The sequence below is a fragment of the Amycolatopsis umgeniensis genome (genome assembly GCF_014205155.1).
Taxonomy (GTDB): domain Bacteria; phylum Actinomycetota; class Actinomycetes; order Mycobacteriales; family Pseudonocardiaceae; genus Amycolatopsis; species Amycolatopsis umgeniensis.
Genome location: NZ_JACHMX010000001.1, coordinates 7,960,098 through 8,017,768, shown reverse-complemented (window position 1 = coordinate 8,017,768; position 57,671 = coordinate 7,960,098). Strand labels below are relative to the sequence as shown.

At 69.8% G+C, this 57,671-nt stretch carries 45 protein-coding genes (1 of these 45 only partly in view); 17 read left to right on the top strand and 28 right to left on the bottom strand.

All coding sequences use genetic code 11. The annotated features are described in order from the left end of the window. The 3 genes from HDA45_RS36995 to HDA45_RS36985 all read left to right on the top strand — a co-directional run. Window positions 1-322, top strand: the end of a protein-coding gene (locus HDA45_RS36995; protein WP_184903354.1) for a glycosyltransferase family 39 protein. The gene continues 1,121 nt to the left of window position 1, outside the view; only the last 322 of its 1,443 coding nucleotides appear in the window; the start codon falls outside the window, past its left edge; it ends in the stop codon at window positions 320-322. 87 nt (window positions 323-409) lie between these two features. Beyond that, complete coding sequence (locus HDA45_RS36990; RefSeq protein ID WP_343072229.1) at window positions 410-1,633, top strand: HNH endonuclease signature motif containing protein; 1,224 nt, start codon at window positions 410-412, stop codon at window positions 1,631-1,633. A 906-nt stretch (window positions 1,634-2,539) separates the two neighbouring features. Then, a complete protein-coding gene (locus HDA45_RS36985; protein WP_184903352.1) occupies window positions 2,540-8,026 on the top strand; it encodes an ATP-binding protein in 5,487 nt (1,828 codons plus the stop codon). Between the two features lie 60 nt (window positions 8,027-8,086). Here HDA45_RS36985 and HDA45_RS36980 read toward each other — a convergent pair whose 3' ends face one another. The 8 genes from HDA45_RS36980 to HDA45_RS36945 all read right to left on the bottom strand — a co-directional run bounded on the left by HDA45_RS36980 (window position 8,087) and on the right by HDA45_RS36945 (window position 24,782). Continuing rightward, window positions 8,087-8,638 carry a bifunctional nuclease family protein gene (locus HDA45_RS36980; RefSeq protein WP_184903350.1) on the bottom strand — a complete coding sequence of 184 codons (552 nt, stop codon included), beginning with the start codon at window positions 8,636-8,638 and terminating at the stop codon, window positions 8,087-8,089. 10 nt (window positions 8,639-8,648) lie between these two features. Continuing rightward, window positions 8,649-10,343, bottom strand: coding sequence for an aa3-type cytochrome oxidase subunit I (gene ctaD, locus HDA45_RS36975; protein ID WP_378317212.1), 1,695 nt, complete (start codon window positions 10,341-10,343; stop codon window positions 8,649-8,651). Between the two features lie 154 nt (window positions 10,344-10,497). After that, window positions 10,498-11,643, bottom strand: coding sequence for a nucleotide disphospho-sugar-binding domain-containing protein (locus tag HDA45_RS36970; RefSeq protein ID WP_184903348.1), 1,146 nt, complete (start codon window positions 11,641-11,643; stop codon window positions 10,498-10,500). Further along, window positions 11,644-12,435 carry an alpha/beta fold hydrolase gene (locus HDA45_RS36965; protein ID WP_184903346.1) on the bottom strand — a complete coding sequence of 264 codons (792 nt, stop codon included), beginning with the start codon at window positions 12,433-12,435 and terminating at the stop codon, window positions 11,644-11,646. It abuts the gene before it with no gap. Window positions 12,436-12,437: 2 nt separating this feature from the next. Further along, window positions 12,438-12,737 (bottom strand): acyl carrier protein, encoded by a 300-nt coding sequence (locus tag HDA45_RS36960; RefSeq protein ID WP_184903344.1) that lies wholly within the window; start codon window positions 12,735-12,737, stop codon window positions 12,438-12,440. After that, a complete protein-coding gene (locus HDA45_RS36955) occupies window positions 12,727-16,965 on the bottom strand; it encodes a beta-ketoacyl synthase N-terminal-like domain-containing protein (protein WP_221472899.1) in 4,239 nt (1,412 codons plus the stop codon). The genes HDA45_RS36960 and HDA45_RS36955 overlap by 11 nt, the downstream gene beginning before the upstream one ends. Before the next feature lie 36 nt (window positions 16,966-17,001). Continuing rightward, on the bottom strand, window positions 17,002-23,448 hold the full coding sequence (locus tag HDA45_RS36950; protein ID WP_184903340.1) for a type I polyketide synthase: 6,447 nt from the start codon (window positions 23,446-23,448) through the stop codon (window positions 17,002-17,004). 428 nt (window positions 23,449-23,876) lie between these two features. Then, a complete protein-coding gene (locus HDA45_RS36945) occupies window positions 23,877-24,782 on the bottom strand; it encodes a LysR family transcriptional regulator (RefSeq protein WP_184903338.1) in 906 nt (301 codons plus the stop codon). A 71-nt stretch (window positions 24,783-24,853) separates the two neighbouring features. Here HDA45_RS36945 and HDA45_RS36940 point away from each other — a divergent pair, with 71 nt between their 5' ends. After that, entirely contained in the window at window positions 24,854-25,843 is a 990-nt protein-coding gene (locus HDA45_RS36940) for a YeiH family protein (RefSeq protein ID WP_184903336.1), read from the top strand. On the opposite strand, the gene HDA45_RS36935 is transcribed toward HDA45_RS36940, so the two are convergent. Together HDA45_RS36935 and HDA45_RS36930 are read right to left on the bottom strand one after the other, a co-directional pair. Beyond that, window positions 25,821-26,996: an MFS transporter gene (locus tag HDA45_RS36935; protein WP_184903334.1), complete on the bottom strand. Its 1,176-nt coding sequence runs from the start codon at window positions 26,994-26,996 to the stop codon at window positions 25,821-25,823. The genes HDA45_RS36940 and HDA45_RS36935 overlap by 23 nt on opposite strands. Before the next feature lie 274 nt (window positions 26,997-27,270). Beyond that, a complete protein-coding gene (locus HDA45_RS36930) occupies window positions 27,271-28,167 on the bottom strand; it encodes a DMT family transporter (protein ID WP_184903332.1) in 897 nt (298 codons plus the stop codon). Here HDA45_RS36930 and HDA45_RS36925 point away from each other — a divergent pair. Both HDA45_RS36925 and HDA45_RS36920 read left to right on the top strand, forming a co-directional pair. Further along, a complete protein-coding gene (locus HDA45_RS36925) occupies window positions 28,166-29,590 on the top strand; it encodes an aminotransferase-like domain-containing protein (RefSeq protein WP_184903330.1) in 1,425 nt (474 codons plus the stop codon). The genes HDA45_RS36930 and HDA45_RS36925 overlap by 2 nt on opposite strands. Before the next feature lie 50 nt (window positions 29,591-29,640). After that, window positions 29,641-30,339 (top strand): Crp/Fnr family transcriptional regulator, encoded by a 699-nt coding sequence (locus HDA45_RS36920; RefSeq protein ID WP_184903328.1) that lies wholly within the window; start codon window positions 29,641-29,643, stop codon window positions 30,337-30,339. On the opposite strand, the gene HDA45_RS36915 is transcribed toward HDA45_RS36920, so the two are convergent. Beyond that, complete coding sequence (locus HDA45_RS36915) at window positions 30,311-30,871, bottom strand: hypothetical protein (RefSeq protein WP_184903326.1); 561 nt, start codon at window positions 30,869-30,871, stop codon at window positions 30,311-30,313. The two genes, HDA45_RS36920 and HDA45_RS36915, sit on opposite strands and share 29 nt — an antisense overlap. 48 nt (window positions 30,872-30,919) lie before the next feature. Continuing rightward, window positions 30,920-31,522, bottom strand: a complete 603-nt coding sequence (locus HDA45_RS36910; protein WP_184903324.1) for a hypothetical protein — start codon at window positions 31,520-31,522, stop codon at window positions 30,920-30,922. A gap of 179 nt (window positions 31,523-31,701) precedes the next feature. Here HDA45_RS36910 and HDA45_RS36905 point away from each other — a divergent pair, with 179 nt between their 5' ends. After that, window positions 31,702-33,201 carry an exo-alpha-sialidase gene (locus tag HDA45_RS36905; RefSeq protein ID WP_184903322.1) on the top strand — a complete coding sequence of 500 codons (1,500 nt, stop codon included), beginning with the start codon at window positions 31,702-31,704 and terminating at the stop codon, window positions 33,199-33,201. 159 nt (window positions 33,202-33,360) lie between these two features. Here HDA45_RS36905 and HDA45_RS36900 read toward each other — a convergent pair whose 3' ends face one another. The 4 genes from HDA45_RS36900 to HDA45_RS36885 form a co-directional block, all read right to left on the bottom strand. Next, window positions 33,361-33,828 (bottom strand): hypothetical protein, encoded by a 468-nt coding sequence (locus tag HDA45_RS36900; RefSeq protein ID WP_184903320.1) that lies wholly within the window; start codon window positions 33,826-33,828, stop codon window positions 33,361-33,363. Beyond that, entirely contained in the window at window positions 33,829-34,098 is a 270-nt protein-coding gene (locus tag HDA45_RS36895; RefSeq protein WP_101606931.1) for a DUF1905 domain-containing protein, read from the bottom strand. It abuts the gene before it with no gap. Window positions 34,099-34,137: 39 nt separating this feature from the next. Next, on the bottom strand, window positions 34,138-34,644 hold the full coding sequence (locus HDA45_RS36890; RefSeq protein WP_184903318.1) for a flavodoxin domain-containing protein: 507 nt from the start codon (window positions 34,642-34,644) through the stop codon (window positions 34,138-34,140). An 88-nt stretch (window positions 34,645-34,732) separates the two neighbouring features. Further along, window positions 34,733-35,941 (bottom strand): nitric oxide synthase oxygenase, encoded by a 1,209-nt coding sequence (locus HDA45_RS36885; protein WP_184903316.1) that lies wholly within the window; start codon window positions 35,939-35,941, stop codon window positions 34,733-34,735. A gap of 387 nt (window positions 35,942-36,328) precedes the next feature. Between HDA45_RS36885 and HDA45_RS36880 the strand changes: the two genes are divergently transcribed. After that, window positions 36,329-37,345: a GTP-binding protein gene (locus HDA45_RS36880; protein ID WP_184903314.1), complete on the top strand. Its 1,017-nt coding sequence runs from the start codon at window positions 36,329-36,331 to the stop codon at window positions 37,343-37,345. A 122-nt stretch (window positions 37,346-37,467) separates the two neighbouring features. Continuing rightward, window positions 37,468-37,734, top strand: a complete 267-nt coding sequence (locus tag HDA45_RS36875) for a hypothetical protein (protein ID WP_184903312.1) — start codon at window positions 37,468-37,470, stop codon at window positions 37,732-37,734. Window positions 37,735-37,790: 56 nt separating this feature from the next. On the opposite strand, the gene ligD is transcribed toward HDA45_RS36875, so the two are convergent. Genes ligD through HDA45_RS36860 form a run of 3 tightly spaced genes read right to left on the bottom strand, consistent with a single transcriptional unit; the run spans window position 37,791 to window position 41,065 of the window. Continuing rightward, window positions 37,791-38,798: a non-homologous end-joining DNA ligase gene (ligD, locus tag HDA45_RS36870; protein ID WP_184903310.1), complete on the bottom strand. Its 1,008-nt coding sequence runs from the start codon at window positions 38,796-38,798 to the stop codon at window positions 37,791-37,793. Beyond that, window positions 38,795-39,874, bottom strand: coding sequence for an ATP-dependent DNA ligase (locus tag HDA45_RS36865; RefSeq protein ID WP_184903308.1), 1,080 nt, complete (start codon window positions 39,872-39,874; stop codon window positions 38,795-38,797). The genes ligD and HDA45_RS36865 overlap by 4 nt, the downstream gene beginning before the upstream one ends. A gap of 39 nt (window positions 39,875-39,913) precedes the next feature. Next, window positions 39,914-41,065, bottom strand: a complete 1,152-nt coding sequence (locus HDA45_RS36860) for a DUF1015 family protein (protein ID WP_184903306.1) — start codon at window positions 41,063-41,065, stop codon at window positions 39,914-39,916. Window positions 41,066-41,176: 111 nt separating this feature from the next. On the opposite strand from HDA45_RS36860, the gene HDA45_RS36855 reads away from it, so the two are divergent. Continuing rightward, window positions 41,177-42,697 (top strand): MDR family MFS transporter, encoded by a 1,521-nt coding sequence (locus HDA45_RS36855; RefSeq protein ID WP_184903305.1) that lies wholly within the window; start codon window positions 41,177-41,179, stop codon window positions 42,695-42,697. 376 nt (window positions 42,698-43,073) lie between these two features. Here the strand turns inward: HDA45_RS36855 and HDA45_RS36850 are convergent, their stop codons facing one another. Further along, entirely contained in the window at window positions 43,074-43,964 is an 891-nt protein-coding gene (locus tag HDA45_RS36850; protein ID WP_184903303.1) for a TIGR03854 family LLM class F420-dependent oxidoreductase, read from the bottom strand. Between the two features lie 159 nt (window positions 43,965-44,123). Between HDA45_RS36850 and HDA45_RS36845 the strand changes: the two genes are divergently transcribed. Further along, the gene (locus HDA45_RS36845) at window positions 44,124-44,870 is read left to right on the top strand and encodes a thioesterase II family protein (RefSeq protein ID WP_184903301.1); all 747 of its coding nucleotides are present in this window, start codon (window positions 44,124-44,126) and stop codon (window positions 44,868-44,870) included. Here HDA45_RS36845 and HDA45_RS36840 read toward each other — a convergent pair. Further along, window positions 44,860-47,586, bottom strand: a complete 2,727-nt coding sequence (locus HDA45_RS36840; RefSeq protein WP_184903299.1) for an AAA family ATPase — start codon at window positions 47,584-47,586, stop codon at window positions 44,860-44,862. The genes HDA45_RS36845 and HDA45_RS36840 overlap by 11 nt on opposite strands. A gap of 112 nt (window positions 47,587-47,698) precedes the next feature. Between HDA45_RS36840 and HDA45_RS36835 the strand changes: the two genes are divergently transcribed. Beyond that, complete coding sequence (locus HDA45_RS36835) at window positions 47,699-48,304, top strand: hypothetical protein (RefSeq protein WP_246480909.1); 606 nt, start codon at window positions 47,699-47,701, stop codon at window positions 48,302-48,304. After that, the gene (locus tag HDA45_RS36830; protein WP_184903297.1) at window positions 48,301-48,813 is read left to right on the top strand and encodes a YceI family protein; all 513 of its coding nucleotides are present in this window, start codon (window positions 48,301-48,303) and stop codon (window positions 48,811-48,813) included. Before HDA45_RS36835 ends, HDA45_RS36830 begins: the two co-directional genes overlap by 4 nt. On the opposite strand, the gene HDA45_RS36825 is transcribed toward HDA45_RS36830, so the two are convergent. Then, window positions 48,814-49,245, bottom strand: coding sequence for a DUF6292 family protein (locus HDA45_RS36825; protein ID WP_184903295.1), 432 nt, complete (start codon window positions 49,243-49,245; stop codon window positions 48,814-48,816). Between the two features lie 99 nt (window positions 49,246-49,344). Then, a complete protein-coding gene (locus tag HDA45_RS36820) occupies window positions 49,345-49,788 on the bottom strand; it encodes a MarR family winged helix-turn-helix transcriptional regulator (RefSeq protein ID WP_184906420.1) in 444 nt (147 codons plus the stop codon). Window positions 49,789-49,902: 114 nt separating this feature from the next. Here HDA45_RS36820 and HDA45_RS36815 point away from each other — a divergent pair, with 114 nt between their 5' ends. Continuing rightward, entirely contained in the window at window positions 49,903-50,298 is a 396-nt protein-coding gene (locus tag HDA45_RS36815) for a DUF5313 domain-containing protein (RefSeq protein ID WP_184903294.1), read from the top strand. Window positions 50,299-50,445: 147 nt separating this feature from the next. On the opposite strand, the gene HDA45_RS36810 is transcribed toward HDA45_RS36815, so the two are convergent. Then, window positions 50,446-51,387 (bottom strand): hypothetical protein, encoded by a 942-nt coding sequence (locus tag HDA45_RS36810; RefSeq protein ID WP_184903292.1) that lies wholly within the window; start codon window positions 51,385-51,387, stop codon window positions 50,446-50,448. Between the two features lie 209 nt (window positions 51,388-51,596). Here HDA45_RS36810 and HDA45_RS36805 point away from each other — a divergent pair, with 209 nt between their 5' ends. Beyond that, on the top strand, window positions 51,597-52,532 hold the full coding sequence (locus HDA45_RS36805; RefSeq protein ID WP_184903290.1) for a pseudouridine synthase: 936 nt from the start codon (window positions 51,597-51,599) through the stop codon (window positions 52,530-52,532). A 102-nt stretch (window positions 52,533-52,634) separates the two neighbouring features. Here HDA45_RS36805 and HDA45_RS36800 read toward each other — a convergent pair whose 3' ends face one another. Beyond that, complete coding sequence (locus HDA45_RS36800; protein ID WP_184903288.1) at window positions 52,635-53,240, bottom strand: LamG domain-containing protein; 606 nt, start codon at window positions 53,238-53,240, stop codon at window positions 52,635-52,637. A gap of 135 nt (window positions 53,241-53,375) precedes the next feature. On the opposite strand from HDA45_RS36800, the gene HDA45_RS36795 reads away from it, so the two are divergent. After that, a complete protein-coding gene (locus HDA45_RS36795; RefSeq protein WP_184903286.1) occupies window positions 53,376-53,951 on the top strand; it encodes an ASCH domain-containing protein in 576 nt (191 codons plus the stop codon). Here the strand turns inward: HDA45_RS36795 and HDA45_RS36790 are convergent. Next, entirely contained in the window at window positions 53,923-54,702 is a 780-nt protein-coding gene (locus HDA45_RS36790; protein ID WP_246480908.1) for an alpha/beta fold hydrolase, read from the bottom strand. The genes HDA45_RS36795 and HDA45_RS36790 overlap by 29 nt on opposite strands. A gap of 37 nt (window positions 54,703-54,739) precedes the next feature. Further along, complete coding sequence (locus tag HDA45_RS36785) at window positions 54,740-55,669, bottom strand: MBL fold metallo-hydrolase (RefSeq protein WP_425491744.1); 930 nt, start codon at window positions 55,667-55,669, stop codon at window positions 54,740-54,742. Between HDA45_RS36785 and HDA45_RS36780 the strand changes: the two genes are divergently transcribed. After that, window positions 55,663-56,289 (top strand): alpha-ketoglutarate-dependent dioxygenase AlkB, encoded by a 627-nt coding sequence (locus tag HDA45_RS36780; RefSeq protein WP_184903281.1) that lies wholly within the window; start codon window positions 55,663-55,665, stop codon window positions 56,287-56,289. The genes HDA45_RS36785 and HDA45_RS36780 overlap by 7 nt on opposite strands. Window positions 56,290-56,292: 3 nt before the next feature. On the opposite strand, the gene HDA45_RS36775 is transcribed toward HDA45_RS36780, so the two are convergent. After that, window positions 56,293-57,567, bottom strand: coding sequence for a cytochrome P450 (locus HDA45_RS36775; RefSeq protein ID WP_184903279.1), 1,275 nt, complete (start codon window positions 57,565-57,567; stop codon window positions 56,293-56,295). Between the last annotated feature and the right edge of the window lie 104 nt (window positions 57,568-57,671).

Below are 57,671 nucleotides of genomic sequence, written 5' to 3'. Positions count from 1 at the left end.
CCCCGAGACGCAACGCTCGATCGCGGTGATCTTCACGCGGAATTACGGTCAGGCCGGCGCTTTGGAGTACTACGGCCTTCCCGCCGTGTACTCGGGGCATATGTCCTTTGCGGACTGGGGACCGCCTCCGAACAGTTCCTACGGTCCTGTCGTCGTGGTGGGTCCTCATCGTCCGGAGTGGTTCGCCGGTTGTCGCGAGATGGCGGTGCACGACAACGGTCTCGGGGTGGAGAACGAGGAGCAGGGAGTGAAGATTTCCTTGTGTACCGGGCCTTCTCGGCAGTGGTCTTCGTTGTGGCCCGAGCTGCGGCGCTTCTACTGAGGTTTCACTGTGCGTCGCCGGAAATCGGCGACCGGCATGGCGCCCGCGAGATCCGAAACTGTCGGTGGCCGGTTGTATGTTCGCCGGGTGGACACTTCTGAAGCCTTTGTGGCTCTCCTCAAGGAAATCCCCGACCCTCGCACGCTGGACGACAAGGACTGCGTTGCCCTGGCGCAGGCGGTATCGGCTGATATCGCACGATTGGAGGCGGTACGGTTCCGGGCCATCGCCCAGTTGTCGCGGCATCGCGAGGGCGCGCGAAGCGTCACACAGGAGGTCGCTTTTGCACTGTCCCTTGTGGACAACCACGCGGGCGCGATGGTCGCCACGGCTGAAGCGTTGACCTCCCGCCTGCCTCACACGCTGGGGTTGATGGACCAAGGGAAGGTCAGTGGCTTCGGGGCGATGAAGGTCGCCGCGGCGACCGCGTGGCTGTCGGACGAGAACGCGCTGGCCGCCGATGCGTTGCTGGAAGACCGGTTGGCGGACAAGAATTCCGAGCAGATCCGGAAGGCGGCGAGCCATGCGGCGAACACGGTGGATCCCGAGGGCGCCGACAAGCGTACCGAGCACCATCGCGAAGGGCGTCGTCTCACTGTGCGGCAGGGCGAGGCCGGGGTGGCGTCGATCGAGGTCGAGGACGGCCCCGTCGAGAAGGTCACCGCCGCCCATGTCCGGATCGATCGTGAAGCGAGGGCGCTGAAAACCGGCGGGGAGACCCGCACCTTGGATCAGCTGCGCGCCGACGTCGCCCTTGATCTCCTGCTGGGCGGGCAGGGCGGGAAGACCGAACGCGCCGAGGTGTTCCTCTACATGGACCTGTTCACCTATCTCGGTTCGAACGACGATCCGGCTGAGCTGGCCGGGCACGGTCACATCCCGTCGTCGTTGGCGCGGGAGATCGCGGCCGGGTCGGACACGGTGCTGCGGCGAATCATCACCGACCCGCTGTCGGGACAGGTACTGGATCTGGGCCGAGACCGGTACCGGCCGACAGCCGGGCAAAGCGAGTTCGTCCGGGTCCGGGACCGCGAATGCCGAAGACCGGGCTGTCATCGGCCCGCCCAAGCCTGCGATATCGACCACTCGGTGCCGTGGCAGTTCGGGGGTCACACCGACACTGACGATCTGATCGACCTGTGCCGCCGTGACCACCGGCTCAAAGATGAACCCGGCTGGATCTACCGGCTCACGTCCGACGGCGCCCTCACCATCACCACCCCGACCGGACAGACCTACGACAGCACACCGCCGCCGTTGCACGAACCTCGCCCGAAAACACCCCCGGTCGACGAACCGCCGCCTTTCTGAGCCGTTGCCGGGAAACGGCTATGGTTCCCGCGCGTCGGGAGATCTCCTCGTGGCGGTGGGCCTTCCCGACGAGCCGCTGCCAACCGAACTCGTTGCCGAAAACGGCCATTGCCACCCGCGCCACCAGCAGCCGCCACCGCCAGCAGCCGTCGCCGTCGCCACAGCGCCACAGCGCCACAGCGCCACAGCGCCACAGCGCCACAGCGCCACAGCGCCACAGCGAAGAGCCATCACCGTTCTGAGCCGTCGCCGCAAAACGGCCACGCCTCCAGCCCCGGGGCAGATCCCCTCAGCGCGGCAAGCCCGGCCAACGAGCCCGCCCCCGGCCCGTTTCCGGAAAACGGCCACCCCTCCCCCCGCAACCAAACACCCACACAACAGCTGCCTTCACCGCAAGACCGCGTAGTGCCACCGCCCCTCAGAGCCGTCGCCGCAAAACGACCACGCCTCCAGCCCCGAGCAGATCCCCATCGCGACCGGCCCCCGCCAACGAACCGGCACCGCCCCCACCGCTGCCGGAGAACGGCCACCCCTCCTTCGCGTAAGAACCACCAGAGAGACCCGACAGCCGCCGACGCTCAGGAGCCCCGCCCACCGGTCACGACAACCAGTGACAGCGCTCGCCACCCCTCCGACCCCGATGAAACCGGCGTGAACACCTGGTGACACCTCGCGAACCCGGCCGCGCACCTCAGCCCTCGATTGTCCACTTCATGACGTCATTCACCCCCTCGACTAGGTGTTCCAGGACACTTTTTGGCGGGTTCCTACAAGACCCGGCCCTCGGCATGCGTCACCGACGACATTCTCGTACCGGCCGGTAAGAGGCAGGCTGTATGACAGGTAGAGGGGACTGTCCCGCACGGGATGTCACCTGTTGTGCTGCGTACTTGGGAGGCTCAGTCGGTGTTCAGTCGTGTCGCCATCGTCAACCGCGGAGAAGCCGCGATGCGGCTCATCCACGCCGTCCGCGAGCTTTCGGCGGAGACCGGACAGCGGATCGAGACCGTCGCTCTCTACACGGATGCGGACCGGTCGGCGACGTTCGTGCGGGAAGCCGACCTCAGCCACAACCTGGGGCCCGCGTCGGCGCGTCCCTATCTGGACTTCGCCGTGCTGGAGCGGGCGCTGACCGAGACCGGGGCCGACGCGGCCTGGGTCGGTTGGGGCTTCGTGGCCGAGGATCCGGCCTTCGCCGAGCTGTGTGAGCGGCTGGGTGTCACCTTCATCGGCCCGAGCGCGGACGCGATGCGCCAGCTCGGCGACAAGATCGGCGCGAAACTGATCGCCGAAGAGGTCGGCGTGCCGGTGGCGCCGTGGAGCCGCGGCGCCGTCGCGGACCTCGACGCGGCCATCAAGGCGGCCGAGGAGATCGGCTATCCGCTGATGCTCAAGGCGACCGCCGGCGGTGGCGGCCGCGGTATCCGCGTCATCACCTCCGCCGACGAACTCGAGGACGCCTACGAGCGCACCAGTCTGGAGGCCGAGCGGGCCTTCGGCAGCGGCGTCGTGTTCCTGGAGCGCCTGGTCACCGGCGCCCGGCACGTCGAGGTCCAGGTCATCGCCGACGGCCAGGGCACCGCGTGGGCGCTCGGCGTCCGCGACTGTTCGGTGCAGCGCCGCAACCAGAAGATCATCGAGGAGTCCGCTTCCCCGGTGCTGAGCCCCGAGCAGGCCGACGAGCTCAAGCGGTCCGCCGAGCGGCTCGCGCTCGCGGTCGACTATCGCGGCGCCGGCACGGTCGAGTTCCTCTATCACCCCGGCGACAAGCTGTTCGCCTTCCTCGAGGTCAACACCCGCCTGCAGGTCGAACACCCGATCACCGAGCTGACCACCGGCATGGACCTGGTCAAGGCCCAGCTGCACGTCGCTTCCGGCGGCAAACTCGAAGGCCCCCAGCCCGCCGAGTTCGGTCACGCCGTCGAGGCGCGGCTCAACGCCGAGGACCCGGATCGCGACTTCGCGCCGTCGCCCGGCCGCATCGCGCGTCTGGACCTGCCCTCCGGACCCGGCATCCGTGTCGACACCGGGGTCAGCGAGGGCGACACGATCCCGGCCGACTTCGACTCGATGATCGCGAAGATCATCGCCTACGGCCGCGACCGCGACGAGGCGCTCGGCCGTCTGCGCCGCGCGATGGCGCAGACCACGGTCATCATCGAAGGCGGCGCGACCAACAAGAGTTTCGTCCTCGACCTGCTCGACCAGCCCGAGGTGATCGACGGCAGCGCCGACACCGGCTGGATCGACCGGGTCCGCGGCGAAGGCAAGCTGGTCACCCACCGTCATTCGGCGATCGCGCTCGCGGCCGCCGCGATCGAGGCCTACGAGGACGAGGAAGCCGTTGAGCGCCAGCGGCTTCTCTCCACCGCGCACGGTGGCCGCCCGCAGGTGCAGCACGAGAGCGGCCGTCCGCTCGACCTCAAGCTACGCGGCGCCGCGTACCGCGTGAGCGTGGCCAGGATCGGACACCGCAGGTTCCGCGTCGGCGTCTCCGCGGGCGGAGACATCCACCCCGCCGACGTCGAGGTCGACCGGTTCGACGAGCACACCGGCCAGATCACCGTCAACGGCACCCGGTTCCGCCTGGTCACCGGCACGCACGGGCCGATCCACCTGGTCGAGGTCGACGGCGTCACCCACCGCATCAGCCGCGACGAGGGCGGCGTCGTCCGCTCCCCCGCGCCCGCGCTCGTCGTCGCGACGCCGCTCGAGGTCGGCGCGGAGGTCGAGGCGGGCGCACCCGTGCTGGTGTTGGAGAGCATGAAGATGGAGACGGTGCTTCGCGCGCCGTTCCGCGCGAAGCTGCGTGAGTGCGTCGTCTCGGTCGGCAGCCAGGTCGAGACCGGCGCTCCCCTGCTGCGGCTCGAGCCACTGGCCGACGGAGACGAAGAGGCCGCCGAGGACACCGGCAGCGTCGAGATCGAGCTGCCCGTCGAACCGGACGGCGCGTCGGCGACGCAGAGGATCACGCGGGGGCAGCAGGATCTGCGCAGCCTCCTGCTCGGCTTCGACGTCGACCCGCACGACGAGCGCCGCACACTCAGCGCCTATCTGGCCGCCCGCGACGAGGTGGAGGCCAACGGCGACCGCCCGTTGGAGGGTGAGGTCGAACTGCTGACCGTGTTCGCCGACCTCTCCGAGCTGATCCGCAACAAGCCGGCGCGCGAAGAGGCCAAGACGGACACCCGGGTGCACAGCGCCCGCGAGTTCTTCCACACGTACCTGCAGAGCCTCGACGTGGAACGCGCCGGACTGTCGGAGTCGTTCCAGAACAAGCTCAAGAAGGTACTGGCGCACTACGGCATCGACGATCTGGAGCGGACGCCGGAGCTGGAGGAGGCGGTTTTCCGTATCTTCCTCGCCCAGCAGCGGACCGCTTCCGACGTCGCGATCGTCACCGCGCTGCTGCGGCAGTGGCTCACCGAGGCGCAGCCGTTCGAGTCGATGCGCGAACCGGCGGGCAAGGCGCTGGAACAGCTCATCGCCGCGACCCAGCTCCGCTTCCCGGTGGTCAGCGACCTCGCGCGCAGCGTGGTGTTCCGCTGGTTCGCCCAGCCGCTGCTCCGCCGCACCCGCGCCGAGGTCTACAGCGAGGTCCGCAAGCATCTGCGCCACCTCGACAGGCACCCGGATTCGCCGGACCGCGCCGAGCGGATCGCGAGCATGCTGGCCAGCGCGCAACCGCTGGTGCGCCTGCTCGGACAGCGGATCGGTCGTCCCGGCACCGATCACACCCCGCTGCTCGAAGTACTGAGCCGCCGCTACTACGGCAACCGCGCGCTCACCGGCGTCGGCCAGGTCACCGTCGGCGGCTGCACCTTCGTCACCGGTGACTACACCGACGAGGACGAGCGGTTCCACATGGCCACCACCGCCGTCGACCGCGCCGGGCTGCCCGGGGCGATCAAGGCTGTCGCCGATCTCGCCGCCGGGCTGCCCGCCGACAGCGATGTCGAGGCCGATCTCTATCTGACCTGGGACGACGAGTCGGCCGACGACGACGTGATGGCGGCAGGGCTGCGTGAGGTCCTCACGGCCGAGTCGCTGCCGAGCCGGATCCGGCGCATCACCACCACGGTCGCCGGGCACAGCGGCGCGGTGATGCACCACCACTTCACCTTCCGCCCGTCCTCGACAGGCTTCAGCGAGGAGCGGCTGATCCGCGGTCTCCACCCGCTGATCGCCCAGCGGATGCAGTTGCAGCGGCTGGCGAACTTCGACCTGACGCGGCTGCCGTCCGGCGACGAGGACGTCTACCTGTTCAAGTGTGTCGCGCCGATGAACCCGTCGGACCAGCGGCTGGTCGCGCTCGCCCAGGTCCGTGACCTGACCCCGTTGCGGGACAACGACGGCAAACTGCTGGCCCTGCCCGCGGTCGAGGGCACGCTCGCGGGCTGCCTCGACGCGATCCGCGAAGTACAGGCGAAGCTTCCGCCGAAGAAGCGCTTCGACACCAACCGGATCATGCTGTACGTGTGGCCGACCAGTGAACTCACCGGCGAGGAGCTGAACACGGTCGCGCAGCGCGTGCAGCCGTCGACGGCGGGCGCGGGTCTCGAAGAGGTCCAGTTCCTCGGCAGGCAGCGCGACCGAGTGACCGGTGACGTAGCCGAGGTCGCCGTGCGGATTGGCTACGACGTCAGCGGCGGCGTGCAGATGTCGCTGTCCGAGCCCACGACCGAGCCGATCCTCCCGCTCGACGACTACCACCAGAACGTCCTGCGGGCCCGCCGTCGCGACACGGTGTACCCGTACGAGCTGACCAAGATGCTCGGTTCGTTCACCGAGTACGACATGGATGACAGCAACACGCTCGTCCCGGTCGACCGGAAGAAGGGGCGCAACACGGCGGCGATCGTCGCCGGTGTGGTGACCACGCCGACCGAGCGTCACCCGGAGGGCGTCAAACGCGTCGTGCTGCTGGGAGACCCGACGAAGGCTCTCGGCGCGCTTTCGGAGCCGGAGTGCTCGCGGGTGATCGCGGCACTGGACCTCGCCGAGCGGCTGCGGGTCCCGCTGGAGTGGTACGCGCTCTCGGCGGGCGCCCGGATCTCGATGGAGTCCGGTACCGAGAACATGGACTGGGTCGCGGCCGCGCTCAAGCGGATCGTGCACTTCACCCAGGACGGCGGCGAGATCAACATCGTCGTGGCCGGGATCAACGTCGGCGCCCAGCCGTACTGGAACGCCGAAGCGACGATGCTCATGCACACCAAGGGAATCCTGGTGATGACGCCGGATTCCGCGATGGTGCTGACCGGCAAGCAGTCACTCGACTTCTCCGGTGGCGTCTCGGCCGAGGACAACTTCGGCATCGGCGGCTACGACCGGGTCATGGGCCCGAACGGGCAGGCGCAGTACTGGGCGCCGAACCTCGCCGCGGCCCGCGACGTGCTGATGTCGCACTACGACCACACTTACGTGGCGCCGGACGAGACCGGCCCGCGCAAGGCGGTCACGAACGACCCGATCGACAGGGACGTCTCGCCGTTCCCGCACGCGGCCGTCGACAGCGACTTCACCACGGTCGGCCAAATCTTCTCGCGGGAAGCCAACCCGGACCGCAAAAAGCCGTTCGACATCCGCACCGTGATGCGCGCGCTGTCCGACCAGGACCACCCGGTGCTGGAGCGCTGGCCGGGCATGGCCGACGCGGAGACCGCGGCCGTCCAGGACGTGCACCTCGGCGGGCGTCCGGTGTGCCTGCTCGGCATCGAGTCGCGTTCGGTGCCCCGCCGCGGGTTCCCTCCCACCGACGGCCCGGACACCTACACCGCGGGCACGCTGTTCCCGCGTTCGTCGAAGAAGGCCGCACGGGCGATCAACGCGGCCAGCGGCAACCGGCCGCTGGTGGTGCTGGCGAACCTGTCCGGCTTCGACGGTTCGCCGGAGTCGATGCGGAAGCTGCAGCTGGAGTACGGCGCGGAGATCGGCCGGGCGATCGTCAACTTCGAGGGCCCGATCGTGTTCACGGTGATCTCGCGGTATCACGGCGGCGCGTTCGTGGTCTTCTCGAAGGCCCTGAACCCGAACATGACGGTGCTGGCGCTGGAAGGCTCGTTCGCTTCGGTGCTCGGCGGCGCGCCCGCCGCGGCGGTCGTGTTCGCCGGTGAGGTCAACGCGCGGACCGCGGCGGATCAGCGGGTGCGGTCGCTGTCGGAGAAGCTCAGCGGGGCGACCGGTGCCGAACGGGCCGCGCTGGCCGCGGAGCTGGCCGAGGTCCGGTCGTCGGTGCGGGCCGAGAAGCTGGGCGCGGTCGCGTCCGAGTTCGACGGTGTGCACAGCATCGAGCGCGCGGTGAAGGTCGGTTCGGTGGACGCGATCATCAGCGCGGCCGAGATGCGGCCGCGCATCATCGAGGCGATCGAGCGGGGTCTCGCGAAGCAGTAACCTGCCGAAGGTCCGTGAAGGCCTCCTTCCCTACCCTCAGGGTGGTGAAGGGGGCCTTCACTACTTCGGCGGGCCGGAGGGCGGTTCGGGCGGCAGGTCCCCGAAGTCCTCGGGCACGATCTTGTCCAGCGCGGCCCGGAACTCCTCCACCTCCCGTTCCTGCGCGACCGGATCCGACGGCACCGACGGCAGTTCCGCGTCGGGCCCGGACCCGACGATCTCGACCCGCACCGAAGCGACTTCCAGTACCGAGTCCGCCACCTTGATCACCACCCCGGCGCGCAAGCCGATCGCGACCGCGTCGCTCGGCCGGGCCGAGACGCGGATGCCGGAATCGAGTACCAGGTCGGCGAAGAAGATGCCGTCGCGCAGCGCGGTGACCTCGACCCCGGTGACCCGGTGCCCGAAGGACTCGACCACCTGGCCGATCAGTTCTATCGTGCCGGGGCGGGGCAGCCGGATCTTCTCCTGCGCGAGCGCCACCGCGCTCGCCTCGGGGCCGCCGATCGTGATCGCCAGCCAGCGGCGTTCGCCCTCCCGCTCCCGCAGCAACATCACCGGTGCCGCTTCCGGAGCCAGCACTGCCATCCCCTCGACGTCCATCGGGATCATGCGCGGTACCTCATTCCTTCGGTCGGCTCGAGTGCCCCTCGGCGCGCAGCCGCGGGACCATGTGGGGGTAGTGGAGTTCGAACGCCGGCCGTTCGGACCGGATTCTCGGCAGATCGAGGAAGTTGTGCCGGGGAGGCGGACAGGTCGTCGCCCATTCCAGGGAGTTCCCGTGTCCCCACGGGTCGTCGACTTCGACCACCTCCCCGAACCGGTAGCTGCGAACGACGTTCCAGAGGAACGGCAGCACCGAAGCACCCAGCAGGAACGCACCGATCGTGGAAATCGTGTTGAGCGTGGTGAATCCGTCCGAGGTGAGGTAGTCGGCGTAGCGGCGCGGCATACCTTCGTCACCGAGCCAGTGCTGGACGAGGAAAGTGGTGTGGAAGCCGAGGAACGTGGTCCAGAAGTGCCATTTCGCGAGCCGCTCGTCGAGCATCCGGCCGGTCATCTTGGGGAACCAGAAGTAGATCCCGGCGAAGGTGGCGAACACGATCGTGCCGAACAGCACGTAGTGGAAATGCGCGACCACGAAATAGCTGTCGTGCACATGGAAGTCCAGCGGCGGGGAGGCGAGGATGATCCCGGTCAGCCCGCCGAGCAGGAACGTCACCATGAACCCGACCGACCACAGCATCGGCGACTCGAAGGTCAGCTGTCCCTTCCACATCGTGCCGATCCAGTTGAAGAACTTGATCCCGGTCGGCACCGCGATGAGGAAAGTCATGACCGAGAAGAACGGCAGCAGGACGGCGCCGGTGGCGAACATGTGATGCGCCCAGACCGCGATCGACAACGCGGTGATCGCGATCGTCGCGAACACCATGGTCCGGTAGCCGAACAACGGTTTCCGGCTGAACACCGGCACGATCTCGGTCACGATGCCGAAATACGGCAACGCGACGATGTAGACCTCGGGATGACCGAAGAACCAGAACAGGTGCTGCCACAGGATCACCCCGCCGTTGGCCGGGTCGAAGACGTGCGCGCCCAGCCGTCTGTCGGCTTCCAGCGCGAACAGCGCGGCGGTGAGGATCGGGAAGGCGATGAGGATCAGGATCGTGGTGAAGAGGATGTTCCAGGTGAACAACGGCATTCGCCACATGGTCATCCCGGGCCCGCGCAGGCAGAGGATCGTCGTGATCATGTTGACCGCGCCGAGGATCGTCCCCAGCCCGGACACGATCAGCCCCATGATCCACAGATCGGCGCCCACTCCCGGCGCGTGCGCTGCGGCCGAAAGCGGGGTGTACGCCGTCCAGCCGAAGTCGGGGGCGCCGCCCGGCGTGACGAACGAGGCGAGCGTCATCGTGCCGCCGAAGAGGTACAGCCAGTACGAGAACGCGTTCAGCCGGGGGAAAGCGACGTCGGGCGAACCGATCTGCAACGGGAGGATGTAGTTGGCGAAGGCGAACAAGTTCGGTGTCGCGTACAGCAGCAGCATGATCGTGCCGTGCATGGTGAACAGCTGGTTGTACTGCTCCTGGGAAAGGAACTGCAGTCCCGGCCTGCCGAGTTCGCCGCGCATCAGCAACGCCATGAATCCACCGGCGAGGAAGAAGAGCATCGAGGTGCCGAGATAGAGCAGGCCGATCGTCTTGTGGTCGGTGGTGCGGACGACGTTGAGGAATACAGAGCCTTTGGGGGCGTGAGGCCGCCCGCCGAAGCGGATGACCTCCGGTCGGGGCGATGTCTTCACTGTGGTCACGGCGACTCCCAGCACGACGACACACCTTCTGAAAGCTGGTACCCCTCCAGGAGAGTCCCTACACGCGGGCTTTTCAAGAGGCTGAAGGGGACCATCCCCGCGTCTGATGTGATGAAAGCGCCCTTCACCGCGTGCGATGAGGGGAAAGTCCCCTTCAGCCGCCCAGCAGAGCCTCCAGGTGATCGGCGGCCGTCGCGGCGCCGCCCGCTTCCCGGAACGAGGCGCCCACCTTTTCGGCGGCCGAGCGATACGCCGGATCGTCCAGCACCCTGGTCACGGCGGACGCGATCCGTTCGGGTTTCACGCGGCCGAACCGCAGCCGGACGCCGGCGCCCGCGTCGACCACCTGTCCGGCGACGATCGGCTGGTCGTCCCGGATCGGCGCGACCACCAGCGGGACGCCGTGCCACAGGCTTTCGCAGACGGTGTTGTGCCCGCCGTGGCAGACGACGGCGTCCACGCGCGCCAGCAGCGCCATCTGGGGCACCTGCGGCATCACGAGCACCTTGTCCCCCACCGGTCCCACGGCACCGCCGGGATCGGCGATCACGGTCCGGATCCCGGCGATCGCCGCCAGCCCCCGCGCCGCCGCCTCGAGGAACTTCCCCGCGGCGTCGGCGTTCGCGGTCCCGAGGGTGACGAACACCGTCGGCACCGCCGGGTCGAGCCGGTCCCACGGGAAGTCGCCGGTGGGCGCGCGCCCGCCGATCGACGGGCCGACCAGCCGGACCCGTTTCGGCAGCGCGGCCGCGCCGAGCAGTTCCCGGGTGGTGAACGCGAGCACGCCGTGCGGGGACATCCGGGGGTCGGCGGGGCCGCCGTCGATCCGAGTCCGCAGATCGCCGAGGAGGTCGTCGACCCAAGCCGCCACCTTCGGCATCCCGGCGAGGGGGTCGACGAGTTCCGCGGACGTCGTCGCGGAGGTGACCCACGGCAGGCCGAGCCCGTCGGCGACGAGACCGCCGGCGATGGCCTGCTGGTCGGCGACCACCACCTGCGGGCGGAACCGGCCGATCGCGGTGCGGACGCCGGGCGCCATCGCCTCGGCCAGCGGGATCAGGAACTCCTCCCACAGGAACCGGAACGCCGCCGGTCCCTTGAGGCCCGCGTCGCGTTCGGGCAGGCCTCGCGGGACGGCGCACGGGAACACCCGGGCGCCGTCGCCCGCGAGCCGCCGGATGATCTCCGGCTGCCCCGCCCAGGCGATCTGGTGCCCGCGCGCGGTCAGGGCCGCCGCGACTCCCACCGCCGGGTTGACGTGCCCGGTCAGCGGCGGGGTGACGAAGAGGAATCTGCCCACCTAGGCCACCGTTTCGCGCGAGTGTTCGCGGACCCAGCCCAGGATCAGTTCCGACGTCTCGTCGGTGCGCTCGACCAGCACCGAATGCCCCTGGTCGGGCAGCACGACCGTGCGACAGCGGGCGAGGTTCGCCTCCAGGTCCGGGACCTGCGCCGCAAGCCCGGACAGATCGCCGAACAGCGCGAACACCGGGCACCGCACCGCCGCGAGGTCGTCGCCGATGACCCGGCTGCGCGGGATGTCTTCGGCCAAGGTCGTCGCCGCCAGGATCTTGTACGCCGATTTCGACAGCCGCGCGGTGTGCGCGCCGTGGTTCTCGGCGATCCAGCCGATCACTTCGTCGTGCGCCAGCCGGTTCTCGGCGTCGGCGAGCCCCTCGGCCATATGCCCGATCCAGGCTCGCACCGGCGGCTCCGCCTCGATGGCGGTGACGCTGGCGACGCGTTCGGGACGCCCGGCCGCGAAACCGAAGGCGACCGATCCGCCGAACGAGTTCCCGACCACGTGGACCGGCCGGTCGATCCCGAGCGTGGTGAGCAGGCCGTCGAGATCGGTGACGAACTCCTCCAGCCGGTAGCCGGTGGCGGGCCGCGTCGTGCGCCCGTGCCCGCGAAGGTCGTACATGACGACGTCTATGCCTTGCGCCGCGAAGGCGGGTCCCAGGGTGAAGTAGTAGCTCGCCAGGCTGTCGGTGAGGAGGCCGTGGACGAACACCACGATCGGCGCGTCACCGTCCGAGGGCCCGAGACGCTGGACATGGACGTCGAGCGCGCCCACCCGGATCTTGGCCATGCTCAGGCCTTCCCGGCCAGGGAATCGACGACGTGGTCGACCAGTTCGCCGACGGTCAGCGCGATGATCTCGTCCAGTTCGCGTTCCGCGATGAACTCGGCGAAGTTGACCTCGTCGCCGTAGTGGTCCCGCAGCACGCCGGACAGCGTGACGAGGTCGATGCTCTCCAGTTCGAGGTCGTCGTGGAACTTCGTGTCCCGCCCGATCTCCGCGTCGTCCAGCCCGTACTCCTCGAGCAGTTCGCGCAGCATCACGGTGAGGTCGGCCAAGACCGTCTCGGGCGACACGGTTTCAGTGGTCATCTTCGTTCTCCGTCCAAGCCACGACGTAGTCCTTCGCCGGGGTGGCGATCGTGGTGTGCCACACCGGATACCGGGCACCGCCCACCTCCACGGTGAGCCGCCCGTCGTCCGCGCCGACGACGGCGAAAGCACGCGGGTCACCGCGCAGGCCGGTGCGGAGCCGTTTCGCGACGGCCTCCTTCGCGGCCCAGAACCTGGTGAACCACAAGGCTTCCGGCTCACGCAGCAGTGCTCGTTCCGCCTCGCCGAGAGCGGCGGTGACCGTGTTCTCCGTGCGGTTCTCCACGGCCTTGACGTCGATCCCGCACGGTCCGGGGCGGGCGATGGCGACACCGAACGCGTCCCGATGGGCGATCGAAACCGTGAGCCCGGGCAACTCGCGTCCATAGGCGCCCGACACGATCGGCGCCCCCGAGGGATCGTTCCCGATCCGGAGTTCGGCGGGGAAGATGTCACCTTCGCCATCTCGCCAGAGCATCCGCCGCACGGCGTCCTTGGCCGCGATCCGCCCGAGCAGCCACGCCCGTTTGCCGCGTGGCTGCTGGCAGGCGTAGTCCTGCCGTTCCACGCCGGCCAGCACGTTCCGCATGATCAGGTCCCGCGTCGCCAGATCCGGCCATTGCTCGCGGACGAGCGCCCAGCCGCCCGGCTGGTCCTCCGACAGCGTGGCGCGTTCGGGCCGCCGGTCCATCGCGCGGATCGCCGGATTGCTGTCGAACCGGCGATCGCGCCAGCCCTCGACCTCCGCCCAGACCCGGCCGCCGCGGATCAGCTGGACGTCCGCTTCGAGTTCGGTGTCGGTGACCGAGACGACGCGGACGACGCAGTCGAGCCACTCCCCCGGCACGGGATGCTCGCCCCAGAACCGGATCCGCCGCATGCCCACCGGGAAAACCGTGGTGCGGCTGGGAAGCCGGGACATGACCCAGTACCCGAGCAGCTGACCGGCGTTGTCCAGGAGCGCACCCGGTGCCTCGGGCGTCCGCAGCACTCCGCGCACGTGCCGCTCCCCCACCGCGACGAGGTCCGTGACGCCCTGGAACTTCGGGCCGTGGAACATCCAGCGTTCGGTGTAGAGCTGCTCGGCACGCAGGTCCGGCGTCCGTTCGTCCTCGGCGGGGAACGTCCACGGTGCGGGCGGGTCGGCGGGAAATCCCTCGTCCAGCCGGACGACGGCCCGGGAGTACTCGCCCAAGGAAACGCCGACCCGGGACCGGCTTTGGGGCACCACGGTCACGGGTACGTCCAGCGCGGGTGTCGCGGCGATCCATTGGTTCAGCCGGACGTCCTCCAGTTCGACCGCGCGGCGGCCCAGCGCCGCCTGTTCGGCGAAGTCCATCAGATGTCCGATCACCGTCGTGGCGGGCACGACCGGCCACGAGTCGGCGGGATCCGCGCCCGGCGGCTGTCTGAAGAAGCAGTGGTCGAGCAGATAAGGCATCGTCTCGACGGAGACCCGGAGTTCGGTGTGCAACGGCCGGAGCCGGGGCGCCGACCTGGCGGCGAACAGTTCGGCCGCCAGGCCGGCGGTGTCGGCCAGCAGCCCGGAGAACTCGGCGGCCAGCGGGTTTCGTTCCCCGATCCGGTCCAAAGTGGACGTCTTGGCCGCACCGGGGCGGAAGCCGCGCCGGACGCTCTCGTCGAGCGAAACCAGCGCGCCGCCGAGGTCGAGGCGGATCGCCCGGCCGCGTTTGCCGCCTTGACCGGGCAGGAGCTCGAACGCCGGATCGGCACCGTCGGCCCACAGGGCGGTGGCCACCCGCAGCAGCTGCGGAAGGCCGGGCCGGTGCGCGGAATGCGCGGCGACGACGAGATGTTCGCGGTCGTGCAGGATGTTCCCGATCAGCGAGCCGAGCTGTCCCGCGCCCGTCTGCACGAACCCACGGAACCCGGCCGCGTACATGTTCTCGATGAGACCGCGGAACCGCACCGGCTCCAGCAGATGCCGGACGAACAGCTCCCGTACCTCCGTGGCCGCCGCCGGATAGGGACGCCCCGTCGTGGCCGACCAGACCGGGAGTTTCGCCGGATGCAGAGTGTAGCGCTCGGCGGCCTCCCGGATCGGGCCGAGGTACGGCGCGAGCATCGGGGTGTGGAATCCGGACCGGAACGGCAGGATCTGGGAGATCACACCACCCTCTCGGAATTCGGCCACGAGGCCCTCGACGGCTTCCGCAGGGCCACAGATCATGGCCTGTTTGGGGGCGTTGTCATGGGAAAGCACCACTTCGGACTGTCCTTTGAGGACTTCCCGGACCACGGCGGCGGGCGCGCCGATCACCGCGAAGGCCAGCCCCGGCACCTTGAGCGCGTCGGGTTCGAAGCCCGCCAGGAACGCGTCGACCTCATCGTCGGCGTGGATCCCGGCGACGGCCATGGCGGTCCACTCCCCCAGGCTGTGCCCGGCGAGCGCGTCCGGGGTCACGCACAGCCCGCGCAACGCCGTGTCGAGCAGCCTGCCCAGCTGGAACACACCCTTGCCGTGCCTGCCGACGTCGCCGACGGTGACGTCCGGCGGCTCCCAGCGGACCCCGAAATGGCGCGCGATGTCGGCGGCGTCGGCCTCGAATTCGTTCTCCAGGCCGGGGAAGACGAACGCGATCTTGCCCCGGCCCGAGCCGAGCAGCGGCTGCGGAACGAACCAGAGGTCGTTGCGGCCGCGCCAGGGTCTGCCCTTCGCGACCACCTTCCTGGCCAAGGTGAGCCGTTTGGGCGTCGGGTCGACGAGGCCGAGCCGGAACCGGCCGCGGCCGGTGTCTCCGCTGCTCAGCAGGTCGTCCCGCTCGAGCAGGCAGCCCATCTCGGCGATGGTCGGCGCGGACAGCCGCAGGACGCGTTCGGGCTCGCGGACCTCGACCGCCGGACGTGTCGCGGCCTGTTCCAGGACGACATGCGCGTTGATCCCGCCGAAACCGAAGGCGTTGACCCCGGCCCGCCGCACCGGCCGCCGGTCGTCGGACCGCCAGGCCTTCGCGGTGCCGAGCGTCTCGAACCGGGTCGCGGCCAGCGCCGGATGCGGTTCCTCGCAGTGCAGTGTCGGCGGGAGAACCCCGTGGTACACGGCCAGCGCCGCCTTGACCAGACCGGCGACGCCCGCCGCGGGCATGGTGTGCCCGATCATCGACTTGACCGAACCGAGCACCGCCGTCGGCTCGTCCGCCCGCCCGAAGACCTCCGCGATCGTCGCCAGTTCGGCGGCGTCGCCCGCGGGCGTCGCGGTCCCGTGCGCTTCGAGCAGCCCGATCGAGGTGGGGTCGATCCCCGCGGCGGTCCAGGCCTGCCGCACCGCGCGGACCTGCCCGGCGCTGTCCGGATTGGCCAGTCCGGCGGTCCGGCCGTCACTGGCCACGCCGGTACCGGTGACGACGGCGTAGACCCGGTCGCCGTCGGTTTCGGCGTCCGCGAGCCGCTTCAGCACGACGACCCCGGTGCCCTCGCCGATCAGCACCCCGTCGGCGTCCTGGTGGAACGGACGGATCCGCTGGCTCCGCGACAACGCGCCGAGCTGGGAGAACACACTCCAGAAGGTGACGTCGTGGCAATGGTGCACGCCACCGGCCAGCACCACGTCGCATCGTCCGGTCGCCAGTTCGCGTACGGCGTGGTCGACGGCGACGAGCGAGGAAGCGCAGGCGGCGTCCACCGTGTACGCGGGGCCGCGCAGGTCGAGCCGGTTCGCCAGCCGGGAGGCGGCGAGGTTGGGCACGAGCCCGATCGCCGCGTCGGGGGCCTCGGGGCCGAGCCGGTCGGTGAAGGCCTGGCGGAGTTCTTCCAGCCGCTCGCCGCCGAGTTCGGGCATCAGTTCGCCGAGGGTGCGGACGACCTGGGTGGCCGTCCGCACGCGCTGGTCGAGCCGCACCAGACCGGGGGTGAGGTAGCCGCCTCGGCCGAGGATGACCCCGGTGCGCTGCCGGTCCGCGGGCAGCCGGTGCTCGCCGCCGGCGTCGGCGATGGCCTGCGCGGCCACCCGCAGCGCGATCAGCTGATCGGGTTCGGTGCCCGGGATCGAAGACGGCATGACGCCGAAGCCGGTGACGTCCACGTCGGCCAGATCGCCGACGAAACCGCCGCGACGGCAGTAGATCCGGTCCGCCCGCGGCTCCGCGTCAGGCTGGTAGAAGCCTGGATCCCAGCGGTCGGCCGGGACCTCGGTGATCGCGTCGACGCCGTCGACGATGTTGCGCCAGTAGGTCTCGAGATCGGGGGCTCCGGGGAACAGCACCGACATCCCGACGATCGCGATCGGGGGCGTTTCGGCCACCGGTCACCACCCCGACGCGGTGAACGTGACGGCCGTGAGGTCCTCGTCGCCCCACGCCAGCTCGCGCAACAGGCTCAACGTGCCTTCTTCGGGGTCGATCAGTTCGATCCCGCGCCGGGCGTAGTCCCGCATCAGTTCCGGCGTGACCATCCCGTTGTTGACCCCGGTCGGTGCCCACGGTCCCCAGTGGACGGTGAGCCCACGGCGTCCGTACACAGTGGACCACCGGTGGCCGAGCGCCTCCAGCGCGTCGTTCGCGGCCGCGTAGTCGGACTGCCCCCGGTTGCCGAGCGTCGCGGCGATACTGCCGAACAGGACGGCGAACTTCGGGGCCTCCGGCAGTTCACCGGCCGCCGCCAGCAGCGTGCTCGCCCCTTCGACTTTGGTGGCGAAGACGCGGTTGAACGACGACGGGTCCTTCTCCGCGATCAGCTTGTCCTCGATGACGCCCGCCGCGTAGACGATGCCGTCGATCCGGCCGTGCTCGGCGTGGATCTCCTTGACCGCGCGGTGCACGGCCTCCGCGTCCAGCATGTCCACCGAGTGATAGCGCACGGGGCTGCCGAGGCCGCTGATCCGGCGCAGGGTGCCGCGGACCTCCCGTTCGGCCTCGATGATCCGGATGGTCCGCTCGATCTCGGCCGGTTTGCTCAGCCCGCTCCCGATCAGGGCCGCACGCAGCTCCGCCGACGTCGTCGCCGTGGCGATGTCCGGTTCCTCGCCGTCGATGGGTACGGCGGTGCGGCCGAACAGCTCGATGCGGCATCGCGACGCCGAGGCCAGCGTGGTGGCCAGCCGGGCGGTGATGCCCTTCGCCCCGCCGACGAGGAGGACGACCGAATCCCGGTCCAGGCCGAGCGCTTCGGCTTCGGCCGTCCCGTCGCCCGACGGCCCGGCGCCCGTACTGCCGAGCAGGCCGAGGCGTTCCTCGGTCATCCGCAATCCGCGACGCGCGCCGTCGCGGCGGATGACGACCGGCTCCCAGTCACCGGCGGACAACTCCGCGAGGAGGGCCTCCACCTGTTCGTCCACGGTGGATTCGGGGTGCTGCTCGACCACGCGCGCGACCGTGTCGGGGTACTCCTTCGCCACCGTGCGGAAGAAACCCCGGGCGCCGTCGACGGGACCGTTCGCGATGAGCCAGCGCGGTCCGCCTGCCAAGACTGCTTGGTACAGCGGGAAATCATCGGGGAAGGAAGGTGAGAGGTGGAAGACCCCGTCGGCGCCGTGTTCCGGCACACCTTGGACCAGTTCGGTTTCCGCGCCGTATCCGGCGAGCCGGGTGGCGAGCATCTCGGCGACCTGGCCTTCGCCGACGACGGCGAAACGGAGTCCGGCGAGTTCCTCGTCGGCGGGGGTGGCGTCGGCGAGGTCGAATTCCCGCATCAGATAGCGCTTCGGCGCCACCACGACGGCATCGGCCCGCTCGGCGGACGGCGCGGCTTCGGTGCCGCCGCCGGTGATCAGGTCCGCGAGGGCGGCCGCGGTCCTGGCCTTGGCCAGCTCCTCGGGATCGCCGCCGGTGAGGCCCAGCCGGGTCGCCAGCTCGCCGGCGATCTCGGCGCGTTTGATCGAATCGACGCTCAGATCGGCTTCCAGATCCAGATCGGGCTCGATCATGTCGACCGGATAGCCGGTCCGCTCGCCGATCACCTCGACCACGACGTCGAACACCGGACGTTCGGCACGCACCGGCTCGGGCAGTGATTCGGGCAGTGGCTCGGGCAGGGAGGCGACAACAGGGAGGGCGGCGGGCGTGGGTGGACGGACGCCGGGGTCCGTGCCGAAATAGCCGAGCAGGACGTCCCGTTGCGCGGCGATCATCTCGCGGCTGGTACGGAGGAACTCCGAAACGAGTGCCTCACCGCCGTCGGTGCCGGGCCGGGATGTCACGATCGCCTCCGTGGGGATTCGTCGGGCTGGATGCAGGGCGGTGGCCGGGATCTCACCGTCGGCGGTGCGGACGAGCTGTCCGTCGACGGTCCAGCCCGCCTTCTTCGGCGGCCGCGCGGAAAGCGCGTCCGTACAAGCTCGCCCGGTGAACAGCCTGCCGGTGCGGACGTCCACGCCCGCGACCGCCAGCCTGGCCAGTGCGGCGAGGAAACCGGGGATCCCGGTGCGGCGGCCGCTCTCGAAGGTGACCGTCCGATGTGGACGGCCGTCGAGAACGGCGCCGACGAGCCGGGTGAGGACGGATCCGGGGCCCGCCTCGACGAACGTCCTGGCGCCCGCCTGGTACATGGCTTCGATCTGGTCGGCGAACCGCACCGGCGCGCCGATCTGCGCGGCCAGTTCGGCGCGGATCCCGTCCGGGTCCGGCGGGTAGGGTCCGGCGGTCCGGTTGGCCCACACCGGGATCTCGGGTTCGTTGACCGGGACGGCCTCGAGGACTCGGGCGAACTCCGCCTCCGCCGAGGCGACCAGCGGGCTGTGGAACGCGCAGGCGACCGGGAGGGTCTTCACCCCGAAACCGCGGCTCCGCAACCGGTCCGCCACGATGCCGACGGCGGCGGTCGGCCCGGAGATCACCGTCTGCTCCGGCGAATTGCGGTTGGCGATGACAACGGCCTCGTCAAGGCTCTCGGTGACGTCGACGGCATCGGCGGCGACGGCCGCCATCGTTCCCGGGTCGCCGTCGCCGGTCGCGTCGAGGATCGCCGCCGCCCGCGCTTGGCTGCACGCGAGCAACGAAGCCGAGCTCAGCGCACCCGCGGCGGCCAGCGCGACCAGTTCGCCGTAACTGTGGCCCGCGACCATCGAGGGCCGGACCCCGGCGTTGGCCAGCAGATGGTGCGCGGCGAGGCCCACGATCCCGAGCGCGGGTTGTGCGGCCCGGGTGTCGGTCAGCCGCGCGAGCTGGGCCTCGCGTCCGGCCTCGTCGAACGCGGTGGGCGGGAACAGGGCATCGACGGTGTTCCCGGTGCGCGCGAGGTAGCGCCGCAGTTCGGGGAACGCGACGAACAGGTCCGCGAACATCCCCGGCCGCTGGCTGCCCTGCCCGGGGAAGAGGAACGCGATCTCTCCCGCCGGTGCGCCGTCGGCGGCGAAGATCCCCGCGGTCTCGTCCCGCTCTCCCTCGATGGCCCGGCGCAGCAGTGCGGCGAGTTCGTCCACAGTGGACGCGAGAACGGCGAACCTCGTCCGGCCGCCGCGGGTCTCCGCCCGGCGGGACGCGGCCAGCGCCAGGTCACGCAGGTGCCAGCCCTGTCCTGTGGCGGCCAGCAGATCCTCGGCGTCCTTGTCGTCCTTGCCCGCGAACAGGAAGAGTTCCGCGGGCCACTCGTCGAGGGTCTTCGCGGGCGGGACGGCGCCCTCGTGGGAGGTGAGGACGACGTGGAAGTTGGTGCCGCCGAAGCCGAAGGCGCTCACCCCGGCGATGCGCTCGTCCTCGGACCACGGCCGGGCTTCGGTGTGGAACGCGAACGGGCTGGTCTCCGGATCCCACGCGGGATTCGGCCGCTCCAGGTGCAGCGTCGGCGGTTTGACAGCGGTGCGCAGCGCGAGGCTCGCCTTGATCAGCCCGGCCAGTCCGGCGGCGCATTTCGTGTGACCGATCTGGGATTTCACCGAACCGAGGACGCACCGGCCGGATTCGGCGCCCGCTTCGGTGAAGACCTTGGTGAGGGTGGCGAGTTCGGTGCGGTCGCCGACGACGGTTCCGGTGCCGTGCGCCTCGACCAGCCCGACACGCGACGGCGAGATCCCGGCGTTGCGGTAGGCCCTGGTCAGCGCGTTGTGCTGACCCTCCGGCCGGGGCGCGGTGAGCCCGAGCGCCCGGCCGTCGCTGGCGCTGCCGACGCCTTTGATGACGGCGTAGACCCGGTCTCCGTCGCGTTCGGCGTCCGCCAGCCGTTTCAGGACGACACAGGCGACGCCCTCGCCCAGCGCGATCCCGTCGGCGCCGCTGTCGAAGGTGGCCGAGCGGCCGGACGGGGAGAGCGCGTGCACCGAGGAGAACAGCAGGTAGTCGTTGATGCCGTTGTGCAGATCGGCACCGCCGCACAGGACGAGGTCGCTGGTGCCGGTGACGAGTTCCTTGCAGGCGACGTCGACGGCGGTCAGCGAAGACGCGCACGCCGCGTCGACGGTGTAGTTCGCGCCGCCGAGGTCGAGCCGGTTCGCGACCCGGCCCGCGATGACGTTGGCGAGCACGCCGGGGAACGAGTCCTCGGTCAGCCGCGGCAGCTGGCGGTCGAGATCGGCCGGGAGTTCGCCGAGGTAGGACGGCAGCACGGTCCGCAGGGTCATCGCGTTGGACAGGTCGCTCCCGGCCTCCGCGCCGAAGACGACCGACGTACGGGATCTGTCGAAAGGGCGTTCCGCGTAGCCGGCGTCGGCGAGCGCCCGTCGCGACACTTCCAGCGCCAGCAACTGGACGGGTTCGATACTCGCGAGCGACGCGGGCGGGATGCCGTGGTCGAGCGGGTCGAACGGGATCTCCGGCAGGAAACCGCCCCAGCGCGACGGGGTCTTCTCGCCGTCGCCGCCGGGCGCGTAGTAGAGCGACTGATCCCAGCGCTGGGGCGGGACCTCGGTGACCGAGTCCTGTCCGGAGAGGATGTTCGACCAGAACGACGGGAGATCGCGGGCCTGCGGGAACACGCACGCCATCCCCACGATGGCGACGTCGAGCGGTTCCGGGGCGGGTTCGTCGCGGCGGGTGTGCGGCAGCTCGGCCGCGCGGGCTTCGAGGAATGCCCGTGCCCCCGGCCCCACGGCCTCGTGCAGCCGGGCGATCGTGGTGACCTCGGACCGCAGGACGGCGACGTCGCCCGCCATGAACATCCCTTCGGCGAGCTGCCGGTCTTCGGCGACCGGGCTGAGCGTGTCCCCGATCCGCTCGATTCCCTTGCTGGCCAAGCGAAGCCGTCCGACGTTGAGCTTCTCCAGCCGCTCCCAGGCCTCGCGATCCGGCACGTCCTGGTCCTTCAGCTCGCGTTTGAGCTCCGCGTATTCGGTCGTGAAGGCCGAACGCACACACCGTGTCGCGTGCCCCGGCGCGGTCTCCAGCAGATCGGTGCGGGTGGCTTCGACGACCTGGCGCTGGAACAACGGCAGGACGGCGCCCGCGCGGACGGCCTCTTCGGTGAACAGGTACGCCGTGCCCATCAGCAGGCCGACGGTCGCGCCGAGCCTGGTCAGCGGCGCCGCGGCCGCGGTGACCATCGCGGCCGACCGCTCGTCGTGCACTCCACCCGCGAAGAACACCTCGACGTCACCTCCGCCGTATTCGAGAAGGACACCGATCTGGGCCTCCCACAACGGAAAACTGGCCCTCGGGCCGACGTGCCCACCGCATTCGGCGCCCTCGAAGACGAACTTGCGCGCCCCCGCTTCGAGGAACTGGCGCAGCAGGCCCGGCGACGGGACGTGCAGGAAGGTCGAGATACCGGCGTCTTCCAGCGCCTTCGCCTGCGCCGGGCGGCCTCCGGCGATGATCGCGTGACTCGGCCGGATCTCGCGGATCACGTCGAGTTGCGCGGCGCGGACGTCCTCGTCGGCGAACCCGAGGACACCGACACCCCAGGGCGCGGCACCCAGCGCGGCCTTCGTCTTCTCGAGCATCTCGCGAGTCCGCTCAGGCCCGGACAACGCCAACGCCAGGAACGGCAGCCCTCCCCCGGCGGCGACCGCTCCGGCGAATTCGGGCTGATCGCTGACCCTGGTCATCGGGCCCTGCGCGAGCGGCGGCGCGGCGCCGGAAGCGGTGAGACCTTCGGCGATCGACGCGCGGACGCCCCGGATCGCGGCCGGAAGGGTTCCCCAGGTCTCGCGGAAACGCTGGGGCAGGAACGCGTCCTGCCCCACCTCCAGCCCCGGACGGCGGCGGAGTCCGCGCACGCGGGCGTCCACAATGGTCTCGGAGCCGTCGAGGCCTTCCAGGACCATCGTGACGTCCGACGGGAGCTCCGCTTCCGGGAGCAGCGCGAACGCCGTGTCGAGCACCACACCGGCCGCGCCACCGGCGACCGCGGCGGCCGCCGTATGCGAACCGATCCCGCCGTACGCCCAGACCGGGACGCCGATCGCCGGATCGGCCAGCAACTGCTGCAGGAACACGAAGGTGCCGAGCTCGCCGATCCTGCCGCCCGCCTCGTGCCCGCGGGCGACGAGGCCGTCCACCCCGGCGGCGACGGCTCGCGCGGCTTCTTCCCGGCTGGTGACTTCGGCGAGCACCCGCCGGTCACCGAAGTCCACAGTGGACAGTGGGGCGCCGTCGGCGAGCAGGACCGTGTGCACCGCCTGGGGAAGTTCCACCGGTCCCGCGACGCGGACGCCGAAGCCGGTTCCGAGCCAGTGCTCCGCCAGATCGAGTTCTTCGCGGGCCGCCCGGCCTCCGCCGGTCAGGTCCAGGACACCGAGCGCCCCGGCTCGCGTCGCCGCCGCGGTGAACCGAGCGGAAGGCACACCGAAGGGATGCACCGCGATGAGCAGATCCGCCGTACCCACAGGAAGCCTCCGAGCACACGGAAGAGTGATTTGGTTACCGGGCGTACTTAAACGCAGGCGGCGCTTCACGTCAATACTCGACAGTAGGGTTTCCGGTCACAGGAACCGGATGGCGGAACGCCGACCTGCGAAACGCGAGGATCGTCGCGAAAAATTAGCGTTCCGGATACGAAGCCGACATCGGCGACGCTCGGTTTTCCCGCAGTGGCAGGGAAGAACAGTCAACGACCAGGTGACCCAACGCCCGATACGCCATCCGGCCTGTTACCCGGAGTTCGCCATTCCACTTTCGCCAGTACCACCGTAAATGGTGGTCCACCCCATTCCGGGGAATTGACGGCGTTTCGCCCTATCGTCGGTATCACCACGGCGAGGCTTTCGGTATCACGCGCGCTTAACGGACCGCTCACCGAGAAACGTGAATGGACTCAGCGGGATTTCGCATTCCGGACGGCGATGGCCAGCAGCGCGGCGGCCGGACCGGCCAGCCGCCGCCCGGCGGGCCACACCGCCCGCAGTTCCCGGCCGAAGTCGACACCCTCGACGGCGACCGGGACGAGCCTGCCTTCGGCCACGTCCCGGACGATGGCGAGTTCGCTGATCACCGCCGGACCGGCGCCCGCGATCACGGCGTTGCCGACCGCGGAGGCGGAACCCAGTTCCAGCAACGGTTTCGCCGGTCCGACACCGGCCTTGCGCAACGCGGTGTCCACGGTCTCCCTGGTCCCGGAACCCGGTTCGCGGACCACGAGCGGTGTGATCGCCAGTTCGGCCGCGGTCACGGGCCGGCGCTTGCGGGCCCACGGATGGTTTCCCGGTACGACGAGGACCAGGCGATCGGTGGCCACCCGCCTCGACGAAAGGCCGGGCAACGAGCCGGGTGACTCGACGAACCCGAGGTCGACCTTGCCCTCCCGCGCCAGTTCCGCGGCCTGATCGGAGTTGGTGACCTCCAGGCCGAGGTACAGCCCGGGGTCGCCGCGTTTGAGCTCGCCGATCCAGCCCGGCACCAGATACTCGGCCAGCGTCATGCTCGCGGCGACCCGCAGTTGCGCGTCGTGCTGGGTGCGCAGCGCCTCGGCGCCGTCGAGCAGACCATCGAGTTCGGACAGCACGCGATTCGCCCAGCCCGCGATGACCCGGCCGTCGGGGGTGAGCGCGGACCCCCGCCGCGTGCGGTCGACCAGCACCAGCCCGAGCCGTCGTTCGACTGTGGACAGTCGTTTGCTGGCCGACGGCTGAGCGATCCCGAGCCTGGCCGCGGCCTGCCCGATGCTGCCGAGCTCGTCCACGAGCACGAGCAGGCGCAGAGAGTCCAGATCGGGTGTGGTCATAGCCCAAGTCTATGACCTACCCCTGGTATTCCCCGCTACCGAGGCCGCCCCGGCCGGGCGAGGCTCGAATCATGAGCAAGACGCACGTGAGACCGACGAAGCCGTACCTGACCGCCCTGACCATCACCGGCGCCGGAGTGGCCGCCGCGTACCTGGTCGGCACCGCGGTCCCGGTCGTCAGCGCGCTCACCATCGCCGTCGTGCTCGGCGTCCTCGCCGGCTCGCTGCCGTCGGTTTCGGAAGAGACCCGCAAAGCGATCTCCGGAGTCACCAAGAAACTGCTTCGCGCCGGTGTCGTGCTGCTGGGCCTGCAACTCTCGCTCCCGTCGGTCCTGGCGCTGGGACCCGGGACGCTGCTCGCCGTCGTGCTCACGGTCGGCATCACGTTCCTCGGCACGATCGGTCTCGGCAGGCTCCTCGGCGTGCCGCGAGGTCTCGCGATGCTGGTCGCGACCGGGTTCTCGATCTGCGGCGCGTCCGCCATCGCCGCGATGGAGGGCGTCGTCAAACGCGAGGACTCCGACGTCGCGACCGCGGTCGCGCTGGTCACCTTCTACGGCGGGCTCGCCATCGCGGCCGTCCCGCTGATCGGTGGCTGGCTGCGGCTCGACGCCGTCCGGATCGGCGAATGGGCCGGGCTCAGCGTGCACGAAGTCGCGCAGGTCGTCGCCGCGGCCACGCCCGCGGGCGGCGCCGCCATCGCGGTCGCCATCGTGATCAAACTCAGCCGAGTGGTCCTGCTGGCCCCGATGGTCGCCGCGGTCGGCGTGGCCGAACGCCACCGTCCCGCCGACGGGAAGCGGCCGCCGCTGGTCCCGCTGTTCGTCCTCGGTTTCCTGGCGATGGCGGCCGTACGCAGCACCGGGATCGTGCCGGGTGTCGCACTCGACGTCGCCAAGGTCGCCTGCACGCTGCTGCTGGCCGGGGCGCTGTTCGGGCTCGGCTGCGCGGTCCGGATCGGCACGCTGGTCCGCACCGGGGGCCGTGCGCTGGTGCTCGGCCTGCTCTCCACCCTGCTGGTCGGGACCACCGCGCTGGTCACGCTGGCCGCGCTCGGCTGAGGACGGTCACCGCGAGCAGCGCGACCACCCCGCCGACGACCATCACGGCCGGGACGGATACCGAGTCCACGACGATCCCGCCGAGGAGCGCGCCCGCCGAGAGGGTCGCCTGGAACGACGAGGTGAACAGCACCGACGCCGCTTCGGTCGCCTGCGGTGCCGCCCTCGCGAACCAGGTTCCCGAGCAGACCGGGACCGCACCGTAGGCGAAGCCCCAGACGACCAGCAGTGCGAGCGCGGCTCCCTTCGAGTCGCCGATGAACGGCAACGCGAGGGTCGCGACACCGATCAAGCCCGCGGCGGCGAGAAAGGTGAGCCGGAGATCGCGGGCGATCGCCGCGCCCGCGACGAAGTTGCCCGCGACCCCGGCGGTGCCGTACACGAGCAGGAAGACGGTGATCAGCTCCGGGCCCACCCGCGTCACCTGATGCAGGAGCGGCGTGACGTAGGTGTAGGTCCCGAAGTGGGCGAGTACGACCAGCACCGTGACGAGCAGGCCGAGCCTGGTCGCCCGGCCGCGCGTCAGCTCGCGCAGGACGTCGAGCCGGGTCGTGCCCGCGGACGGCAGCGGAGGCAGCGTGACGGCCAATGCGGCGAGGACGCCGAGTGTGAAGGCGGCCATCACGGCGAAGGCCGCCCGCCAGCCGAACAGCTCACCGACGAACGTCCCCGCCGGCACTCCCAGGACGGAGCCGAGCGGGACGGCGGAGAAGATCACGGCGGTCGCCGTACCCGCGCGTCCCAGACCGACGAGCCGTGCGGCGAGCCCGGAGCCGATCGCCCAGAACGCGCCGATCACCAGTCCGACCAACACCCGCGAGACGAGCACCGCCCAGTAGGCCTGCGCGGTGGCCGCGAGGACGTCGGCCAGCGCCAGCACCACCATCAGCGCGCACAGCAGGGCGCGCCGGTCGAGCCGCCCGGCGGCGACGGTGACGGCCGGGGCGGCGAGCGCGGCGAGGAATCCGGGCAGGGTCATGGTCAGGCCCGCCGTCCCCGGCGTGATCCGGAAGTCCTCGCCGATCGGGGTCAGGAGGCCGATCGGCAGGATCTCCGTGGTGACGAGGGAGAAGATCCCCAGTGTCACCGCGAGGACGGCGAGCCATCCCTTCAACGGGGTCCGCGCGGAGGTGTCGAGGGTCGAGGCGTTCATGCGCCCCAGCCCAGCACCGCGCGGACACCGCGGTCTGGCGGAATCGCGACGTGGAGGTCAGACGGCGAACTCCGTGAACGTCGCCCAATCACGCGAGATCCGTCTCCAATCACGCGAGATCGCCACCCGATCACGCGTAAACGCCGCCACCACGCCACCCTTCACTACTGTGGATCTACCCGGGGCTGAAGGGAACTTTCCCCGCATCACATGCGACGAAAGCGTCCTTCACCGCGTCGCATGAGGTGAAGGGCCCCTTCAGCCCGCGCCGAAGCTAGCTCCGGGATCGTTGGGTCACCACGATGCAGGCGAGGACGATCAACGCCGTCACCGGCGCGGCCGCCGGGAGGTGCTCACCGAGCAGCAGGACCGCCCAGACCAGGGTCAGCAACGGCTGCGCCAGTTGCAACTGGCTCGCGCGCGCGACACCGATCTCGGCCATTCCCTTGTACCAGGCGAAGAACCCGCCGAACTGCGAGATGAGCGCGACGTAGGCCAGGCCGACGATCCCCTCCCCGGTGATGTGCAGCGGCTCGGTCGCGAAACCGAAGACGGCGAACGCGGCCGTCACCGGCAGCGCGAGCACCAGCGCCCAGCCGATCACCTGCCAGCCCGCCATCTCCCTGGCGAGCCTCCCGCCCTCGGCGTACCCGAACGCGCACAGCACGAGCGCGGCGAAGAGGAACAAGTCCGCTGTGGACAGTCCGCCGCCGCTCTGGGCGACGGTGAACACCACGACCGCGCTCGCGCCCACCCCGGCGGCGAGCCAGAACCGGCGGGACGGCCGGTGTCCGGTGAGCCTCGACGAGACGACGGCGGTGGCCATCGGCAGCAGCCCGATCACCACCGCCGAATGCGCCGTCGACGACGTCTGCAGGGCGAGCGTGGTCAAGACCGGGAACGCGAGGACACAACCGAGGGCGACCACGGCGAGGCCGCGCCACTGTTCGCGCTTCGGCAGCGGGACCCGGAAGGCGCGAAGACAGGCCGCGGCGACCAGCGCGGCCAGGAGGCTCCGCACGCCGGTGGCGGTCCACGGGCCGAAGCCCTTGAGCGCCCAGACGGTGGCGGGGAACGTGAAGGAGAAGGCGAAGACACCCAGCGCCGCCAGCACGGTCCCGGAGCGGACCGCTACTGCCCGGTCCGCGATAGCGCTATCATCCAGTCTCATGTCCGATGGTAGCAGCGTCACCAGCCTGGTCACACAGCTGAGGTCCGAGCTGGAGCGCTATCCGATCGAAGGAAAGCTCCCGTCCAGCCGGGAGCTCGTCCGGCAGCTGAAGGTGAGCCCGGTGACGGTTTCGCGCGCCATCGCCGCGCTGGCCGCGGAAGGCCTGGTGATCACCCGTCCCGGCGCCGGCGTGTTCCGCGCCCCGCCGCCCCGCGAGGTGTCGGTGACCGGCGACGTCTCGTGGCAGGAAGTGTCGCTGAGCTCACAGTCCGGGATCCGCGCGATCGACGCGTCCGGGGTGCTCGCCGCGCTGAGCGACCCGCCGTCGGGCGTCATCGATCTCAACGGCGGCTACACGCATCCGAGTCTCCAGCCGGAACGCGAGCTCGCGGCGGCGTCGGCCCGCGCCGGACGCCGTCCCGGCGCGTGGACCCGGCCGCCGATCTGCGGCCTGCCCGAACTGCGGGCCTGGTTCGCCCGCGACATCGGCAGCCCCGTGAACGTCGAGAACGTGCTGGTCACCTCGGGCGGGCAGAGCGCGCTGACCACGGCGTTGCGCGCACTCGGCGCCCCCGGCGCGCCGGTGCTGGTGGAATCGCCGACGTACCCCGGGATGCTGGCCATCGCGAGGGCCTCGGGGCTGCGGCCGGTCCCGGTGCCGATCGACCGCGACGGCGTCCGGCCCGAACTGCTCGCGGACGCCTTCCGCGACACCGGCGCCCGGCTGTTCGTCTGCCAGCCCGCGTTCCAGAACCCGACCGGCGCGGTGCTGTGCGCCGAACGCCGGGCCGAGGTCCTGCGGATCGCCCGTGACGCGGGTGCTTTCATCGTCGAGGACGATTTCGCGCGCCTGATGGCACACCCCGGCAGCCCGGCTCCCCCGCCGCCGCTCGTGGCCGACGACCCCGACGGCGTCGTGGTGCACATCCGGTCGCTCACGAAACCCGCGTCGCCGAGTCTGCGGATCAGCGCGCTGGCCGCACGCGGGCCGGCGCTGGAACGGCTGCGCGGGCTCCACGCCGTCGAGAGCTTCTTCGTCCCCCGGCCGCTCCAGGAAACCGCCCTCGAGCTGGTGAGCTCTCCCGCTTGGCCCCGCCATCTGCGGACCCTCGCCGCCGCGTTGCGCGAACGCCGCGACGTCGCCGTCTCGGCGCTGAGGGAGTTCCTGCCCGGCTGGCGGACCGTCCCGGTTCCGACCGGGGGATATCACTTGTGGCAGCCGCTGCCCGGTTTCGCCGATGAAGTCACCTTGACCAGTGCCGCTTTCCGCGCCGGAGTAGCGGTCACCCCCGGCAGGCTCTACTTCGCCGCCGAGGCGCCGGGGCCCTATCTCCGGCTGAGCTACGTCAGCGCCGCGACAGGCGCGCAGGTGCGGGACGGGATCCAGCGCCTTTCCCAGGCATACCAGGAGATCCCCGGTTAACGTCCCGCGGCGTCTGCTCGTACCATCGCGCACGGAGGCGACGAAAAGGAATGACACAGCCGGCGGCGGAGCCGCAAGATTCACCCGGCAGGCTCTGGGAGCTGCTCGACGACGGCCAGCGCAAGGCGTTGCGCGCCGGCGCCGAGCTGCGCCGCTACCCGGCCGGGACGGTGATCATCCGCGAGGGCGACCGGTCGGACTGGGTGCTGATCCTGATGACCGGGCGGGTCAAGATCACGTCGGTGTCCACCGGCGGCTACGACGCCGTGCTCGCCGTCCGCGATCCGGGCGACATCATCGGCGAGATGGCGTCGATGGACGGCAGCCTGCGCTCGGCGACGGCGATCGCCGTCGAACCGGTCACCGGGCTGTGGCTCTCCGCGCGGGCGTTCAACTCGGTGCTCCGAGAGCAGCCCGGGATCTCCGTGGTCCTGCTCCGGATCATCACCTCCCGCCTGCGCTACGCCAACTCGCGCCGTACGGAATTCGGTGACAGCACCGCCGCCGAACGCATCGCCGCGATCCTGGTCGATCTCGCCGAGCGGTACGGCGTCCCCGTCCCCGACGGCACCCTGATCGCGTTGCGGATCAGCCAGCGCGACCTGGCGGGACTCGCGTCCGCGTCGCGGGAAGCCGTCGCGCGGACGCTGCGGACCTTGCGCGCCGACGGCCTGCTCAGCACTGGCCGCCAGCGACTGGTCGTCCGGAGCCTGAAGGACCTCAGGCAGCTGGCACCTGACGACCACTGAGCCGCCACGGCAGGCCGAAGTGCCGTTCCACCCGCGCCCCGGTGGCGGAGAACAGCTTCCGCACGCGCGGCTCGTTCTCCGGGTCGAAGTCCGATGTGGTCTCGATCAGGTCGCCGAGTTCGCGGACGAGCCTGGCCGAGGCGGCCCTCGGCACCAGCAGGACCCGCACCGGCGCGAGGCTGCGCACGGCCGGGGGCGGCGCGATGAGGTCGATCCTGGCACGGATGAGGCCGGTGAGCCTCGCCAGCCAGAGGAAGGCGCCCGCGCCCGCCCAGGCCACCAGCTCCACCAGGATGACCGGTGACAGGATCAGCGCCAGCCCGGCCGCCTGCGCGACGGCGAACCCCAGCATCAGCCAGTCCTCGAGGCCCGGTCGTTTTCCGGCGGTGGGCTCGCCGCGGAGCCGGGTGAACGACACTTCCCGGTAGCTCTCGCTTTCGGTGACGATCGCGAGCGGGCGGATCCGGCGCAGCCACGGCGCGAACCGGCGCACGATCAGCCACTCGCCACCGTCGGTATCGGTCACCCGCATCGCACTCCCCCTCACCGGTGACCGGATCCTGGCACAGATCGCCCGCCGTCATGCGGCGATTCCGGCAGTCCGGCGGCGGAGCAGGGTGCGATGCTTCTCCACTCGCACGCCGAAGCGCGTGAGCACCTCGTGCACGGCCGGATCGCCGGGGTCGAACATGATCCGGTCGCGGAACAGGGCGTGCAGTTCGGCGGCCAACGGGTCGGCGAGGTCCCTGTGGACCTTGAGGATCGCCAGCGAGACAAGGCCGGTCCGATCCTTGTTCCAGCCGACGACGTCGACCCGCTCCGGCGCCTTTCGGAACCACCGGACGGCCTGTGCGACGGATCCCGCGACGCCCTGAACCAGCATCTCCAGCCACCGGACCGGCACCAGTACCAGCCCGAAGAGCAGACGGAACGGGATCTCCACAAGCGCTTCCAGGAAAGCAAACGCTGCGAGCAGCCCTACGGCCACCTTGTCCCCGGGGCCGTCCATGGGTTCGTCCACGGGTTCGTTGGGCAGGTCCTTGAGGTACAGCGTCCAGTCCGCGGTGATCTTGTAGTGCTGGTAGCCGCGGTTGAGCACTGCGAACGGCTGAACCCACCGGCGCCACGGCGCGAAACGGCGAATGATCTCCCACTTCCGCCCCTCGGGATCGATCACCTTCATGCGGCCCTCCCCTTCCTCATGTCGCGCCGTGGCCGGCTGAAGAGACTTTGACAGGGAAGGACCTCTTGTTCTGCGTCACCTGACACAGAACGCGAAACCGGGTTGTACGCGCCTTGTACGACCGGGAAGGACTCTGATGTCCCGTCACCCGGAAATCGAATCCAGGACGGAGCATTCCCGTGAAGATCTCTCGCGTCGCACAGGGCCTGTTCGCGGCCCTCGTCGCCATCGCGGCGGTCGGCGCCTCCCCGGTCACCTCACTCGCCGCGCCCGCCGCGACCGCCGCCGTCGGGAACACGGTGGTGTACAAAGAGAAAACAGAAGGTTACGACTGCTTCAGAATCCCCGCCGTCGTCAAAGCGAACAACGGCGAGCTGCTCGCGTTCGCCGAAGGCCGCAAGGGCGGCGCCAGCTTCTGCAACGACCGCGGCGACATCGACCTCGTCGTGAAACGCTCGGCCGACAACGGGAAGACCTGGAGCGCCTCGAAGGTCGTCATCGAAGGTTTCGGTGACACCAAAGGAAACCCGACGCCGATCGTGATCCCGTCCACCGGGCGGATCGTGCTGCTGTCGGTGATGGAATGCGTCAAGAACCCCGACTGCAACCGGATTCCGCGCGTTTCGCTCAGCGACGACCACGGAAAGACCTGGACCGCGCCCAAGGTGCTCACCACGCAGCTCGGGTTCGGCACCGCGCCGAGCTGGCTCGCGACCGGACCGTCGCACGGCATCGTGCTGACGCGCGGCGCGCACGCCGGCCGGATCGTCGCCGGGATGAGCTACACCGATGGCGGCAAGAACAGCGGCGCGCTGATCTACAGCGACGACCAGGGTGTCACCTGGAAACGCGGCGCCACCGACAGTCCGGCGGCGACGTTGAACCCGCAGGAGATCAGCGTCACCGAACTGCTCGACGGCCGGGTCTACGCCGCGGCGCGCAACCAGGCCAACAACAACGACAAATGCCTCAGCGGCGGCGCGAAGAACCGCGCCTTCGCCCTCAGTTCCGACGGCGGGGCGAGCTTCTCCACCAAGTTCACCTTCGAGGAAGACCTGATCACCCCGGTCGTGCAGGCCTCGACCGCGCGGATGACCGCGACCGACAAGGCGGGCAAGTACAACCGGATCCTGTTCGCCGCACCGTCGGTCTGCGACCGTCGTAAGGAACTCGTCGTGCGCTCGTCGTTCGACGAGGGCGCGAACTGGCAGGGCAGCTCCGCCGGAACGCTGGTGTGGAGCGGGGACGCCGCGTACTCCGACATGGTCCAGCTGTCCTCGGGTTCAGTCGGTGTGCTGTACGAAGCGGGCCCGGCGGGCAACGCCAACGAGACCATCCGCTTCTCGACCGTCACCGAGACGACGCTCGGCGCCCCCGCGTGCGGCGGCGGCTACGGCGTGATCGACTCGGAACCGCTGGGGACGGCGGGCACGGTTTACCTGTCCTACAACGCTTCCAACGGTCAGAACTGTGTCAGCACGATGAAGAGCACGGCCGCGGGCACCGCGACCGCGACGTCGGCCTACCTCGAGGTCCAGGGGTCGACCCGGCTCGTCGACTCAGGATCGTTCTCGTGGTTCGCCGGTCCGGTGCGGGCGGCCGCTGCGGACAAATGCGTGAAGTGGGGCGGTTCCGCGGGCGGGACGACCTACAACAGCCCGTCGGAACACTGCGGCTGAGCACTGGGTCTCGTCACCTTGGTCGCCTGAAGTCCGTGAAGGCCTCCTTCAGGGACCCAGAGTCCCTCAAGGAGTCCTTCACGGACCGGGCAGAGCCAGCAGCAGCGGCCGGAATCCAGTAGGTGCCTAGCGTGCCGTGGCCCTAGTCCGTAACGCCACTCACTTCGGCGGCCGCAGCCGAGGGGAAAGCTTGGTGAGCGCCAGCTTTTCCAGCTGAGTCGAAATCTCCGCGAGACCGGCGTCGAACCGGTCCAGGTCCACGCCCCGGCCGGACAGGTCGTCGCGGACGTGCTTCTCGACCTTCGCCCAGTCGTTCCGGTACTTGGTGGCGAGTTCCTTCCACGGCACGCCCGCCAGCTCGACGGCGAGGCCACTGTCGTAGCTCAGCACGCCGCGCGCCATCAGGTACGCGATACCCGGATATCCGAGGTATCCCTGCCAGTAGGACCCGTTGTCGTTGGCCGTGATCGAGCCCGCGGCCGGATCATGGCGAACGTCGTACGTCTTCGCCTTGTCCGAAGACGCGACGCGCGCCGTGTCACCGTCGATCTCGACCCGTCCGTCGGCCACCGCGCCGAGCGCCTCGTAGATCTTGATGACCGGCGAAGGTTTCCAGTCCGCGGCCACTCAGCCCTCTAACCGTTCGAGCAGGACGACGTCGACCGTGTCACCCTCTCCCTTGCCGATCGCCTTGCGCACGTCGGCCTTCACCGGGAGTTTGTGGGTGCCGTCGCCGAGTGCCATGAACGAACTCCGGAACGGATGTCCGTCGATGGTGCCACGCACCTTCACCAGCCCTTTGGTGCCGAAATACTCGGCGGAACCGGGCATGATCACGTACGTCCAGCCGCCCTTTTCCGGGCTCTTGAGCAGCTTCGCGGTGAACTTTTTGTCCATGCGAACACCCTACAACAGGACACTTATCAAACTGTGCTGTCAAAGGGGGACCCGGATACGCACGCGACGGCCGACATCGCGTGCCCAGGCCCGGATCGACGGCCAGTCGCGGAAGTCTCCGGCCCAGGGGCCCGCGGCCTTGATCTTCCAGAGCAAACCGCGGGCGGTGGCCGGAGTGAGTTTGCCGCCGAAGGTGGCCGTGCGTTCGGCGTCGATCCGTGCGGCCAGCAGGGCGACCCCCGCGGGCAGGCTGACCCGTTTGCCCGCGGCGAGCGGACCGCAGGGACCGCTGTGGAACAGCCAGACAGGGCGCCTCCGGAGCGCCTCCTCGTGTTCGGTGAGCAGGCGTACCGCCGCCGGGCTCCATCGCCGGTGGTGCAGCGCGCTCCCCACGATCACCGCGCCGTACGGTTCGACGTCCACGACCTCGGCGGCGTCCAGCAGATCGGCCGTCAGACCGCCCTCGCGCAGCTCGGCGACGATCACCTCGGCGATCTCCTTTGTCCCGCCGGACCGGCCGGCGTGAGCGACGAGCACTGCGGTCATACGTCCATTGTCCGCGTGGCCGCAACCCAAGCCACCGTCCGGCTCATCGACACGCCGCATTCGGCTCACCTCTTCACCCGTCGGGGCGTTACCCAGGAGGAAGGAAGGCCGGTCTCGCGGCCGGGTCGGGTTCGTCGTAGTAGCGGTGGAACACCGCGGTCTGCCCGCCGGAAAGCGGCGGGACGATCCAGCTCCACTCCGCCTGGCAACGGCGGCCCGCACGTTCTTCCTTGGCGATATGCGTGAGGAATCGCCGTGCTTCGGAATGATGGTCGGCGACGGTCACGCCCGCCGCGTCGAAGGAATGCTGGACGGCCAGTGTCAGCTCGACCAGTGTGCGATCACGCCACAAAGTGCGTTCCGACGCCGTCGACAGGCCCATCAGGTCCGCGATCACCGGCAGCAGGTCGTACCGGTCGGTGTCGGCCAGATTGCGCGCGCCGACCTCGGTGGCGAGATACCAGCCGTTGAACGGCGCCGCGGGATAGGTGATCCCGCCGACGACCAGCCGCATGTTGCTGATCGCCGGTACCGCGTGCCAGCGCAGCCCGAGCCCGGCGAACCAGCGATGGTCGGGATGCGAGAGCGGGACCTCGAGGACGGCGTCCGACGGCAGCCGGAACAGCCGCCGCTCCCCCGGTTCGGACTCGATGAGCAGCGGGAGGACGTCGAAAGAACCCTTGCGCTCGGGCGGGCGCCATCCGTGCTCCTGGACGGTCTCGGTGAAGTCGGCGTGGCGGGGATCGCCCAGCACCGAGCCGTCGCTGAGCCGATAGCCCGCGTAGCGGATGAGCTGGTCGTTGTGGATCTTCGGGCCGGGCCCGGCGGGGCCGTCCGGCGCGAACACCGTGATGGTCGAACGGATCCGGCCGCCCCGGGTCGCCTCGCGCAAATGGGTGACGCACTCCTCGGCGATGGCGGCGGCACCGTCGGCGTCGCGGCGATCCCGCACCTTCAGCCCCTGCCAGTACAGCCTGCCGATGCAGCGCGCGGAGTTCCGCCAGGCCACCCGTGCGCCGAACTCGAGTTCGCCGGTGGTGTGCCGGTACGTTCCGGTCTCGTGGATCTCGGCGCGGACCCGGCCGAGCCGCTCGCGCAACCGCGTTTCACCGCCGTCCGTCTCGGCGTGGAACAGCCGGAGGAAGTCCTCCGCCTCGGCCAAGTCCACGCTCCGTCCCCGCGGGCTCACTTCCGAAGGCAAGCGGGGGATATCCGTCACCCGCATGGAGGCCGTCGATACTTCGGCCTCCCACTCTCCGAATTCGACGCCGGCACCTGCGGCGGGAACGATCACCATTCCTCCTGCTTTTCGGAAATGCCCGGAGGATCATGCCTGAGCGGCGAGACGGCCGGGTCCGGACCAGACGGAAGACGATACCCCACAGAAAGACGAGCCCGATCCACCAAATGGCAGAAGCCCAGCCCATGCTGACATTTCAGCAGGTAGAAAGCTTGGCGGCGACAATATTTGGAATCGAGTCGGACTTCGCGGGATATTCACCGAATTGCGCGCGATGAAATGATCACCAGCTTGGAAGATCACTTTATGATCGTTCTACCCGATAGTATTCATCACTCTTTCGAGCGTATTCTTCCGCTCGACCTTCCCTTCTTTCCCCATACCGGTGTATCGACCCCTGCCCGCCGTCGCTAGAGTGCGGTGATCCCGGCGGAAAGGAAAATCGTGGTCGACAGGCGGATTCCGGTCATCCTGGTCGCGGGCTTCCTCGGATCCGGCAAGACCACCCTGCTCAACCACCTGCTGGCCAACCGCCAGGGTGCGCGGATCGGGGTCGTGGTCAACGACTTCGGGAGCATCGCCGTCGACGCGATGGCCGTGTCCGGCCAGGTCGACACCATGATGTCCTTCGGCAACGGCTGCCTGTGCTGCGCCGTCGACGCGAGCGGCCTCGACGCCATGCTCGCCAAACTGTCCGAGGCCGAGGCGGGCATCGACGTCATCGTGATCGAGGCCAGCGGGCTCGCCGAACCGCGTGACCTCATCCGCCTGATGATCGCCAGCGAGAACCCCGCCATCGCCTACGGGGGTCTCGTCGAACTCGTCGACGCTGCCGAGTTCGAGGCGACCAGGAAGCGGCACCCGGAACTGGACGAACACCTCGGGTTCGCCGACCTGGTGGTGCTCAACAAGACCGACCGGGCCGACGAAGACGCCCTGGCCAAGCTGCGCGGCACGATCGACGAGATCGCGCCCGGCACGCCGGTGATCGCGACCTCCCACGGCCGGATCGACCCCACCCTGTTCTTCGACGCCCGGCCGCGTGAACGCGCGGGCCAGCTGTCGTTCGACGACCTCCGCGAGGAGGAGCACGACCACGAGCACCACTTCCACACCGCGTACGACAGCGTCGCCTTCACCGCCGATCGGCCGCTGGACCCGCGACGGCTGATGGATTTCCTCGAACAGCGCCCCGGCGGTCTCTACCGGATCAAGGGTTTCCTGGACTTCGGCCCGAACGGCCCTCGGTCCCGGTTCGGCCTGCACACGGTGGGCTCCTTCATCCAGGTGGAACGGTCGGCGTGGCCGTCCGGCGGCCCGCGCCGGAGCGAACTGGTGCTGATCGGCTCCGGAATCGACATCGCGGACGTCACCGCGCGCCTCGAGGAATGCGTCGCGGACGATCCCGACGTCGTGGACGAGCGGGGCATGCTGCGCGTCCTCCGCTTCATTCAGGATTGACGGATCCGACAAGACTGACACGCCCGAAGGTCGCGAAATACCGGGAATCGCGGCGCGTCTCCTTGACACTGTTTTCCGGAAGGAATCTCGAGCTGGACCACCTGTATCGGGAGGACAGTTCCATGACGAACACCGCCGGACGCTGGTACCTGGTCGGCGCGCTGCCGGAGGACTCCCCCGTCGCGCACCTGATGACCCGCTCCGAAGACCTCCGATACCGGCGTTCCGCCTGCGGGGACAAGGAATCCCGCCTGTGGACACCGGTGGATCTCACCACCACCGACGTCGCGCCGTGCCCCCGGTGCGCCGCGACGCTGCCGGGCCACCGCTCCACCCGCAAGGCCGAGCCCGCCGCGAACACCCAGCTCGCCTTCGACCTACCACTCTGACAACGTTTAGTCCTCTGGTTGCGGTGGTTGCGCGTGCAAGGATCGCATTCAGAGGACTAAACGCTGTCTTTCTTCGCCCTGCTCGGCGCCACCCGGGGCGGCTCGTTCGGCATCTTCGGGTAGACGGGCGGCCAAGGCGCGTCCATGAGCCCGTTCTCCATGTCCCTTGCGGACATTTCCAGCAGCGGCGCGATCGACTGCGGTTGCGTTTCCGCCCAAGGGTCTCCGCGTTCGGCGAACCGAGCGGGCACGGTGGACAGCGTGAGCTTGTCCGGCTCGACGGTTTCCAGTTCTTCCCAGGCTATTGGCGTCGACACCTGGCCGCCGACCCGCGGCCGCACGCACCACGCGCCGAACACCGTCTTGTGCGGCGCGTTCTGGTTGAAGTCGACGAACACCCTGGAGCCGCGTTCTTCCTTCCACCACTGCGCCGTCATCTCCTCCGGATGGCGGCGCTCGAGTTCGCGGGCGAGCGCGACGGCGGCCGCGCGGACCTCATAGGCGTCCCACTTCGGTTCCAGCGGCACGTAAAGATGCAGTCCGCGCGAGCCGGACGTCTTCAGCTGCGCGGCGATCCCGAGTTCCTCGAGCAGCCTCTTCGTCAGGACCGCGCCATGCCTCAGCTCGGGGAACCCGATCCCCGGCGACGGGTCCAGATCGACGCGTAGCTGATCGCTGATGTCCGGCGCGTCGGCACGGTTCGGCCAGACGTGGAACCCGAGGCAGCCCTGGTTCACCGCCCAGATGACATGCGCGAGGTCCTTCGCCACGAGCGCGTCCGAAGTGGTTCCGTTCGGTGTGGACACCACCGTCGTGGTCAGCCAGTCCGGCGCGTTCTTCGGGACTCGCTTCTGGAACCACGACTTCCCGCCCGCTCCGTCGGGATAGCGTTCCAGCAAGAGCGGCCGCCCACCGAGCTGCGCCAGCAAGGGCCCCGAAACCGCGCGGTAGTACTCGACGAGGTCCAGTTTGGTCTCGCCGTGCTCCGGGAAGTAGACCTTGCCCGGATTGGACACCGTGAACTCGACGCCGTCCAGGTCCAGCGTGACCGGTTCCGACTTCATGTTTCCCCCAGCTCGGTGAACAACGTGGCCAGCTCGGCGGGTGGGACCTCTTCGAGTTGCGCGTATGTGCAGGAAGCGGGCTCGCGATCGGGACGGAAGCGCACGAGCCTGCCGCCGTGGCGGAACCGCGTGCCCTCGACGTGCTCGTAGCGGACCTCGGCGACCCACTCGATGCGGACGGGCTCCCAGCTCAGATCCTTTTTGGGCGCCCACCGGCTGCCCGCACCGGGCATGCGGCCGCCTGCCTCCTCGTGGGCCTCGGCCCACTCGCGCCAGGGGTGGCTCTCCAGCGCGTTTTCCCGCAACGGGGCCAGCTCGTCGACCAGTTCACGTCGCCTCGCGGCGGTGAAGCTGCTGGCGACGCCCACGTGATTCAGGACGCCTTCGTCGTTGTAGAGCCCGAGCAGCAGCGACCCGACGCCGACGCCGTCCTTGTGCCACCGGAACCCGGCGACGACGCAGTCCGCGGTGCGCTGATGCTTGACCTTCCACATCACCCGCTTGTCCTGTTCGTACGGTGCGTCGGCGGGTTTGGCCATCACACCGTCGAAACCCGCGCCCTCGAACCGGGTGAACCAGTCCTGGGCGATGTCAGGATCCTCGGACAGCGGCGTGAGGTGCACCCGGGCGAACTTCGTGTCGACGACGCTTTCGAGCAGCTTTCGCCGCTCCCCGAACGGTTCCGGCGTCAGATCCCGGTCTCCGAGGGCGAGCAGGTCGAACACCACGAAACTGGCCGGCGTCTCGGCGGCCAGTTTGTTCACCCGGGACGCCGCCGGATGCAGACGCAATTGGAGCGCCTCGAAGTCGAGCCCGCCCTCCGTGACCAGCACGATCTCGCCGTCGACGACGCAGCGCTCGGGCAGCGCCTCCTTGAGCAGCTCGACCAGCTCGGGGAAGTACCTCGTCAGCGGCCTGTCGTTGCGCGAGCCCAGGACGACCTCGTCGCCGTCGCGGAAGACCACGCAGCGGAAACCGTCCCATTTCGGCTCGTACAGCAGCCCCGGCGTGCGCGGCAGTTCGTGCACGGCCTTGGCCAGCATCGGCTTGACGGGCGGCATAACGGGCAGGTCCACGAGGTGATCGTAGGCCTGACCACCGACAAAAGCGCGACGTCAGAGCTCCGCCAGCAAGAGACCGCTGCGGGGTTTCGGCGTGAAATAGGTGGCCTTCCTCGGCATCCGCAGCCCGGCCGCGTGCACGGCGAGCACCTCCGCGTAGGGGACCGGGGCCAGCAGCAGTACCGCGTCGGCGTCCTCCGGGACCGGGACGCCCGGCAGCAACGGCCGCACGTTCGGCCCGTCCGGGTCGACGCCGAGCGCCTCGCGGAGCAGCTCCTGCTCGACCAAGGCGTGGTCGAGACCCGCCTTGCCGAGCACGATCCGGAAAGCCGACGCTCCCGCCAGCACGGTCACCTCACCGGCTTCGGGCGGCGGCTCGGGGTGGCCTGGTTGGACGTCGAAGCCCGCCTCCGTCCATCGCCGGGCCAGCGTGCCCGCGTCGAGGCCGGTGCCGGCCAGCACGCGGTGGATGGGCCCGATCCGCAGTCCCGGTCCCCCGGTGACCAGCGCGAGCAACGAGCCGCGCCCCGACTCCGCGGCGGCGGCGACGCGGTGATTGCCGTCCGCGACCAGGAGATCCATCTCGTCCAGGGCCGCCAGCAGCCCGGACTGCCCGTCGCCGGGGCCGATGAGCCACAGTTCGTGTTTGCGGCCCGCGGCGTCCACTGTGGACAGCGTGGGCACCTGCCCCCGGCAGGTCCGTTCGATCAGCGCGGTCAACTCGCGGCCGCCGGTCGCGGGGACGAGCATGGCGGCGCTCGTGGCGACCCCCAGCCCGGCGAGCATCGCGGCCCGCTCCGCGACGACGTCCGGATAGACGTCCTCGGTGTGCCGGACCCTGGTCACCCCGTCGTCCCGGACCGCCGCCGGATCGACCAGGCACAGCACGCCCAGCGCGACCCCGTCCGGCCCGTCGACGCGGTACGGCGCGACGACGGCGGCGACCGGGCGGTAATGCCGCTCCCGGATACGCTCGAACGTCGCCCTGGCCTGCGGCAGCGCCTCCTCGATCGAGAGACCGCCCGCCAGCGCGGCCGGGGTCCTTGCCGGATGCTGGACCGCCAGCAGGCTGTCCCCGCGCGCCTCGGCGAGCGCGGCGACCACCCGGGCCGGGTCGGCGAACTCGTCGACGTCGGGCCCCGGGACGGTGTCGCGGACAACCCAGCCACGGTCGATCGGGCGGATCCAGGTGCTCATCCGATCCATTTTGCGGGATAGCTCACGGAAAAAATCGGTCCCATGACCGGGTGTCCCCGTGGAATGCTTACCCATGCGAAGCAGTTGACGCCCTTCATGAGCCCGAGGAGACCCCCACAGATGTCCACCCCGGCCCCGGTCACCGCGAAGGAAGGGGTCGGATTCCGCTCCGAACGCGGCCCCGTCCTGATCGCCGTGATGTTGTGTTCCGGCCTGATCGCGCTGGACTCGACCATCATCGCGACGGCGGTGCCCTCGGTGGTCGCCGATCTGGGCGGGTTCTCGCAGTTCCCGTGGCTGTTCTCGATCTACCTGCTGACCCAAGCGGTCACCGTGCCGCTGTACGGCAAGTTCGCCGACGTGCTCGGCAGGCGGCCGGTGATGTTCTTCGGGATCGCGGCGTTCCTGCTGGGCTCGGTGCTCTGCGGCGCGGCCTGGAGCATGCCGGTGCTGATCGCCGCCCGCGCGGTGCAGGGCATCGGCGCGGGCGCCATCCAGCCGATCGCGCTGACCATGGTCGGCGACATGTACACCGTCGAGGAACGCGCCAGGGTGCAGGGCTATCTCGCCAGCGTCTGGGCCATCTCGTCGGTGGTCGGGCCGACGCTGGGCGGTGTGTTCGCCGAGTACCTCGACTGGCGCTGGATCTTCTTCATCAACCTGCCGCTCGGCGCGCTGGCGGCGTGGATGCTGTTCCGGAACTTCCGCGAGCGCGTCGAACGCCGCTCGCACCGCATCGACTACCTCGGCGCCACGCTGCTCACCCTCGGCTGTTCGCTGCTGATCCTCGGCCTGCTGGAAGGCGGGGTCGCGTGGGGCTGGGCGTCGGCGCCGAGCCTGGCGATCTTCGCCGGCGCGGTGGTGCTGCTGGTGTCGTTCGTGTTCGTGGAGCGCAAGGCCGAGGAACCGGTCCTGCCGCTGTGGATCTTCACCAAACGGACGCTGATCGGCGGGAACCTGGTCGCCGTCGTCGTCGGCATGCTGCTGATGGGCCTCACCTCGTATCTGCCGACCTTCTCGCAGGGGGTGCTCGGCACCGGCGCGCTGGTCGCCGGATTCGCGCTGGCCGCGCTGACCGTCGGCTGGCCGATCTCGGCGTCGCTCGCGGGCCGGATCTACATGCGGATCGGGTTCCGGGACACCGCGCTGATCGGCAGCGGGATCGTCATCGCGGGCGCGGCGCTCACGGTGTTCCTGGCGTCGGGTTCGTCGATCTGGCTGGCGGCCGCGGCCGCGTTCGTCCTCGGGATCGGGCTGGGCCTGGCGTCGAGCCCGACGCTGATCGCCGTGCAGTCGACCATCGGCTGGGAACGCCGCGGCGTCGTCACCGCGACCAACATGTTCAGCCGCTCGCTGGGCAGCGCGGTCGGCGTGGCGATGTTCGGCGCGATCGCGAACGCCACCCTCGCGAACCGCTTCGCGAACCCGCCCGCCGGGGTCGTCGGCCTGCCCTCGGGCGTCGACGCGACCAGCGTCGTCCTGGAGGGCCACGGCCCGGACACCCCGACGACGACGTTCGTGCGTGGCGCCCTCGCGGACGCCACGCACCACGTCTTCCTGGCGATGCTGGTGGTCGCCGTGCTCAGCGTCGGCGCGCTGCTGCTGATGCCGCGACGGACCGAAGAGCTGAAGTTCGACTAGCTCCGGGCAGACGTCAGTACCGGTGGTCGTGAGCCGTAGGTGTCTTGGTTACCTACTGGATTGGGGTCGCGGTCGGTCACGGGGTCCGCCGCGTGTCGTCCGTCTGGACACGAGAGTCCGCGTCCGTGGTGTCGCGAAAGCCACTTTCGGGACATCTGATGTCCCGAAAGTGGCTTTCGCGACATGCCTGGCCCTAGCTAGCCAGGTAAAGGTCGTGAACGAGCCGGAGGGTGCACGGGGTGTCCTGAAGGCCCCCTTTGGGACGGTGAACGTCTTAAAGGGGGCCTTCAGGACGCCACGACAAACCCCTCGCAACCCTCGTGAGCGGCGATTCGAGTCAGAGCAACACTTACCACTCACGACCACCCGGGCCCGCTCAGTTCTGCAGCGGGATCGCGTACTCGGCGAAGTTCTCGACGAACCGCTCGATCGGCTCCGGCCCGGCCGGGTAGAGCACGAACTTGCTCAGCCCGCCGTCGATGTACTCCCCGAGCAGGTCTCGGGCGGCGCTCCAGCTGCCCGCGATCAGCCGCGACGGATCCGCGTCCGACCGTGCCGCGACCGAGGCCGCGAGCGCGTCCGGGATCCCGTCCTCGGCGACGATGAGGCTGATCCCGAAGTGGTCGGCCTCGACCTCCCGGCCCGCCTCGGCGGCGGCCTCCTGGATCGTCTCGCGGCCCGCGCGCGCCTCCTCCGGCGTGAGGAAACTGGCCAGCCAGCCGTCCGCGAGCCTGCCGATCCGCCGCAACGCGCCGGGCGCCTTCCCGCCGAGCCAGAGGTCGAGCCGTTTCAGCGGGCGCAGGCCGAGCCCGACGCCCTCGACCCGGAAGAACTCGCCCTCGAAGGTCACCTCTTCCTGTTCCAGCAACGCCTTGATCAGGAGCAACGACTCGTCGAACACCGCGGCGCGACGGCCGGGCGGCACCGGGAACAGCGGCAGTTCCGCGTCGCGCGCGGGCTTCAGGCCGAAGACCGGGAGGACCCTTTTCGGCGCCAGCGCCGCGAGGGAGGCGAGCTGTTTGGCGACCAGCACCGGGTCACGCCCGGGCAGCACCATCACGCCGGTGCCGACCTTCAGTTTCGAGGTGCGGGCGAGCGCGTGCGTCAGCCCGACGACAGGGTCGATCCTGGGCGAGTACACCGCCTCGGGCAGCCAGAGCGAATCGACGCCCGCCTGCTCCAGCAGGTCGACAGCGGCGCCGAATTCCTCGGGCGCCGTCCCGGTCCCCAGCCCCGCGCCGACCCTGATCTTCAGGTCCTCCGCCACACTCGCTCCCTTCCGCCTGGCCCTGGATGCGGGCCGATCTCCAGTGTTCACACCCCGTCCCGGCGTGAACAACCCCGCACAAGCATGGACTCACCCCGAGAATTCCCCGTACATTCCAGTGTTGTGCGGGCCGTTCCCGCACGGAATGGGGGAATTTCGATGGCAGGGCAGGCTCTCCGCGGCTGGACACGCTGCTTCCATCCGGCGCCGGCGGCCGAGATGCGGCTCGTCGCGTTCCCGCACGCCGGTGGATCGGCGAGCGCGTACCGCTCGCTTTCGGCGGCGCTCTCCCCCACCGTCGAGGTGCACACCGCCCAGTACCCGGGACGGCAGGACCGCATGGGCGAGCCGGTCATCGACGATCTGCACACCCTGTCCGAGCAGATGGTGGACGTGGTCGCCGCGCTCCCGAAACCGTTCGCCCTCTTCGGCCACAGCATGGGCGCCATCGTCGCGTTCGAGGTCGCCCGGCTGCTCGAAGCGCGTGGCCTCGTTCCGGCGGCGCTGTTCGTCTCGGCCCGCCGCGGGCCGGAGCTGAACAAGGAGAAGGAGCTCCACCTCGCCGACGACGACACCTTCCTGGCCGCGATCAACAGGCTCGGCGGCACGGCCGCGATGATCCTCGACGATCCGGACATCCGCGCCCTCGCGTTGCCCGCGCTGCGCGGCGACTACAAGGCCGTCGAGACCTACCGCTACCGGCCCGGCCCCGACGTGAGCTGCCCTGTCGTGGCGCTCGCCGGCGACGCGGACCCGGTCCTGGACCTGCCGGACCTCGAAAACTGGCGCGAGCACACCACCGGCTCCTTCGAGACGGAGGTGTTCGAGGGCGGTCACTTCTTCGTCGACGACCACCTGGACGCCGTCGCCGCCCGCATCCTCGGCAAGCTGACCGTCAGTCCCTGACGCCTTCCCTGCTCGCCCACGCGACGACCTCGGTCCGGTTCGCCAGCCCCAGTTTCGCCAGGATGCTCCGGACGTGGCTTTCCACCGTGCGTTCGGAAAGCACGAGCTTCTCGGCGATCCGGCGATTGCTCAGCGCGTCGGCGAGCAGGGCCACGATCTCGCGTTCCCGGCCGGTGAGGGGGTCGGCGGCGCGGCGTCCGGCGCGGATCCGGTCGAGCAGCGCCGTGGCCCGCGCGAGCGGTCCCGGCATCACCAGCCGCCGGAACTCGTCGAGAGCTTCCCGCGCGATCCCTTGCGCACGAACGAGATCACCCCTGGCGACCAGGACTTCGGCGAGCAGTAGCCTCGCCGAGGCGACACCGGGCCGGGCGCCGATGCCTTCGTTGACGGCGATGGTCCGCTCGTACAGCCGCACCGCCTCGTCGTGGCGGCCCAGGAGGGCGTTGAGCCGCGCGGGCTGCTCCAGGGTCGAACCGGTGCAGAAGACGCCGGCGCCGCCGGACACGATCGGCCGCACCTCTTCGAGACGCCGCAACAGGTACTCCGCCATCTCGACGTCGCCGAACGCCTCGACCAGCGGGACGAGATTGGGCAGCGCGCCGGTGGTGTGCAGGGCGAATTCCGGGCTCCGCACCAAGGGCACCAGCTGTTCGTACCGGACCCTCGCCTCGTCGACGTTGCCCGTGATCAGGCTCAGCAACGGCCGTGAAACCAGCGTGACCGGCAGGTGCGGGGCCCGGTCCAGCAAACCCGCGTAGTCCCCTCGCAGATCGCCGGGATCGCCCGTGAGCAGCACGAGCTGGGTGCGGAACGCGTAGGACATCCCTTTCGCGGAGAAGTCGTCCGCCAGTTCGGTGTCCGCCAGTTCCTCCGCCGCGAAGTCGAGCTCGCGCGCCTCGGCCAGATCTCCCCGCAACGCCAGCACCGAACTGCGCAGCCGCAGATCGTGCCAGCGGACCAGTGGCAGCCTGGTCAGTCGCGCCAGCGTCGTCACCGCGACGAGTTCGTCGTCGACGAGCGCCATCCGCCCTTCCTCCAGCGCGGCGTCGATCCGCCATTTGTGGCCCCACAAGGAAACCAGCGGCTGCCCGGTCCGCGTGCCCAGTTCGGCCGCGAGTGCGCCGAGGCGCAGCCGCTCGGCCCGCGGCAGGGTGTCCGGGGCGACCTTCATCCGTGCGCGGACGGCGTCGACCAGCGCTTCGGGATCGCCTGTCGCCTCGGCGAGCGCGAAGGCCTCGTCGGCGAGTTTCCCCGCTTCGGCGAAACGGCCGTAGTCGGCTCCCACCGACGCGCTGTGCGCCAGCAGGCGGGCCCGCGTCGCGTCGCCGACCCCGTCCGCGGCGAGCGCGCGGGCGGCGAGATCGCGGATACCCGGCAGGAGATCCGGCGCCGCGACGTCGCGGACCACCAGCGCCGCGCGGGCGACCAGTCCGGCATCGGCGGCGCGCCGGGCGTGGCCGAGACTTCGCGCGAACCGTCCGGTCCGGTATTCGGCGACGGCGAGATCGAGCAGGAGTCCGGCACGGTCCACTTCGGACAGTCCCGCCTTCGTGCGGGCGTCCAGCGCGATCTCGAGGAACCTCGCCGCTTCGTCGAAGGCCAGCGCCCGGTTCGCTTCGGCGGCCGCGCGCGCCGCCCATTCCGCCGTCTTCTCCGGCGCGGACGCCGAACGCAGCCAATGCCCGGCGACCGTCCCGGCCAGTGCGGGATCACGCCGGGCGCGTTCCTCGAGCGCGGCCGCGGCCCGGCCGTGCAACGCTTCCCGCTCACCTTGGCCCAGATCCGCGTAGACACCGTCGCGGACGACGGCGTGCGCGAACCGTCCGGAACCCAGCACCCCGGCCTGGAGGGCTTGATCGAGGCCGTCGACCACGTCGCCGAGCGGCAGACCGGACACCTCCGCGAGCACCGGCGCTTCGACGTCCTCGCCGAGGACGGCAGCGATGGCGATCAGGCGCCGCACCCCCGGTTCGAGGGCCGCCACCGCGGCGCGCACGAGATGCCCGAGTTCCGCTACGCCCGCCGAACGCGCGATCGCGCCGAGATAGAGCGGGTTCCCACCGGAACGGCGACGCGCCTCGCGGACGTCCTCCTCGGCGGGCGGTGCTCCCGCCAGTTCGGTGAGCAGCACCCGGACGTCGGATTCGGCCAGCGGCGGCAGCGAGATGCTCCGCGCGCCCGGCCGGCGCAGGAGGTCCGGCAGGGCGGCGTCCAGTGCGGGCGTGTGCCCGGTGTCCCGGTGCGTCGCGATCACGGCCAGCTTCGAGCGCCTCAACTCCCCCGCCAGATGCCGCAGCAGACGCAAAGACGCTTCGTCGGCCCAATGCAGGTCCTCGAGGACGACGACCAGCCCCGATGGCTCCGCGGCGGCCACCAGCGCGTCGGCCGCGGCCGCCACCAGCCGGAACCGCGCCGCTTGGACGTCGGCGGCGCCCTCGGTCTCGGCGAACGCGGCCGTCACGGCCGAATCGACCGACGGCAGCGCCTCGACGACCCGCCGCCACGGCCACAGCGGCGGCGCGCCTGGGTCGTCGGCGCACCGGCCCCACACGACTCCGGACATCGAGGCCGTCGCTTCCTCGACCAGCCGGGTCTTGCCGATCCCGGGTGGTCCGGAGACGAGCACGAGCCCGCCGGAGCCCGCGGCGGCGTCCGCGAGCCTGCCGCGCAGGCTCGCCAGTTCGCCCGCCCGGCCCACGAACGGTTCCCGGTTCACGGAAGGAGTATCGCTCCCCGGACCCGATTCCGTACCGCCCTGCGTACTGGCACTGATGTCCGGGCGCCGCCACGAGCGCAGAGTCGGTGCGTCCGACGGGAAAGGAAAGCCCATGTACGCCACCGTCCACCAGTTCCGGCGTTCCCACGCCGACGAGTCCGAGGGCTGGGGCCACGCCCTCGCCGCGGAACTGCATCCCGGTACCGGTTCGCCGGGCACCTGCACACTCGCCCAGGTCGGCGGCCTGACCGGGCTTGTCGTCGCGTTGTGGCGCGACCGCGGGTCCGCGCTCGCCGCCGCCGTCCGCCGCACCCCCGGCACGTCCGAAGCCCGCGTGTACGAGGTCTCCGACGTCGAAAGCGGCGCGGCCGAACCCCGGATCGCACAGGCGACCTGGTTCGACAGGCCGCTCACCCGGGCCGAGGCGGACGCCGCCGATTTCGGCGGACGGATGCGGATCCGGCCCGCCGTCCGGGGACTCCGCGGGGTCGGCGGGGTCGGCGGGATCTACGTCTTGACCGCCGAGGACCGCTCCAGCCTCGTCCTCGGCTTCACCGAATCGATCGAGGCGTTGGAAGCCGTCCAGAAGACGATCATGAGCACGGAACTGCTGCCCGGTGAGGATCCCGCGCTGCTCCCCGGCCCCGACCGGGTCGACGTCCACCGCGTGCTCCACACGTCCCTGCCCTCGCTCGGCCTGGTGGGTGAGCCGCGATGACCGCCGGGACGTCCTCGCGCACCGGCACCTGGACCGTGCTCGCCGAACGGACCTCGGCCGCGTTCACCGTCCGGAACTTCGGGTTCCGCGAAGTCCGCGGCTCGATCCCGGTCAGCCTGGGCTCGGTGAAGGTCTCCGAAAGCGGCGTCACCGCCGTCGAGGCGGCGCTGGACCTCGACCGGATCGACACCGGCAACGCCAAACGCGACGCCGACCTGCGGAAACCCGGTCTGCTCGCAATCGACGCGCATCCCGTGCTGACCTTCGCGGCGGACAGAATCGAAGGCGGCCCCGGCGAGTGGTCGGTCGAGGGCACTCTCGGCGCGCGAGGCGAGTCTTGTCCTCTCACGTTGACCGCCACCGGGCCGGAAGACAACGGCGACGGCACCTGGCGGGTGCGTGCCGAGGGTGTCTTCGACCGCCGGGCGATCGGTCTCCGCGCGCCGAGGTTCATGATCGGCCGCCGGATCACGATCGAGCTCGACGTGGTCCTCACCCCGCCGGGGTGATCAAGCCCAGGCGGAGAGTTCCTTGGCCAGCGCGGACGGTCCGCCGGCGGTGCGCAGCGTCGGCGGACCGGGCCAGCAATCCTGGTGGTCACCGGTGCGCAGGGTTTCGGCGAACCGGGCCACCAGCCGCGGCTGCGATGCCGCCATCCTGCCGCCGAGATAGGCGACGACGACGTGGTGATCGTCGCCCGCGTGCGTCGCGACCGCGGCCGACCAGCCGTGCTCCTCGTGCCACATCAGGTCGACATCGCGCTCCGGGAAGCCGGGAAGCCGCCAGTTGAGCCTCATCCGGGCGGTGACCGGGCCGGTGAGGTCCGCCGTGCACGAATCCATCCGTATCCCGAGCGCCGAAGCCACGTCCTCCAGATAGGCGTTCAACCTGGTCATGAGGTCCAGGCCTGCTTCCGTGGGCGCGGGCGTCGAGGTGGTCACGGTCCCTCAGCTTCCTGTCATCTTGAGTTGGCGTGACGGAATTACCCACGTGGGCGCGGCTTCACACCTTCATTTCGTCACGCCCCGGTTTCGGTTCGCTCAAGCCGTGGCTTCGATGACCCGAGTCAGCGCCTTGTGCAGCGCCTCCAGTTCGGAGACCTCCATACCGAGCTTCTCCACGACGCGATACGGGATCTTCTCCGCCTCCGCGCGCAACGCACGACCCGATTCCGTCAGCTCGACCGTCAGCAGCCGCTCGTCCTCGGAACTGCGCCTGCGGGTGACGTAACCAATCGCCTCCAACCGCTTGAGCAGCGGCGACAAGGTCGCGGGCTCGGCTCGCAAAGCGGTGCTCAGGTCCTTTACCGCCTGTGGTCCCCGCTCCCACAGCGCCAGCATGACGAGGTACTGCGGATGGGTGAGCCCGTGCGGCTCCAGCAGCGGGCGGTAGATGGCGATGACGCTGCGCGACGCGACCGACAGCGCGAAACACACCTGACGCTCCAGCGCGAGCGGGTCCTCGCCCAGATCGATCGATTTCATCTCCGGCCCTTCCGAGTTCATGCCGCGATCCTAGCCGTGTCGTGCGCGACACTAATGATTAGCGTACTAATCATTAGTGTACTGTGACGAACAGCGAAGGAAGGGAGTCGTTCGATGCCCCGCAAGCGCCCGGATGTGTTCCGCTGGCTGTGGTACTCACTCGGCGGCAGGCTGCCCGAGCGGTATCACGCCTGGATCCTCCACGACGCGACCACCGGGAGCTGGCGCTGGCGGCACGTCGCCCGCAGCACGGTGATGATCGCCCCGCTGTGCGCGGTGTGGCTGCTGCTGCCCGGCCCGCTCCCCCTGCGGCTGGCGATCGTGCTGATGGCGGCGCTCGTGGCGTACTTCTACTCGATGGCCTACATGGAGGAGAGCATCGAGCACCGGCTGGCCAAGAACGGCTTCCCGCCGGGCATCGGCCGCCGGACCCGCGCCGAGGCCATCGCGGTCGCGGAGGCGGAGATCACCGAGCGGTACCTCGCGCGCTACCGCGAGCCGAACGCCTGACCCGGCTTTTCGCGGGCCGCCATCGTGTGCTCGGTCCATCGCGTACCCGGCCCATCACGTGCACCCGGCGGCGGTGTCGCGAAAGCCACTTTCGGGACGTCTGATGTCCCGAAAGTGGCTTTCGCGACACCGGGCCGTCGCCCTTGGTCAGGCGGCACGACGCATACGGGCCTCGGCGGCGCGATGCGCGGCCACGAGTTCGGCGGCCACTCGCTTCGGTTCCGTTCGCAACCGGCCGGACAAGGTCTGGAGGACAGCGATGCCGGCGGCCGCGTATCTGGTATTTCTCGCCACTGTCGCGGCGTATTGCCGCTTGCCGAAATGGAAGTCGTAGGAATCGATCTCCCAGGCCAGGCGCACCGCCAGGAAGTAACCATCGGGGGTCGCGATGTACTCGCCGTCCACGTCCCGCAGTTCGTGATTCCATTGCGGCTCCGGCAAACCGCTCATCCGCCACACCGCCATCGCGTCGACCTCCGCCGCCGACCGAGCTCCGTCGGCAATACGATGCAATGCTTCGCGCGGGATCGCCGTGCCGCGGCTGCTCCCGGCGTCGAGTTCGGCGAACAGCTCCGGAAGGCTCACGCCCCGCTGAACGGCCTCGGCCAGCAGAGCCGAAACCTCCTGCCGTGAGCCAAGCCGACGACATTCGTCGAGAACCGACCTGACCAAAGGTGCCAGCGGAACCCCGTCGAGCACGACCGTCTGCGGCAACCGTGTCGTCCGTTCGATGATCGTGTGCCCGGAACTGCCGATCTTGTGTTCAAGCGGAACGAGAACGTGGACGCGATAAGGATGGTCCGGAAGCATCCGCAACCCTTGCCGACGGCACGCGGTCGCCCCGGTCACCACCGCGTCCGGCCCGGCGTACAGGAGGGCGGCATCGACGAGCTGCCGTCGCGTCGGCTCGCCGGAGTTCAGCAGCAAGACTCCCGGCAGCAGTCGTCGCCACTGCTTTCCCGGTCGGCATCGGCGATAGCAGGTCCTCGAAGGAACACCGAGTTCCGTCAATCGCGCGACGGTGATCACGCCACCACGACTGTGCTGGTAGAGCCGCTCGGGATCACGGGCCCAATTTCCAGGTTTCACCCCACGATGGTCACCTCTCCCGCTCTCGGTCGCCAGCACCTTCCTGCCTGCCTGTGGACAACTCGCCCCATCAGTCCCACTGTGGACAACTCCAGTGATGTCGCGAAAGCCACTTTCGGGACGTCTGATGTCCCGAAAGTGGCTTTCGCGACACCGGGCCGCCGCCCACGACCAGGCGGGATGACCCCTCGCGGCTAGGCTGCGCGGTGATGAGACGCAAGCTCCGCCCGCCGCTCCCACCCCGCCACGGGCTCGACCCCGCGAGGCTCAAGATGCCAGCCGAGGGGCCGTGGACGACGTTGCGGGAGCACCTCGTCGAGCGGCTCCCCCGGGTCGCGCCGGAGCGGATCGAGGAAATGCTCCGCGAAGAACGCATCGTCGGACTGGACGGGCCGCTCGGCGTCGACGCACCGTTCGTGCCGGACTCGTTCATCTGGTTCCACCGCGACCTGCCCGAAGAGGTCGACGTCCCGTTCGAGGTCTCCGTCGTGCACCGCGACGAGCATTTCCTGGTCGCCGACAAACCGCATTTCCTCGCGACGATCCCGCGCGGGCGGCACATCCTGCAGACCGCGCTGGTCCGCCTCCGCCTCGAGCTCGACCTCCCGATGCTCAGTCCCGCACACCGGCTCGACCGCGTCACCGCGGGACTCATCCTGTTCGTGATCACCCCCGAAGTTCGCGGCAAGTACCAGACCATGTTCCGGGACCGCTTGGTACACAAGGAATATGAGGCGATCGCGCGGTACGATCCGGCGGTCTCGCTGCCGCGCGAGATCAGCAGCCGCATCGTCAAGGAGCGCGGGGTCATCGCCGCGCAGGAGGTCGACGGGCCGCCCAACGCCGAGACCCGCGTCGAGCTGATCGAGCACCGCGACGGCCTCGGCCGCTACCGCCTGCTCCCCGCGACAGGCCGCACCCACCAGCTCCGGCTGCACATGAGCGGGCTCGGATTGCCGATTCTCGGCGACGATTTCTACCCGGAGCTGACCGAAACCCCGCTCGACGACTTCACCGAACCCTTGCAACTGCTGGCGAAGGTCCTCGAGTTCACCGATCCGGTCACCGGGGAACGGCGCCGGTTCGAGAGCGGGCAGTCCCTCGAGGCTTGGACGGATCTCGATGCGTGGCGCCGCGGCCCGTGACTATCCCCAAGTACGTGAAGGACCCCTTCACTGCGCTAGACGCGGTGAAGGGGTCCTTCACGTACTTCAGTCGACCACACCGAAACGCGGACGGCGACAGGCTCACTTACGCCAGAACTTGATCCCGCTCCAGGTCACCTTGACCGGCCCGGCGCCGCTGGCCGTCCGGTAGGCGCCGAACTTGTCGTAGTAGCTCCCGCCGCTGCTGCTCACGGTCTGCTTCAGCGAGCCGTTGATGTACACCTTGTGCGTGCTCCCGACCTGGTGCACCGTGTTGACCCGCACCGACGTCCCGACGGTCGCCCCGCTGCCCAGCGTTTCCCCGCCGTGCACCGCGTAGAGCCGGCCACCGCGTTCGACGGCGAGCATGAAGTACGGTCCGGCGGTCGGCGCGTCACGGAAGGTCTGTTTCAGGCTGATCCGGGTGCCCGCCATGCTGGTGATCCGGAACGAGCCCTCGAACTGCCGGGTCCCGCCGGTGTAGGTCACGTAGCGCCGTTCGGCCCGCTGGTCCCCGCTTCCGGTGGAGCAGGTCAGCTCGAAAGTGAGTCCATCGACGTTGCCGCATCCGCGTTCCTGGACGTTGAACGAGGGGTTCTCCGCCGTCCACGGCCCTGTTCCGACCTGGGCGTTCGCCGGTATCGCCGAAGCCACCAGGCCGAGAGCGGCCGCCGCGACCACCCCGGCGGTCCGAAGTCGTCTCCGCATCCTGCCTCCTGCACATTCAGGGCGGCGGTGGTCCAGACCAGGACCAGGCTGCGACTGTACGAGTACGAACCGTCATCGGACAAGATGTTGACGCCCCGGCGTCCCGCTGATTGGGTAACGACGGTGATCCTCTCCATGACGGTCCTCGAAGGACTGGAGGCCGGGACGATCGACCTGGCCTTCCGGCGCTGGTCGAAACAGAACGTCCACCCCGGCGACGTCATGCGCCTGGAAGCCGGGGTGATCGAGGTCGACTCGGTCGAGGTCGTCGATCCGGCCACCATTACCGACGCCGACGCCCGCCGTTCCGGCGCGGAGTCCGCGAACGCGGTCCGCGGGATCCTGCGCGGTCCCGCCGACGCCCCGGTGTACCGCGTCCGCCTGCGCTATCTCGGACCCGATCCCCGGCGCGCGCTCAGCGCGGAAGCCGAACTGTCCGAAAAGGACTTCGAGGCGATCGGCAAACGGTTGTCCAAGATGGACAAACACCGCTCATGGACCCACGAGACCCTGCGGCTCATCAACGACAACCCCGGCCGCCGGGCGCAGGAACTCGCCGACCTCCTCGGCCGCGAGAAGGAACCGCTGAAGGTCGACATCCGCAAACTCAAGGGTCTCGGCCTGACACTCAGCCTCGAAGTCGGCTACCGGATCTCCCCTCGCGGCGCGGCCTATCTGCGGCTCACCGAGGATCCCGGTAGAAAGCGCTGAGTTCCGGGACGAGCCGCTCCGGCGGGACGCTGTGGAATTCGCCGTCCAGCTCCACCTGCCTCGCCCCGGGGATCGCTTTGGTGACGGCGAGAGCGGCGGCCTTCAGCCAGTCCGTGCTGCCGTTGCTGTTCACCACGAGGACCGGTGCCGTGATCGCCTCCAGACCGCCCGGCACCTTCGAATCGCCCATCACCCGGGCGTCGTGGACCAGTGTCGGCGCGAAAGACCGGAGCTCGGCCCACATCGGTGTCGCCTTGGCCTCGGCGACGGCCTCCGCCGGTGAGCCGACAGCGGACATCATGAACAGCGCGACAGCGTCGTCCCACCGGCCCGCCGCGACCAGGTCGCGCATTTCGTCGGCGTAGCCTTCGGGGACTTCTTCGGTTTCGCCGCGATACGGCGGCTCGAAGACCGAAAGCCGCGCCATCGGCACTCCCGCCGCGGCCGCGAGGAAGGCCAGCGCGCCGCCGGAAGAGATGCCGTGCACGATCACCGGCTCCCCGAGCGACGCGATCACCGCGGCGAGGTCTTCGATCTCGCGCTCGACCGCGTACGGTTCGGTGTCCCCGCTGTCACCCCGTCCTCGCCGGTCGTAGGTCACCACGGAGTACTCGGCCGCCAGCTCCGCGACCAGCGGCTCGTCGCCGTGACGGTCGTTGGCCGCGCCCGCCACGACGACGACCGCCGGACCCGCTCCGCGCCGTTCGAGCGCGATCGGCGTGCCATCCGTGGACTTGACTGTGTCGATCATGGTCACCATGGTGCCCGGCCTCCTCGGCGGGCGCAGGTCATTTTGCCTCGGCGACGCTCCGGGCTTGCCCTTCGTGGATGTCGTTCACCCATTCCCAGCCGGGCTCGGCCGATGAGCCGATTCGCGGGTCATCGGGCGTGCGGGCGTCACGCAAGGCGTGCACGTACGCCCGATCCTGTTCGATCCGCGCGCGTACCTGATCACCCCTGCCGACGGATCCATGACCGGGGACGACGACGTCGACGTCGTCCAGCACACCCTCGAGCAGCCGCAGCCCGACGAGGTACTCCTCGATCGGGTCGTTGGTGCCCTTGAAGTCGTCGAGCATCGGGATGAAGACATCGGACAGCATGTCGCCTGCGATGAGAACCCTGCGTTCTTCGACCACCAGCGCCGCATGGCCCGGGGAATGCGCCGGATGCTCGACGATCCGGACTTCGGGACCGTCCCAAGGAATCCGCGCGGTCCCGGCGGGCAGGCCCGTGATGAGGCCGAACAGGTCCAGCGGTGTTTCCCCGGCGATTTCCGGCGGCAAGCCTCCGGCGGCGCGAGCCTTCCAGTCCGCGTCCGATCGCAGATCGTTCATTCGAGCGGCGCATTGTGCCGTACCGTAACGAGGCACATCGCCGAGTTCGGCATGCCAGAGCACGTGATCCCAATCAGGATGTGTCGAGAAGCCCGCCACGACGGACTGGCCCGACTCGCGAAGATCCTTGGCCAGGCAGACCATTTCCTCGCCGGTTATGCCGGCGTCGACGAGTAACACGCCGCCATTGCCTTGTACGACAACGGTGTTGTTCCGGAGCAGCTCGCTCTGGTGGACCAGCACGCCTTCCGCGACCCGCTCGAGCATGGGACTCCCCCGTTTCGTGATCGGAGGCCGGAGCTTAGCGCATTCGACCCCCCAGGCATCGAACAGGCGTTCGACAAATGATCGGGATCGGGGTAAGTTCGGTTGCCATGACACCCGCGCTCCAAGCCTCGCTGTTCGACGAGTGCGCCACCCTCGGGCTCGGCTCGCTCGACGGGCTCCGGCGCACCGAACTGACCCGTGGCGCCTGGATCGACGTGCTGCCGGGCTGGCTCGCCGGCGCGGACGAACTGTTCACCCGGCTCGCCGAGGACGTGCCGTGGCACGCCGAACGACGGCAGATGTACGACCGCGTCGTCGCCGTTCCCCGGCTGCTGAGCTACTACCGCGAGAAGATGCCGCTGCCCCACCCGATCCTCACCGAAGCGAGGGAAACGCTCTCGGCGCACTACGCGGACGAACTCGGCGAACCGTTCGTGACCTCCGGTCTGTGCTTCTACCGGGACGGGCGCGACAGCGTCGCCTGGCACGGTGACGACACCGGCCGCTCCCGCACCGAGGACACCATGGTCGCGATCGTCTCGGTCGGCGCCGCCCGGCAGCTGGCGCTGCGCCCGCGTGGCGGAGGCGAGACGGTCCGGCATGCCCTCGGCCACGGCGATCTGATCGTCATGGGCGGCAGCTGCCAGCGGACCTGGGAACACGCCGTCCCCAAGACCGCCAGACCGGTCGGGCCGAGGATCAGCATCCAGTTCCGGCCGAGAGGGGTCGCCTGAGAGTCACTCCAGCAGCACGGGCAGCGCGTCGACGCCGTAGACGATCGAGACCTTCCGGAAGCCCACCTCGTCCGGTTCGATCGCGAGCCGCATCTCCGGGAACCGGCGGACCAGCGCGGGATAGGCGGTGCGCAGTTCCATCCTGGCCAGTTCCGCGCCGATGCACCGGTGGATGCCCCAGCCGAAGGCGAGATGGGACGTCGGCTCGCGGGTCGCGTCGAACTTCTCCATGTCGTCACCGAGGACGCCGTCACGGTTCGCGACGCTGAGCGAGCACAGCACGATGTCGCCCTTGGCGATCCGGACGCCGGCGACCTCCATGTCCTCCTTGGCGAAGCGCGGGAAGGCCATCTGCACGACCGTCAGGTACCGCAGCAGTTCCTCGACGAACTTGTGGACGGCCTCGTCGTCACCGCGGACGGTCTCGAACAGCGAACGGTCCTTCAGCAACACGAGCGCGCCGAGCGCGAGCATGCTCGCCGTGGTCTCCAGGCCGCCGGTGAGCACACCATCGGCGAGGCCCGCCAGTTCGCGGTCGTCGATCTCGTCGCCGTGCTCCTTGATGAGCATGCCGAGCAGGCCGTCGCCCGGGTTCTCGCGCTGCTTCTTGACGATCTCGTCCAGGTAGGACAGTGACTCGGTCATCGCGCCGAGTGACGCGCCCGCGCCGCCGAAGAGGTCGAACCGCGCGGTGCTCAGCCGCTGGAACTCGTCGCGGTCCTCGTACGGGACGCCCAGCAGTTCGCAGATCGTCAGCGACGGGGTCGGCAGCGCGAAGGCCTCCCACAGGTCGACGGGGCCGTCCGCCTTCTCCATCGCGTCGAGCTGGTCGGCGACGATCTCGTCGATCCGCGGCGTCAGCCGCGAGAGCCGCCGCATGGTGAACTCTGGCGTGAGCAGACGCCGCAGCCTGGTGTGCACCGGCGGATCGGCGAACCCGAGCCCGCCGGGGTTCTGGTCCTCGGTCACCCCCGCGTTCCCGACCAGGTTCGTGAAGTCGCTGCTGAACTCGGTCACCTTGCCGAGGACGGCCTTGGCCTCGTCGTAACCGGTGACCAGCCAGCCGCTCATCCCGAACGGCAGGTCCAGCTTGCTGATCGGCTCTTCCGCGCGGATCCGGCCCAGCTCGGCCACCGGGTCGAGACCGTCGCGCTTCAGCGGCGTCAGGAGGTTGTCCGGGATGATGGACATCTTGGACAGGTCAAAGCCGTTTTTCTGCTGGCGCGCGAGGTAGCGACGGCCGATCCATGCCAGGACGCGCGAGCGAATGCTCCCCATACTCCGCACACTACTCCAGCCGTGTAGCACCTGACCTGGCACAACAGGCCGCGTTCGGCCACCCGGGCACGAACTTCGACGAGCGTTCACCCGCCGTCCCACTC

What these genes read in the sequence shown, in the direction of transcription:
- HDA45_RS36980 (WP_184903350.1), bottom strand. Translation starts at nt 8,638, where the DNA reads ATGATCCCGATGGACGTCGAGGGGATGGCAGTGCTGGCTCCGGAAGCG.
- HDA45_RS36965 (WP_184903346.1), bottom strand. Translation starts at nt 12,435, where the DNA reads ATGGCCAAGATCCGGGTGGGCGCGCTCGACGTCCATGTCCAGCGTCTC.
- HDA45_RS36960 (WP_184903344.1), bottom strand. Translation starts at nt 12,737, where the DNA reads ATGACCACTGAAACCGTGTCGCCCGAGACGGTCTTGGCCGACCTCACC.
- HDA45_RS36955 (WP_221472899.1), bottom strand. Translation starts at nt 16,965, where the DNA reads ATGTCGGTGCTGTTCCCCGGAGCCCCCGATCTCGAGACCTACTGGCGC.
- HDA45_RS36945 (WP_184903338.1), bottom strand. Translation starts at nt 24,782, where the DNA reads ATGACCACACCCGATCTGGACTCTCTGCGCCTGCTCGTGCTCGTGGAC.
- HDA45_RS36940 (WP_184903336.1), top strand. Translation starts at nt 24,854, where the DNA reads ATGAGCAAGACGCACGTGAGACCGACGAAGCCGTACCTGACCGCCCTG.
- HDA45_RS36935 (WP_184903334.1), bottom strand. Translation starts at nt 26,996, where the DNA reads ATGAACGCCTCGACCCTCGACACCTCCGCGCGGACCCCGTTGAAGGGA.
- HDA45_RS36925 (WP_184903330.1), top strand. Translation starts at nt 28,166, where the DNA reads ATGTCCGATGGTAGCAGCGTCACCAGCCTGGTCACACAGCTGAGGTCC.
- HDA45_RS36930 (WP_184903332.1), bottom strand. Translation starts at nt 28,167, where the DNA reads ATGAGACTGGATGATAGCGCTATCGCGGACCGGGCAGTAGCGGTCCGC.
- HDA45_RS36920 (WP_184903328.1), top strand. Translation starts at nt 29,641, where the DNA reads ATGACACAGCCGGCGGCGGAGCCGCAAGATTCACCCGGCAGGCTCTGG.
- HDA45_RS36915 (WP_184903326.1), bottom strand. Translation starts at nt 30,871, where the DNA reads ATGCGGGTGACCGATACCGACGGTGGCGAGTGGCTGATCGTGCGCCGG.
- HDA45_RS36910 (WP_184903324.1), bottom strand. Translation starts at nt 31,522, where the DNA reads ATGAAGGTGATCGATCCCGAGGGGCGGAAGTGGGAGATCATTCGCCGT.
- HDA45_RS36895 (WP_101606931.1), bottom strand. Translation starts at nt 34,098, where the DNA reads ATGGACAAAAAGTTCACCGCGAAGCTGCTCAAGAGCCCGGAAAAGGGC.
- HDA45_RS36890 (WP_184903318.1), bottom strand. Translation starts at nt 34,644, where the DNA reads ATGACCGCAGTGCTCGTCGCTCACGCCGGCCGGTCCGGCGGGACAAAG.
- HDA45_RS36885 (WP_184903316.1), bottom strand. Translation starts at nt 35,941, where the DNA reads ATGGTGATCGTTCCCGCCGCAGGTGCCGGCGTCGAATTCGGAGAGTGG.
- HDA45_RS36875 (WP_184903312.1), top strand. Translation starts at nt 37,468, where the DNA reads ATGACGAACACCGCCGGACGCTGGTACCTGGTCGGCGCGCTGCCGGAG.
- ligD (WP_184903310.1), bottom strand. Translation starts at nt 38,798, where the DNA reads ATGAAGTCGGAACCGGTCACGCTGGACCTGGACGGCGTCGAGTTCACG.
- HDA45_RS36860 (WP_184903306.1), bottom strand. Translation starts at nt 41,065, where the DNA reads ATGGATCGGATGAGCACCTGGATCCGCCCGATCGACCGTGGCTGGGTT.
- HDA45_RS36855 (WP_184903305.1), top strand. Translation starts at nt 41,177, where the DNA reads ATGTCCACCCCGGCCCCGGTCACCGCGAAGGAAGGGGTCGGATTCCGC.
- HDA45_RS36845 (WP_184903301.1), top strand. Translation starts at nt 44,124, where the DNA reads ATGGCAGGGCAGGCTCTCCGCGGCTGGACACGCTGCTTCCATCCGGCG.
- HDA45_RS36835 (WP_246480909.1), top strand. Translation starts at nt 47,699, where the DNA reads ATGTACGCCACCGTCCACCAGTTCCGGCGTTCCCACGCCGACGAGTCC.
- HDA45_RS36830 (WP_184903297.1), top strand. Translation starts at nt 48,301, where the DNA reads ATGACCGCCGGGACGTCCTCGCGCACCGGCACCTGGACCGTGCTCGCC.
- HDA45_RS36820 (WP_184906420.1), bottom strand. Translation starts at nt 49,788, where the DNA reads ATGAAATCGATCGATCTGGGCGAGGACCCGCTCGCGCTGGAGCGTCAG.
- HDA45_RS36815 (WP_184903294.1), top strand. Translation starts at nt 49,903, where the DNA reads ATGCCCCGCAAGCGCCCGGATGTGTTCCGCTGGCTGTGGTACTCACTC.
- HDA45_RS36805 (WP_184903290.1), top strand. Translation starts at nt 51,597, where the DNA reads ATGAGACGCAAGCTCCGCCCGCCGCTCCCACCCCGCCACGGGCTCGAC.
- HDA45_RS36800 (WP_184903288.1), bottom strand. Translation starts at nt 53,240, where the DNA reads ATGCGGAGACGACTTCGGACCGCCGGGGTGGTCGCGGCGGCCGCTCTC.
- HDA45_RS36795 (WP_184903286.1), top strand. Translation starts at nt 53,376, where the DNA reads ATGACGGTCCTCGAAGGACTGGAGGCCGGGACGATCGACCTGGCCTTC.
- HDA45_RS36790 (WP_246480908.1), bottom strand. Translation starts at nt 54,702, where the DNA reads ATGATCGACACAGTCAAGTCCACGGATGGCACGCCGATCGCGCTCGAA.
- HDA45_RS36780 (WP_184903281.1), top strand. Translation starts at nt 55,663, where the DNA reads ATGACACCCGCGCTCCAAGCCTCGCTGTTCGACGAGTGCGCCACCCTC.
- HDA45_RS36775 (WP_184903279.1), bottom strand. Translation starts at nt 57,567, where the DNA reads ATGGGGAGCATTCGCTCGCGCGTCCTGGCATGGATCGGCCGTCGCTAC.